We start from the raw sequence: 57,671 nt of genomic DNA, 5'->3' as shown, positions 1-57,671 counted from the left end.
ATCCTGGTGGATGGTTTGCTTGATCAGGGACGGCAAGTGCGTCTGCTGATCGGTGATCAGGGCGATCTGGCGGCGGTGAAAGATCTGCAATCCCGCCTCCGCCATCGCGATAAAGGCAATGTGATCTTCGAACCGCCCGCATCGCTCCAGGAACTCATGCAACAGATAGCCCTGACCGATATAGTGGTTGCGAGCCGCTATCATAACATCGTCTGCGCTCTGGCGATGACAAGGCCCGCAATATCGATCGGTTACGCGAAAAAAAACGATGCTTTGCTCAATGACACAGGATTGGGTGCCTATTGTCATCACATTGAGACCTTCGATACGCAACATCTGCTTGAGCAGATTGATCAGGTTTTCGCGTGTCGCGCGGAACTGGCGACGGTCGTGGAGCGTGGCGTGACCATCTATCGTCATCGCCTGCGCGAACAGGAAGAGGTTTTACGGACTCTGATGCTGTGATATCTCAGCTACGGACTGACTGGTATCGGTGCCTCCGTTCCAGCAGATAGTCAACCGGTGGCAGCAGTGCCAGCAGCGGGCGTCGCTTCAGAGCGAAGGCCATCAATCTTGCTGCACCTTTTTCTCCACGCATGAAACTGGCGAAGGCCGACCAATAGGCGCGTTTTGTGAGGCAGGTGCGGGCCACCTCAAAGTAACGCGATGCCCCGGCCATCTCGCGCCCTTCCTGTTCAAAGAACGAGCGAAATGCGGCTTCGAATTCGTTATTCCAGTTCATGATGCCAGCGACTTTGGCCGATTGATTGGCGTTATGAATGCGTGCGTAGGCCTGCACATTGCGCGTTGAGGCAACATTGCCCCATAAAGCGAACCGTAACCACATTTCGAGATCATCGGTGTGGGTAAGCTCTGGTCGATAATAGCCGACCCGCTTTTGTATTTCGGTGCGCACCAGAGCGGTGGGCCCGGCCACCGGATTGAAAGCGTGTCGGCATGCGCATTCGATAAATCGCTTACCTTCGACAATATCCCAATCGCCACGATGAGCAAAGGCAGCGCTTTGCGGTCGCCTCTCATGGGCTGCAATTGATTGGGCAACGCCAAATGCAAGATGGACATCCGGACAGTGCCGAAGCAGTTGAGCACTGCGCGCCAAGGCGCCCGACGACAAGAGGTCATCAGCGCATAAAATGAGAAAAAACTCCGAACGGGCCCAATCGATCGCCTGGTTGAAGGAGGCGTGCGGCCCGAGATTTTCGGATCTCAGCAACAGTTCAACCCGCAGGTCATTGGCGGCCAATGTGCGGGCCAGGGCTGCACTGTTGTCGGTGGAGGCGTTGTCGATGATCAACAGTCTGACCACCACGCCAGTTTGTGACAGGACGCTATTGGCGCATTCAAGCAGATAGTGTCCATAATTATAATTGGGTATCACAATGTCGACGGTTGGCAGATGCTCTGATGTTCTCGCCATGTCAGGCCTCATTCTGCGGGTTCTGAGAGCTTGGACCATGCGGGCGCCCTGCGGCCAAATCGCGCTTTGAGCCGTATGACAACCGGGCGAAACACCGCTCGCAGTTCATCGCTGAACGGATGACGGCTAACCAGCAACGCCACGAGCCACCCCGCGACTGCGAGAAGGCCGATGAGCAACGCCTTTGTGAAAGCCATCCCAACACCGAACCCATTTGCCGCAACCATTGCGAAGGGTCCTAAAAGCGCAAACAGGGTGACGAATGCGCTGCGCAGGAGCGCGATTGCCAGCACCCGGTAGGAAAAGGCAACGTGTTTCCGGACATAGACAATGGCTATGATCATCTGGAAGGGCAGGCTGATGAACTGACTGAGTGCGACCGCCAGCAAGCCATGGAATGCAGCCAGGCAAAGAATGGCGGTGGCAACGGACCGGGCGATGAGGTTGGAGATGAAGGCTTCCCGATTGGCGCCCAGCGCCATCAGAAGCGGATAGGTCAGAATGACTGGAAACCAGAAGAGGCTTGCCAGACTTGTGATGGCCACGATCAGGGCTGCCTCTGACCAGCCGGGGCCGAGAATGATCTCCACCGCAGGATAGGCCAGAAGCGCGAGAAGAATCTGCGCAGGCCAGTAGACGACGGAAATATAGGAAAGCGCGCGAATATAGGCGCGGCTGATATCGCCTCCGGCGCGCGCATGGGCGGAGAGCATCGGGAAGGCAACGGTGAAGACTGCAGACAGGAAGATACGATCCGGCAGACCGCTCACTGTATTGGCGCGATTGTAAATCCCCACCGATGCGATCGGCATGAAGCGACCGAGCATCAAATGGGGAAACGTTTCGCAAATCTTGTTCAATCCGGCATTTCCGCCGAGATAGATCCCAAAGCGCATTGCGGTGTTGATGCTGTGCAGTGAGGGTTTGAGCAGGCGTCCGAGCGGATAGATTGTCAATGCGAGACCTGTGGTCGTCAGCGCGCTGGCCAGCAATCCGAAGGCGAAGCACATGTGCCCAAATCCAAGCCAGGCCATGGCAATTGTGACCAGAGCGCCAAAGCCAGACCCGGCGGTACGGATACGCGCCAGCATGCCGAATGCCATTTCACGCCTTAACAAAGCGACGACCGGCAAAGACAGGCTTTCGACGATTGCCGCTAAGATGGTGATGTCGAGAAAAAGCAGCAAGGAAGCATCGTGATAGGTAAGCGCGAAATAATCGCGCGCCAGATACAACCCGCTCGATAAAAGGAGGGTCACCAGCATCAGAAACGTCATCGAGGTCCGAATATCGCGGTCATCTATTGTCTCGAGACGGATCAGAAATTCCGGACTGGCAAACTCGCGCAGGGAAAACACGATCGCAGCAATGCTCAAACCGACCACACCGGCACCGGTCTCTGCCGGACCGAGAAAACGCGAAACTGCGATGACGGTCACAAAATTGAAAATCAGGCCGGCATATTGCTCGAGCACCGCCATGAGGAAGCCTCTGCGTGCGCCACTCATGATCCTGCGCCTGCGTGGATGTCGGACAGCGTTCTTGTCGACAGTGTTGGTGTTGGATTCCTCAAGATTTTCGTTCCCCCCAGGACATTTGAGGCGCGGTCAATGCGCTCCCATCCTGGCGCAGCAGGATAAAGACTTGCGCTTGCGGGAAAATCTGGACCTTGGGTTAAGCCCTTATCTGAAAGGCGTAAGGCACACGCTCTTAAGCCAAGTCGTAGAGGCGGGCTCGACCAGCTAGAACAAAGGAAGATTTCGCTTGAACGCGCATGGGAGAAGAAATGACAAGTCTTTTCTGGACCACGCTCTTGGCATTTGGCATGACGGTCGTCTTTTGCCTCGGCTTTCGCGGACTGGCACGGGAATGGTATCTCGTTGACATTCCCAATGCGCGCAAGAGGCATGATGGCAACGTTCCGCTATGTGGTGGGATTGCTATTTTCCTTGCCTTCCTGATCGCAGCACCGCTCGCTCCAATGATGACAGGGCCCGCCAATGCGATCGCGCTGCTGCCTGGCCTGTTTCTGATCCTGATGACCGGCGTGGTCGACGATCGCTTTGATCTGCCTGTCGCGCCACGGCTTGCACTGCAATTGCTGGCAGCCTTTCTGATCATTGGTCTCACCGGCATAAAGCAGATTCATCTGGGTCTTGGTCAGAGCGCGAGCGACAGCCTGGCGGCTGCGCCTGCCGAACTGCTCGGTGACCTCCTCACCGGTCCGCTGTTCGTCTTTATCGCTCTCACCTTCATCATCGGTCTGGTTAACGCGGTCAACATGAGTGATGGCATTGATGGACTGGCGGGATTTGCCAGTGCTGTGGCTTTTTTCTGGCTCGCGGTGATCAGCTTCGGACTTTCTGAGGACCGTCTCGGCATTCAGTCACTGATCCTCTCATCGGCCTGTGCCGGCTTTCTGATCTTCAACATGCGCCACCCCTGGCGGCGCAAAGCCAGTCTGTTTCTCGGGGACGGCGGCAGCACTGTGCTTGGCGCAGCGCTTGCGGGCACTATTCTTCTGCTCGCAAACCGACACGGCGCATCGGCCTTCCCGATCCTTCTCTGGGTGGTGATTGTACCCGTCACCGATACGTTGAGCCTGATCATTCGCCGCCTCTGGGCACGCAAAAGCCCGTTCTCGCCTGACCGGCAACATTTGCACCATCTGCTGCTCGACCAGGGCCTGTCGCCCGGACAAGCAGCTTTGGCGATCGGGGGCCTGAGCCTTGTTTCAGGTGCCATCGCCGCTGCAGCGATCGCGCTGGAGGCGTCGGCATGGGCGATGTTGCTGGCGATGGTGCTGCCGCTCGGCGCGCACAGTCTTCTTGTCTTCCGCACGCGAAAGGGTCTGCATCCGATCTTGCCAGCAAGTGGAATGGCCGCGGACGCAGTTCCGGCAACCAAAACCAACATTACCATGCCAGGGGCAACTTCATGACGCTTTCCGTTCTGATCATGACACGCAATGAAGAAGTCAATCTGGGCGCCTGCCTGGACAGCCTTGACTGGTGCGATGATATTGTGGTGCTGGATTCATTCAGCGACGATCGCACTGTTGAAATCGCCCGGGCGCGCGGCGCGCGGGTTTATCAGCGCGCTTATGACAGCGAAGACCGTCAGCGCATGTATGGTCTTACCGAGATAGAGTTCAAACATGCTTGGGTCTATACGCCCGATGCTGATGAAATCACGCCTGATGATCTAAAAACAGAGATGCTGGCGATCACCTCAGATCCGACGCGGCCGGAGGTATTTTTCAAGGCGCGCTACAAGAACATGTTCATGGGTCGCTGGATCAAGCATGCCAGTCTTTATCCGACCTGGATCACCCGTCTTGTGCGCCCCGACCGGGTTCGGTTTGAGCGCTCTGTTCACTCGCGGGCGAGCGGCGGCGCTGAAGGTGAATTGAAGGCGCATTTCATCCATTACAGCTTCAACAAGGGTCTTGAGGCCTGGTACGACAAACACAACCGCTATTCGACAGTGGAAGCGGATCTATCCTCAAATCGCCAATTGGAACGTAAAATCGATTGGCGTGGCTTTTTCTCGCTGAAGCCTGAGCCGAGACGGCGGGCGCTGAAATCGCTTTCCTATCATATGCCATTCAGACCTAGCTTGCGTTTTGTTTACATGTATCTTTTGCGTGGTGGCTTCCTGGATGGAAAACCGGGTTATCTTTATTGCCGGTTGCTTGCCGCCTATGAGTTCATGATCATCGTCAAGATGGAGGAACGGCGGCAAAGCAGACTGCAGGTTTCAGGAGACGCCATTCGTCCGGGCCTGAGCAACCAGCAAGCCGAGCGGCGTATGGTATGATGGCTTTGCTTCTGCTGCCTTGCGCTTTGCTGATCAGCCTTGCGGCGCTGTTTTACAGCGATGCCGTGCTCACCTTGCCAGATGACGGAAGCAGGGCCGACGTGATCGTCGTTCCGGGCGGCGACGGACCGCCACGCGCGGCGCAGGCAGCGCGGCTCTGGAAGCAAGGACGCTCGCCACTTATTCTGATTACCGGGGATGGCGACTGCCTGTTTAACAAGCAGATCATGATACGCGATGGTGTCAATCCATCGGCTATACTGGTCGAGTGTCAATCCGGTAGCACATGGCAGAATGCTTATTATTCGGCAGCCGTGATGCGACGGATACGGGCGCGAAATGCGGTCATTGTCACCAACTGGTATCATTCGCGCCGCGCCATCGCCAGCTTCCGTTCCGTCTGCCCGCAAATGCATTTCAGTTCATCGCCCATAGGGGTTGAGAGCACGCCGATGGGCTTCCCGCCGACATCCGCCGATCTGGAACTGATTGCAAAAGAATATGCCAAGCTCGGATGGTATCTGGCATCAGGTCGTATCCTGCCCTCCAATCTTGTCACAAAGGATCGGGCAGCAGAGATCGCGAGCGTCTGCGCATTGCAAGGGAGCAAGGGATGACGCTTGCTTTGACATGGATCTTTGTCGGATTGGTGATGAGCTTGATGGCCGGGGGCCTGCTGCTTTCCGCGCAACGGATGTATCAGTTCCCTTTCCTCGCTGGTGTGATGACGTTTGGCTTTCTGCTTCCGCAGGTACCCGCCCTGGCCCATGACCAGTTCCTGCCATCGGGCGCCTATGCCAAGACGATGATCATGGGGATTTTGTCCCTTGCCATGCTGGCCTTGGGGTGGCGTCTGACCAAGCGTCCGATTGCCTTTCTGAGCATGAGCTTCAGTGAAAGGCGGCTTGTGTGGGCTGCAGCGGCCCTGTCGGCATTCGGCGCAGCATTCTATTATCTCTTGAGCCGCTTGCCGGGCGAGGTTTCCATTGGAATGCAGATGACGGGCATGCCTGTTGTCTACCTGTTCTTTGCTCAGCTGATGCCTTATGGACTGGCGATAGCGCTGTTGTGCTTTGCCCGCCGGCCCTCGTGGATCGCGCTGGCGATTATTGGTTTTGACCTGGTGTTTTATCTTGATCGCATTCTGGTGACTGGCAAACGGGCGGAGGCGATCCAACTTCTTCTGATGATCCTGCTTTCCTTGTGGTTCTACCGCCGATGGGTTGTTCCGCGCGTCTTGATGGCACTGGGCATCCTCGCAGGCACTTTTCTGATGACAAGCATGGGCGACTATCGCCAGATCACCCGCGCTGCTTCGGGTTTTGTTCTCAACGAGATTATGGAGATCGATTACGCCGAAAACTTCAATGAAACACTTGAGCGTGGCGGTCTGGAAATGCGCAATGCCGTTCAGCGCATCGACGAGATTGATCGTCGGTTGGAGTTTGATTATGGCAAGTTTCACTGGAACCGTGTCGTCTTCACTTTTGTGCCCGCGCAATTGGTGGGATCGAAGCTGAAAGATGCCCTGCAGTTCGACACCCCCAAGCCAAGCCGCGATTACAACCCTCTCACTGGCACGACCGAAACAGGTCTTGTCGACGCCTTCGGATCATTTTGGTATTTTGGTGCCTTGAAGTTCTTGCTTCTCGCCTGGGTCATGCGTCGTCTGTGGGAGACAGCGATGGCCGGCGAGATGCTGGGTCAACTTGTCTATATGCTGTCGATCGTGCCGGCGATGCATGCAATCTCGCATCAGACGGACTGGGTTATTCCAGTTTGGATCCATATGGCGATCTTTCTGATCCCCGTCCTGTCACTTTGCCGGATCCGCAACAGCTCGGTCCGCCTACCGACACCGTTGCAGCGCCATCGGCCTCAAACGCAAATCCTGGAAGGGTTGAACTGAATGTCTCCTGCAACGCGCTCCCCCTCGGCTGTGATAGCCGGAAGAATGGCTTCGTCCAGCCCTTTGCAGGGGGAGGCGACCTTTACACTGCAACACCGGGTCTTTCGCCTCATCTGGCAAATGACATGGTTGCTTCTCGCCGCCTGGACACCTTCCTTTCTGTGGCGTTGGCGCGGCCTGATCCTGCGTTGTTTTGGTGCCAGCATTCATAAGACGGCCATTGTGCGTGGAAGCGCCCGTATATGGTGGCCTGGCAACCTGATCATGGATGCGCATTCCTCGCTCGGCCCGGCTGCGATCTGTTACAACGTCGCTCCGATCACATTTTCCCCCTATGCGATCGTTTCCCAAGGCGCTCATCTTTGCACGGCCGGTCACAATATTGACCGTCACGATTTTCCCCTGACCGCCGCACCCATCCGTCTTGGGCCCTGCGCGTGGATTGCAGCGGAAGCGTTTGTCGGTCCGGGGGTGAATGTCGCAGAAGGCGCAGTGCTTGGCGCCCGAGCGGTGAGCTTCCGTGATCTCGAGCCCTGGATGGTTTATGCGGGCAACCCGGCGAAGCCGGTTCGACCACGCCACAAAGCGAGCGAAACTGCGCAGACGGATTGCTGATCGCATCAGCGGAGTTTGCGCCTCGACATTGGCAGCCAGTTAATCAAGAGCACGACGCGCGGAAATCTTGCCTGCAATTGCAAGCAGCCAAAAGAGATCGTCGAGTTTCGTGCCCGATGCCGATCGCCGGGGGTCAAAACAAAGATTTGCAGTGTCAGTTGCTTTTTTCCTCGCCACCAGTTGCGCGCGGGAAGCCAAAGAGTTCGGCAATTGGGCTCGTGTTGGCATGGTGCGCGCAGAAGGTGAGAATGACAATGGTCACTGGAACTCCGATGAAGGCACCGAACACGCCCCAGATTGCGGCCCAGGCGAATACCGAGAACAATGTTGCAAGCGGTGACAGGGCAAGCGTTCGTCCGGTCAGGCGTGGTTCGATCACACTGCCGATGATGGACTGGATGGCGTTCAAGCCCAAGAAGAGGAAAAGGCCCCATCGCCAGTCGCCCCATTGAGTGAAGGCGAAGGCTGTGATGAGGAGTGTGGCGATCAAAGGACCGAGAAACGGAATGAAATTGAGGATGAAGGCAACAAACCCCCAGGTCTCGGCAAAAGGCAAGCCAAGCAGACGGGTGAGCAGCCAGACGAAGACCCCGGTTGCAAGGCTCATTGCCGTTCTCAGCAGCATATAGAAGCGAATTTTGGCGGCTGCAGCTTTGCTTGCGCGCAGGAAGGAAACCACGGCCTGTTGATTGTTCAACCTATTGATCCGGGCGCGAAACTCGTCAATTTCAGCGAGCCCCAGGAGCACATAGACCAGAGCGATCAGCCAGAAGCTGAATATATTGCGCAGTTGCAGCGAGACTGTTTGCAGCATTCGCAATGTTGTGGTGATGTTGAAATTGTCTGACCACAAAAGCGAGGCAGCAATGCCATGCGCCTCGAGCCAGGCTCGGAACTGCTGGTAGAGGAATTGATAGGTGGTTGCATCACTGGCGATGCGGCGTCCAACCTGGCCGACTGTCCAAGCCATCAGCCATCCAAAGCCCAGCAGAACGCCAAGAACCAGGACAAAACTGATCAGCAGGGTCAGTGCAGGGTTAAGGGTTGAAGCAAGAGCGCGCTGAACCGGCCAGACCAGCATGATGATAAACAACGCAAAGGCCACCGGCGCCAATAGAGTTCGTCCATAATAAAGCAGTGCTATCAGCATGCTGGCCGCGATCAGATTGAGCGCTGCATTGCTCCGCTTGGCCATTTGACCTCCATGCTGCGATCGTCTGAATCACGTTAGCTTGGCAGCGTATTCTTGAAGATTTGTCCGTCCTTGATAACCAGCAGCAGGGTTTGCGCCGGTCTTTCGAGCACATGGATATCATCGAGCGGATTCTCGCCGAGCAACAGCAGATCAGCAAACGCACCTTGTTCGACAACCCCTAATCGGCCGGGATAGGGATTGCGCAGATTGGAGAGTGCGAGCAGATCGGCATTGACCGATGTGGCTGCCTGAAGCACCTGCGCATTTGTATACCACTGGCTTAGATGGGTGAGCATGAAGTTCTGGCGTGGCGTCATCTCGGGTGAAAACAGGACGTCGGATCCCCAGGCTGTCTTGATCGCATATTTGCGGGCGAGCTGATAGAGCGCCGGGGTGCCGGCGAAAAGCTGCTTTATCCGCTCTGCACTGGGCCCGGTTTGTGGGGCAGCATCCGCAGTGGTGAGGAAAGGCTGGGTACTGAGCCAGACATCCTTTTCAGCGATCATCCGTGCGGTCCGCTCGTCTATGAGGTGGCCGTGTTCCACGCAGGAAACGCCTGCCCGCAAAGATCTTTCAACCGTATTGGAAGCATAGGCATGAACGGTGACGTAGGTGTTCCAGTCTTTCGCAACCTCGACGGCCGCACGTATTTCGTCTTCACTGAAGGTGGACATGTCAAGGGGACTGCGCGGCGACGACACGCCACCGCCGGCGACAATCTTGATTTGTGAAGCGCCCTGCAGCAACTGCTCGCGCACCCGCAATTTAAGATCTCCGGTATCGTCGACGATCGCCGCAGCACCCATTAATTCCGAGGTGCTCAATCGGCCGCCATCGCGTGGAATTTCCGTGGGCAGGCGCAAATCACCATGACCACCGGTGGTGGTGATCATCGCGCCGGATGGAAATATCCGGGGGCCAGGTATCAGGCCATTGTCGATCGCTCGCTTGAAGGAGAATGTCGGGCCACCAAGATCGCGAATTGTGGTAAAGCCGCGCAGAAGCGTGCGTTCGGCCTCTGCGGTCGAGGCGGCAAAGATCATGCCTGGATCGCCCTCCATCAAAACCGGCAGCGGCACGGCGGCGTAGACCGCATGCCAATGGGCGTCAATCAGACCGGGCATGAGCACACGATCGCCGCAGTCGATGACCCGCGCGCCCTCGGGTGGCGGATTGTTGGCTGCATCAACCGAGGCGATCCGGTTTCCTTCGATGAGAACCTGAATGCCCGGTCGCAGGCTGTCAGACTTCCCATCGAAAAGACGGACATGGGTGAGGAGAATTTTCTCTCGCTGTGCCAGAGCTTGGTCTGCGGTGAGAATTGCCGCGGCAGCGGCTGCAGCGCCTGCAAGGAAGTGTCTTCGCGACAGCCGATCCAGCCGGGTGGAGATCTTCTGCAGCATAGGGCTTGAGCAGGCGCATCCGCCCGCGCGGCTGAAGTGCTGATAGCTTTTACCCAATCGGATCATACTGCCTTCTCCTTGAGAACAGTAACAAACCTTCACTTGATTGCCGGCAACGCACAGAGGAAAAGTCCTCCGCTGGCTTAAATCGCATCACCCGGCCTGTCGCGGCCGTCTTCAAGGCCCGTCATATCGCCTGATCTGCAGTCTGACCGACCGCTTTTCGGGCTTTTTTGATCGCATTGCCCCAAGCGAGCGGTGTAACAATTGCAGGTCTGAGAACGGTATCAAAAGCTTTGGCGCTTTGTATCTGACAGGTCAGGAAACAGCGCCTGTGCATCGCCCATCGGAGCGAGAACGGGTCGGCCGGCACTTCCCTCAACCCGGCAGACAGAGCAACCACATTGCAAAACTGCTGCTCGTTTCATTTCACTGCAGAAGGATCAAGACTATTTAATCTCAATGTTCCCGATCAGGCACTGCTACGGGTTTTACCACGGACTGATGCACCGGGTCCAGAACCAACACGTCCCGCATCGCCGGTTTACTCGCGGGTCACGCGATTTGGTCCGCGCAGGAAACCGCATGTGATGGGCGATATCTGCCTGAAATCACGCAAAGCCGGTCGATACGGACGCTGGGTCGTTGCCTGAGGGCGAGGTTGGTCTGTTTAGACTTGATCTTCGTCGAAGCCTGTCGCAAGATACGACTTCGCAGCTCAATGCCATTATGAAAACTCTTTCCGTAAGACGTCGGGAGTATAAGATGCCATTGTTCAGTATAACCAGCCAGGTCTACTCTCCGGAAGAAGTCGAAGAACTCCGGCACTGCTTCTCGCATGCAGCCATCATGCTTGCCGAAAAAGGCCGGGACTACGATGAAGCGAGATTGGCCGAGACCATCATCAGGCTTCACAGGAGCGGATTGCGTGATCGCGATCAATTGGCGGAACTGGCCTGTCGCATGATCGAAAAGAAGCCTGGTTCGGAGTTTAGGGGCGATGGGGATATCGCTGCCAACAGAAATACGGTGACGTAAAAAATGCGTGCGCACGCAAAGTCATTCCACAAAGTAGCGTGGTTACATGGCTGCACAGCTACACGGACAGACAAAGCGCCCATAAGCAGGAATTTTTTACTCTGGACAGGGCCCCCGCAGGGCACCCCGCCGGGCTTTTGTTTGCATCCAGCTTGAACCTTTTACCGCTCTGAGTGTTTAGGCGTCAGAGGACAAAACATGAGCTGGTTCATTACTGCTATTTCTGCATCCTGGTTGATCGTCATCGCCTTCACGGCCTGGACAGAACGTGACCGAAAATAGAATCTGATCAAGCAATGAGCAAACTGCGGCCAGGCGCGCAGCAGGCAAATCAACGAGCAGCCACGCTCAAGATCAACGAAAGCAATTCATTCTGAACCAAATCTGACGTCATGCGTTTGTTTACCAATCGTTAACTTTGTTACGCGCTGTGGCAGAAAGGTGGATCAGAATGGATTGGATGAACGCAACGATGCTCTGTGCAACACTGCTGGTTGTTGGCGCGGTGTTCTACATCACTTCATTGGAGATCAGGAATCGATGATTTCCATGGTCTTCATACTTTGAAACCCCGGCCGCTGGTCGGGGTTTTTGTTATGGTGAATGCTTATCGCCGCTTCGACGTCGGAGCAGTGGTTAAAAACTTCTGACCTACCGCTTGTCGGCATTTCGCGCTGTTTGTCAAAGCGTGTCGCGGAAAGCAGACGACAGCGATCACAGCGCTGTCGGCTTGGACGCGATATATGCTCCCCCACCCTGCAGGGAACGCTGTGAGCCAGTTCTTTCCTTTTCAAAGCGTTGATAGGCATTGATTGTTTGGGCGGCGATCTGCGGCCAGGTATAATTGTCACGCACAAGTTTAAGGCCTGCCTGCCCCATCTCGGCCGCACGCTCGGGATTTTCCAGGACAGTTGTCAGGCCAATCGCCACTGCCTGCGCGCTCAGCTGGCAGACAATGCCTGCATTCGCCTCAGCGACCTCAGGAAAATGACACGCATCGGTTATAACGACTGGAACACCGCAGGCCAAGGCTTCGGTAATGGCGACGCTAAATCCTTCCTGACGACTGGGCAGGCAGAAACAAAGGGCATTTCTGAGGGCCGCTATCTTCGTCGGCCCATAAAGCGCGCCGGTGAGGTGGACGCGCGCCTGCAATCCGGCTTGGCCGATCGCCGTGAGAAACGCGGGCTGCGCACCGCCGTCAGGTCCGGCAACCACCAGGTCGATTTGCGGATAGCGGTCTGCAATCTGACAAAAGGCATCGGCCAGGATATCGAGACCCTTTTTGTAATGTAACCGCGACAAAAACAGAATATAGGGCCGATCCGGAAGAGCCGCAGGCTTGCCCTCCGACGTCTCGATTTCCTCAAGAAATATGCCGTTTCCTATGATCACCACGGGTGGTCTCAGGCGCAAGGGTCGCATCAGATCGGCTTCGTCCTGGTTGAGTGCCTGTATGAAGGCTGCACCATTGAGCATTCGTCGAAAGGCCAGATTGAAAGCGAGCCTCTTCTTCCATCTTTTCTGTTGCATGCTCCAAACATCGAGCATGCCACAGCAGCAGATGCAGTAAGCTACGTGATATTTTCGGCAAAGCATGGAGGCTCTCAGAAGAATGGTTTCCCAGACCCCATGCATATGCACGAAATTGGCGGAAGCAATCATCGCGGACAGGACCTTTGCAGCCCGACGGCCGGTCAGCACCTCATATCGGTCGGGCATCGGCAGCATGAAGGTTTTCACGTTTTGGAAGCCGGGGATCGCTGCGGTTGCTTTCGCCGCACGATAATCGATCTCATCATCGCTGTAGCTGACGATGGTGACATCATGGCCCAATGCCGCCTGGGCTGCGGCCAGACGCACCACCACGGCCTGAGGCCCGCCTTTTGCCGGATCAAACGAACCGATGATATGGATGATTTTCATAGGATCCGCCTGCTCTGTTGTTTCGAGAGTGCTTCCACCAGTCGTTCGCCATAGCGCGCGACGGTGAAATCGCGGGCGCGGGCGCGGGCATTTTCACGCATCCCGGCGAGCAGGGAAGCATTTTGGGATAACTGCCGCAACACTTCAGTCGTTACCACCACATCGCGGATTGGCACGATATAGCCATCGATTCCGTGCCGCACGACGCTGCCGGTATTGGGTGTGCAGATCACCGGCAAACCCGCCCCAAGCGCCTCGTAACACGCTGTCGCAGATCCCTCGCACAGTGAGGGAAGGAAGAAGACATCGGCCCATTCAAACTGGGCACGCATTTCGCTGCGTGGAATGGGACCGGTGAGATCGACAGTTTTTGCAAGCTGTTCGCGCGCTAGCATTTCCACATCGATCGGTCCAACCATGCGGAACTCGACCTGTCCGGCCAGTGTGCGTGCAAGCGTGCCGACATAAGGGGATCCTTTTCTCAGCCCCACTGCGCCGACTGTCAGAACCCGCAATGGTCCGGAATGGGGGACGCGTGCATCGATCTGAAACCGGTCATCAACCCCATAGGGAACGATCACCACTTTTTCCTCCCGGCAGCCGGCTGCGATGACATGCTCGGCCACAAATTGCGATGGACAGATCACCGCATCGGCAAGCGCCCATTCCGCCTGTTCGCGCGCCGCAAAGGCTGCCGCGTTTTTATCATCCAGACTGACCGACTGCCAACCCGGGTGGAGGAGCTCTTCTTCACAGACGAGCTGGTCGACGACTGTGCGCGGCGCAATCATCTGTTCAACCGCGGTCCAAAGCCCCTGGCTCTTTGCTGCAGTGAGCAGTTCAAGGGCTTCGCCACTAAACGCATAGACGCCGCTCGCCCCATGAAAGCCGTGCGAGGCCACAAGTGTACCGAATTTTTCTCCCGCCCAGATCGCATTGGCGGTGGATTGTGGCCCTGTCTGATGGGCCAATCTGCGCATGGCGGAGTGAAAGCCAAAGCGTGGAAACGTCGTCATTTTCTCCTTTGGAATCCCCTTTGGGCGACGTCCCACTAGACGCCGTACTGCGCCGGGTAGAATGGCTGCGGGAAGACGGTCAAGCAGGCGTGGCCATCCTTGTTCAGCGCAGATATCGGTATAGAAATGCGCCAGTTTTTGATGTTGCGCGAATATTTGCGGCACGGCGTAATGCATGCGCGCGCCGAGCTGGCTGACGACGAACGAACCGTTCATTGCATTTTCTCCGCTTGCAATTGGCGATCCAGGATCGGCATTGCGGGAAATGGTTCTTTTCGCAGCAACCGACCCACGGCGGATTGCCAGACTGCCGCTCCAAACTCACGCGAATAGGCGGTTTCCATGAGATAGCGCGCATTGTTGCCCATCATTTTGCGATTGAACTGCGAGTTACGAAGCAACAGGATCGCACTGACCAGCATCTCCACTTCGCCCGGGCACAGCGAAACACCGCAATGGAAATCGCGTATGACAGTGGCAATCTCGCCATCCGGATCACCGATGAAAATGGTTGGGCGTGCGGCGGCGAGCACCCCATAGAATTTACTGGGGACAATGCAATGTTCGAGTTCGGGTTTAAGCGAAACCAGATGGACATCAGCCGCGCCGAGACTTTCGGACAGTTGCTCGACGGGTTGAAACGGCTTCATGACGATATTGCTCAATCCGCGCCGCCTGGCCTCCTCCTCGACATAGCGACGCTGCTGTCCTTCGCCGATCATCAGGAACACAATATCGGGATTGGCTTTCAGCTGCTCTGCCGCATCAAGCACGGTTTGGAAATCATGCGCGCGGCCAAAATTGCCGGAATAGCCAATAACGAACTTGTCCCCGAGCCCCCAGGCGTGCCGCAGCGGATTTTGTTGCGGATCGACGGGCAGGATCTCGTTTTTGTCGGCCCAGTGATGGACGACAGCCAGATTGTCGGCAGATATTCCTTGTGCTGACAAGAAGCGGGCCATTCGGTCAATCGGGCAGATCGTCAAGGCCGACTGCCGCATTGACCAGTTTCGCAACAAGAGGCTCAATTGTCCCGGCAGGGTCTTGTCCTTGATCAATCCAAGCTCAATGGCAGTTTCCGGAAACAGATCCATGACCCAGTTTACAAGATGGGCACGCCGCAGGCGGATCGGCAGAATGGTCGAAACCGAGAGAAGCGGCGGATCGGTACACACAACACAAATATCATCTTTCCTGGCATGGGTGGCGAACCAGGTGGCTGCGGCCAGATGAAAGGTGGCGTAGTCGATCGCTCGCCCCAAAAGCGTGTTGCGGCCAAAGCCGGAAGTGGAGAGCCGGTGGACATTGATCCCTGATATCGTTTCGCGCGCGGGCAGTCTCGATTTGCCCTTCTCATGATAGCTGCGGCTTGCAAGCACAATGGTCTCAATGCCCTCCGCCACCAATTGATGGGCAAGGCTTGTCACCATCCGGCTTGTCGCCGACTGATCGGGATAGAAGTATCGGTTTGCAAGCACCACGCGCATGTCTTTGGCTTTCTATGCTCGAGCCGGTTTTACCCAGCATGGCTGCAGGCTATGGATATTTGCAAGAAGTCCATTGGCATAGGGGAGATGAACGGCGGAGGGGATGGCTACCACTTTGGTTGAAACAAGGGCTAACGCGCAGCCACACGGCCTCATCCAAACAGACATGGCCGGGGTGGTTTTCACCGTTTTGAAGCCGTATCGATGCCCCGTCAAATCGCTATCATGCCCTGATCAAACTCTGGTCGGAGGGAAGGCCTTGCAGGAAAAGACAGCACTGATCATCGGCGTGACAGGGCAGGACGGTGCCTATCTCAGTGAGCTTCTGCTCGCCAAGGGCTACCGGGTGCACGGTCTCAAGCGACGGTCCTCGTCGTTCAATACCGCGCGCATCGATCATCTTTATCAGGACCCGCATGAAGAGGATATCCGGTTCAAGCTGCATTTCGGCGACCTCACGGATGCGACCAATCTTTGTCGTGTCATCCAGGAGGTTCGGCCCGATGAAATCTATAATCTGGGCGCACAGAGCCATGTGCAGGTGAGTTTTGAGACCCCGGAATATACCGCGAATGCCGATGCACTGGGGACACTGAGACTTCTGGAATCCATGCGGATTCTCGGCCTTAGTCAAAGCTGCCGTTTTTATCAGGCATCCACTTCGGAACTGTTTGGCAACAGCTCACCGCAGGCGCAGAGCGAACAGACGGCCTTTGCACCGCGCAGTCCCTATGCGACGGCGAAACTTTACGCTTACTGGACGACGGTCAATTATCGCCAGGCCTATGGATTTCATGCCTCCAATGGCATTTTATTCAATCATGAGAGCCCGCTGCGCGGAGAGACATTCGTAACACGCAAGATCACCCGAGCGGTCGCTGCGATCGAAAGAGGGCTTCAGGACAAATTGCGTCTGGGCAATCTGAATGCGCGTCGTGACTGGGGGCATGCACGCGATTATGTCGAGGGCATGTGGCGCATTCTCCAGCAAGAGAGCCCGGATGATTATGTGCTGGCCACCGGTGAAACACACACGGTGCGCGAATTTGTCGAACAGGCGTTCAGAGCCGTCGACAAGCAAATCGAATGGCAAGGCGACGGAATTGACGAGATTGGATTGGACCGCAAGTCGGGTCAATGTCTCATTGAGATCGATCCGCGCTATTTCCGGCCAAATGAGGTCGATTTCCTGCTCGGCGATGCCTCCAAGGCCAGGGATCGGCTCGGCTGGCAACACACGACAGGCTTTGAAAACCTTGTCACAGAAATGGTCGACTGGGATATGCGCAATATCATGCGGGAGGTCGGGCGCAATGACTTTTATGGCTGAACCCCTTCCCTCCCCGCTTTACGCGATCGCTAAGAAGAAGATATTTGTTGCCGGGCATACGGGAATGGTGGGGTCTGCCATTCTCAGACGTCTGAAATCAGAGGATTGTGAGGTTTTAACGATTGGCCATGCGGCGCTGGATCTTACACGCCAGGCACCGACCGAAGCGTTCATCGAGCAGCACAGGCCCGATATCATCATCGTGGCTGCAGCCAGGGTCGGCGGAATACTTGCGAATTCGCAATATCCCGCCGATTTTCTCTATGACAATCTCGCCATCGGACTCAATATCATTCGCGCAGCGCATCTTTGTGGAGTGGAGCGGCTTTTATGGCTGGGTTCAAGCTGCATTTATCCGCGCGAAGCGCCGCAGCCCATGACAGAGAAGGCCTTGTTGACGGGGCCTTTGGAGCCGACCAATGAAGCCTATGCGATTGCCAAGATTGCGGCTCTCAAATATGCTGAGGCCTGCGCAAGACAATTTGGCCGTCACTTCATGACGGCAATGCCAACCAATCTCTACGGGCCCAACGACAATTTCGATCCGCTGACATCGCATGTTGTGCCTGCACTGATGCGACGCATTCACGAAGCAAAGCTTGCCGGCAAGGATCAGGTCACATTGTGGGGCAGTGGCACGCCATTGCGTGAATTTCTCCATGTGGATGATCTGGCCGATGCGCTGATCCATCTGCTGCGATTTAGCGACAGACTTGAACCGGTCAATATTGGCACCGGAGACGAAGTCTCGATCGGAGAACTGGCGCGGATCATTGCCAGGGTGGTTGGGTTTGAAGGCCGACTGGAACATGATTTGAGCAAGCCGGATGGGACCCCGCGCAAGCTACTCGATACAATGTATATGCGGTCTCTGGGATGGAAGCCGCGCATTGATCTTAGCGATGGGATCAGGGAGGTCTACCGGAACTGGTTGCGGGATGAGGCGCATTATGCGGCAGCCTGAACGAACAGCTGAACGCTTCCGGCGCGGGTTTTCGGGTCAGTGACTAGCCGAGAACGCACCGCAAGACCGATGCTCTCAGGGCTGCGATCACTGCGCGTTGATACGAATAAAAGGGTGCCCGCGTGAAGCAGGCACCCTATTTGTGAGGCTGCTTGCCATCGCTTTACGCGGGAGAGCCGGTCAGTTTGCTCAGATCAAGTTCAATGCGCAGGATGTCGCCGGGCCTGATCCTTGTGCGTTCATCGGCCTTGATTTCCTCGAAGGCGCCATTGATGTTCCTGCTGATGGTGAACAGCAGCTTCGGGCGCATGTCAGAGGAGGAAATATTGCCGGAGGACTTGGCAATTTCGGCCATGGTTTGCAGCTGTGCGTTGCTGCGCAGTTCCATGCGGGCGATATTGAGATCAAGTTCCTGTAGGCTGGTTGCGGCTTCACTCCTGCGCGCCTCTTCGAGATTGGCAATCCGCTGCTCAACGGCGAGCTGGTTTTGCCGCGCCCGTGCCAAAAACGACCCCAGTTCAAGCGCGTCACGCCGCGTGGCAGACAGATCGCGCTCCATGTCGCGGAGATTGGATTTGGCCGCCAGGCCACGATCGACCAGTGATTTGCTTGACTCGACATTTTCCTGCAGCAGCTGGATTTCTGCATCGTGCAGTTTGATGCTTTGCTGCAAGGTCTGAATTTCATCCCCGTAACTGGCCGACTGCGCATTCAGTGCATCGCGCTCAGCAGCCAGATTGCTGCGGCGGACGTTGAACAGGGTTTTTTCACCATCAAGCATGTGCTGGCTAAGGGATGCGGCCTGCGCATTGGCCGGAGTTGACTCTGGCAATTGATAATCGAAGGCTGTGCCGTCAAGTTCCGCCTTCAGGCGCACCCTGCGGATATTTGTTGTAGTGATCTGCATTTGCAGATCGGCATATTCCTGTTGCGCGCTGATCATCTGCATACCGGCCGTAACAGCGGGCGCCTCGCCCTTGCCGGCCCCGCCGCCCAGCGCCATTAGTTCCAAGGCAACCATTCCGGGCCGGAAATCATATTTGCCTGGCGCCTTGACGTCGCCCATCACGAAGACCGGTGCATATTGGCTTATCGACGCTGTGACGGTGAGCCCCGGTATGTGTTGCGACAGCGTGTTGCCGATTTTCTCGCTGATCTGCGCTGTCGTCAGCCCCTTGATATTGATGGTTCCAATCACCGGATAACCGATATTGCCATCCACGTCGATCGGGAAGACCCCGGTCAGCGCGGGCTGGCCATAGACCGTTATCTGCAGGATATCATTGGGGCCGACCTGATAGGGTTCGCTCTGCGTTTGTGGCGAGGTTGCCGGTTGAGCCTGGGCCGGGGTTTCAGCTTGCAGCCTTGATTGTGCCGAGCCGACTGTCGGGCCGAAGGCCACAGAGCTTGAGAGCAGCAAGAGAGCCAATTGATAGCGTCTTGGTGTTTGAAGAACCATGTTAAGCCTCATGCTGATTATGCCCAGACTGCGAGGCAGTCTGGTGACGGCGCTTGAGTAAGGCGCGGAACAACTCAATTGCTTGCCGTGCATTGGGGCGCAACAAGGCTTTTATGCTCGCCAGCCAGCTGCGATAGGAGGCTGAAGGCTGGCTGACCACGGCGAGTGCCGGCTTTCGCCCCAGGGCAGCCATGGTTTGAATGAGGGCATGGTTTGCCTGCTGGTCGTTGCGATCGGGCTGCGCCACGAGAAGAGCGGTATCGGCGGCACGCGAAAGCAGCACCGACCGCTTATCATCGGCCACGGAGGGCAGGTCTACCAGGATGATTTTATGGTCGGTGCGAAGCTGTCCGATCAGTTCCGAGAGCCATTCCCCCTCGACCTGTTGACCCGGTGTGATAATGTCGATCCCCGACCCATGATCGTGATTGAGGGTGGCGCCCGATAATTTGCGCCCCGTCGATGCCGTCCCCTGTCCTGTCTCGGGCAGGCCGAGAGCTTGCGATAGTCGCGAATGTTGATTGGTGGCATCGATGACGGCGACCGCGACGCCTGATGCTGCAAATTGTTGGGCAAGCGCGGTGATCAGCAATGCCTTTGTCTCACTGTCGCCGAGCGAAATGATGGCAAGGGACAGTGAATCCCGGCCACGGGACAGAAAGCGTAGCCTGTCATGGACGGATTTGATCGCCCGCCCAAATGCGCTTGCCGGATCGAGGCCACGATTGACCAGCATTGGGACGGTGAGTTGAGGTGTGAGCGGCAGCAAGGTGGCCGCCGGAATGCCGGGCAGAATGAACGAGGCAGTCTGCGCGGGCCTTATCTTGTCAAAGGCTTCTCTTGAAACCGTTGCCAGCAACGACACGAGGCCCCCGAGCCCCAGACCCAGCAACAACCAGTTGGCAAGATTGGGGCTTGCTTTGGCGGTGGCGGGCTCCGCAGCCGATATCATCTGCGCTTCAGGTACGGCGATCCCGTCCTGCTCGATCAATTGTTTGTAGCGGGTAAGATAGCTCTCATAAACGGTGCGGCTTGCATTGGCCTCGCGGTCAAGCTGAACCGCCTGGACCTGTGCCTGGTTGGCCTGCGCGAGGTCGGCCTCGGCGGCCGTCAGTGCATCTTCGAGCCCGGAGCGTCGCTGCCGCGCGATCTTGATTTCATTGCTCAGGCTTTTGATGATTTCATCGACCTGCGCTGTGACTTGCTGCTTGAGGGCATCCCGCTCGGCGGTCAGGACCGGGATTTCAGCACTTTTCAACGCTCCATTGGATCGCAGTTCATCGAGTTGGCGTTCGACACGTGCCTGCTCATTGCGCAGGGACTGGATAGCGGGGGAGGCCAGAACTTCGGTCAGTGCCGGCGCTTCATTATTGGTCTTCAGCGACTCGGCGGTGCGCAGCCGCGCCTCTGCAAGCGATACTGCGCCGGTTGCGGCAACGATTTCTGTATTGAGGGCCGCAACCCTTTGCGCCTGGAAACTGATCTGGCCGGGATCTCCGGCAAGCCGCGATTTTTGCCTGAAGTCTTCGGCCGCGCGTTCCGCGCCCTCAAGATCACTGCGCAGGCTGACCAGTTTCTCGCCCAGCCATTCGCTCACCCGACGCGCTGCAGATTGCTGCACATCGATCTGGTGATCAAGATAGGCGGTGACAAAGGCATTGGCCACCCTCGCTGCATAGACGGGGTCGGGTGCCCGGTAGGAAATGAAGATCGTGTAGGAACGGCCATCATTATTGACCCGCAAGCGCGACAGCAACAGATCAATGCGTTGTCTTTCGCGCGCCGACGCATCCACGTCGCGCGCCTCCCGCACTTGTTTCGCATTTTCAGGCGGTGCCGACAATACTGTACCGGACCGAAAGGCGGTGGGGACATTGACATTGTCGGCTTGCAGAATATCGATCACCTTGCGTGCCATCATGCGCGAGCTGATGATATCGAGTTCGGATCGCAGCACGGGGCTGTCCTGAGGCAGGGGTGTGATAGCGCTTTCGTTTGGCAGCGCCTGCACGCGGCGCATATCGAGGACCAGAACCGATTCCGACACATAGCTTAAAGGCGCCATCAGATAGCCGATAACCCCGATCGCAACTCCGGCAAGAAGTGGCGCAATGATCAAGGTTCTTCTGCGTTTGATAGTGTCGAGCAGGTCAGCCAGCGGCTGCCGCGCGTTTCCTGATGAAACGTCGGAGATAATCACAGAAAGTCTCCCTCATGCGAAAAGACAAAGCGCGACCAGGCGCTAATTCATGACCCGATGTCCGGGCTAGTGAATGTCGGAGAACGATGTTTCCGAGGGGAAGAGCTCATTGATGATACAGGCAACCTCCGTGCGGTTGGAGGCTTTGAGCTTCTTCATGATGTTGCGAATGTGAACCTTGACGGTGCTTTCACGCAGCTTGAGTTCATAGGCTATGATTTTGTTGGCCTTGCCACGGCGCAGCGCGTTGACGACTTCGGCCTGACGTTGAGTGAACATTCCGCCCAGAGGCTGCAAGCGATGCGAGTTGGGATCACTGGCATGGCGCAGCGCCAGGACGCTGCTTGCGGGCACGAAGGTGCCCCCTGCCATGGCAAGCCGTAGCGCTTCCACGCAAACATTGACGTTGACCGATGTCGGGATGTAGCCTTTGACGCCATAGTCAAGCGCTTTGAGGACTTGTGAGATTTCTTCCTTATCCGCCAGGATGATGACAGGCGACGGAGCGCAGTCATTAACGATGCGGTTGAGGTAATTACCGACCGCTGGATCCGACACTTTTTGACCGCCAATGTTGAAGAGTACGGCACTGACGCTGCGCCCACGGCGCTGATGCTGCCATTGCTCAAATGAGCTGAACGTGGCGATTGACATATCGAGACTGTGATTGGTCAGGCCATGCGCCAGACATTCACGATCCAACGCCCGGTTGTCAATTATGACAAGTAGTGGCAAAACTGCATTATTGGATTCGTCTGACTTGAACGAAGTATCTTTCGAAGAAAGATGATTATTATTCTTTGATTCACTGCTTCTGCTGTTGAACTGCGGAGAAATGTTCATTTTTTCGCCCTCTAACCGTGTCATGCGCAGTTATCGCATTGCGAAACATTCACAATGACTAGAGCGCTACGGCCGCCTTTTCGCTGTTTTCAGTGATTTTTATTATTAACCCCGTAATCAATGCTTACTATTGCTTTTATTGATCAGAAGATTGCCCGAATTTTGTCACAGTGTCATTAACCTAGATTAAGCAGTTGAGGGAAATATGGTTTAGTAAAAGCTCAGATATCTACGCAATTAGTGGTAGAGATTACTACCTTGCCAAAATAAAGGGGCTCCCCGACACTCAAAGGAGGCCGCGCGACAATGAAAAATCAAGTAACGGGCGCAAGGCACGAGAATCAGATCCCATCACCTTGATCGGGTGAAATGTCAGGTGAGATGCCCATGGCGGTGAATGCTGACGACGCAAAGACGCTTTGCCATTTTCTGGCGAGTCCGCCGATCGGCGCGGTCTTTGATGACGGAGAGAATGAGACACTTCATGCGCTGCCAGTGACCGTCAAGAACTTTGCACCGCATAGTGTGGTCAGCAGTCAGGGGGATTGGGCCAACTCGCTGCATATTATCAGAAGCGGCTGGGGATGCACCTATCGGGACCTTGCTGATGGTGACCGTCAGATTCTTGACTTCCCGATGCGGGGCGATTTCCTGGGTTTTCGGACCGGGATTGGCTTTAACTACTACACGCTGATCGCAGTGACGGAGCTTTCCGTTTTCGAACTCTCCCTCGATCACCTCACCGAACGCCTTGCGGCGGCGCCGAGACTGGCCATGACCTTCATCGAATTGATGGCACGGCAGCGCGCCATCCTGGTCGAACATGTCATTTCCATTGGACGGCGCAGCGCTTTGGTGCGGCTCGCGCATCTGCTCTTGGAACTTGGTCATCGTGCCCGAATGGATGGCACGGGGGATGAGGGCCAGTTTTTCTGCCCACTGACGCAATCCGAGCTCGGCGATGCGCTTGGATTGACGCCCATTCACGTCAATCGCATGTTACGGCAGTTGCGTAGTGAGCAACTGCTGATTTTCCGCAATAATATAGTTGAGTTCGTCAACCGGCCGGCACTGGTGCATATTGCGAGCTTTGACGAGGATTATCTGAGCATGGAAATTTTTCCCCGCTTCCGGCACAGCCGATAGCGCCCTTGCGGCGCAACTGGCTGAGCAGACGCGCCGCACCGTCGAGCCTCGCATCAAGCGATGATCATGCGGTGGCGATATGGGGGATGTTCTTTGCTGATATTTCTTCACGCGACTCCTCATAACCCGCATCGGCATAGCGAATGACCCCGAGCGCCGTATCATTGGTGAGCGCATGATCAAGACGTTCAGCGCCTTCTGCTGATCGATCTTGCGTCTGACCGCTTGCGCCGAGCAGATAAGATCGCCTTCGTCATAAGGCATATCGACGATCGTGGTGACGCCACCGGCTGCAGCCGAGCGGGTGGACCAGATGAAATCCTCCTGGTTTTTCTGCGAGAGCGAGTGCACCTGCGCGTCGATCGCACCCGGCATGATGATTGCTTCACCCAAAAGATGGCGTTGCCGGGCTTGTGGCGGCGTGCCGCTTCCCAGCGCAATAATCTTGCCGTCGCGCACCGCGATATAGCCTTCCGCAAAAACGCGATCGGGAAGAACCAGGGTGCCTTGCAGAACAAGGTCAAAATCGGCCATGTCAATTCTCCTGGCTTGCTTGGTTGCGCCGAAACAGCAAGCGGTCAATTCTCTTTGAAGGCCGGTGTGGCGGCGACGATTCTTGCCCGGATTGCTTCCGGCGTGCCTTCGGGGGCTGTTCCGAGCGCAAAGAAACTATCGAAACTGTTGATGGGTGCCCTATCAATGATCTGGGCCACGGTAGCGTCCGAGCAGATCAGCTCTTCGATACATTCGACCTCGGAAGACAGAGGACGGTCTTTCTGGTAAAAGCGGGAACACAGGCGGACCTGTTGATAGATCAGGCCGGCGACGCCTTGCGGCTCGTCACCAACGATGTCGATGGCTTGTGATGCCAGCAGGGCTTCAAGGGCAGCCAGTCGCTTCAGGGCTTCGACCTGACGCTCGAAGCGTTCGATCACCAATGGCAGGAAAGCGGCTTCGTCTTCCATGCCACCGGCAACCACCAGCGATTGTGCGGACACCGGGTTGCTGAGCGACAGCACACGCGAGAAGATCTCTCCGGCCAATTTGATGATAGGGCCAAAGCCGGTCGCGATGATGCCATGGGGTACGAGATTGAGTGGCAGACCACGTCGGTGGCCGTTGCCCAAAAGCACGCAGCGGTTAAAGGCGTTGCGTGCGGCATGAGCGATACAAAGGGAAGCTGATTCCAGCAGGATTGTCACGTCGAGCGGCAAGGACCCGCCCGACGTCACCACCCGACCATCGACAACGACCGGATTGTCATCGGAGCGTCCTGTTGCCTGCAGCACCTTGTAGCCGGCCCCCAGCAGACTTTCGATCATGGCACCGAAGACCTGAGGGACCATACGAAGGCTTAACGGATCCTGGACCTGAGTGGAAACGGGCCATGGCCAGGATGCTGCCGCATCGCAGAACCATTTGCCGACCAGCGCTTCGCGCGGGGTTCCGACATGGCAGGCGGCCAACCAGGGATCGGGCGATGCTCCCAGCGCGCCTGATGCGGTGAGACTGGTGGCCAGCATGACGCGGATAACAGAGGCTGCATCGCGCAGAGCGCGGGCAGCGGCGGCGAAACTGACAGCATTGGCTGAGAGCGACGCCAGCGCGTCGCGCGGCGCCATGCGATGGGGGCTGAGACCGGCAAGATCGAGCGCTTGACTGGCGGCCATACGTTGGCCTTTGAATATTGCCTCCCCTGCTCCGGTCAGCACCGCTCCAATCTGGCCCATCAATCCAATATCCGCGCAGCCGATGGAACCCGTCCTGCGCACGACCGGGATCACGTCGGTTTTGAGCAAATCGAGATAGGCTTCAACCAGTGCGGGGGAACAGCCGACCTGACCGGTGAGGATTGTGTTGATGCGAATGGCGATTGCTTTGCGGACGATGGACGGCGGAAAGGCAGCACCGGTGCCAAAATGATGGGCGCGGACCAGGCCAAGATTGAATTCTTCAAGCTCTTCGATGGACCAGCTGACATCCTTCATCGCACCAACCCCGGTGGTACTGCCATAAACCGGGATTCCGTTGCGGATTGCTTCTTCGACGACGGCGCGTGCTTGCCGCACCCGCTCCATTCCCTCCGCAGAAACACGGAGCTCAGCATTGCCATTTCCGATTTCCATCATATCGGCAAAGCCGAGCGGTTGCCCGTTCAACGCGATCTGCACTGTTTTCGATACCTTCATAACGAGGTCCTTTGCCGAATTGTAGCTGACAGGACAATGCCATGGCATATCCCATATTGCGAACGCGCGATGCGAAAGTGAAAGCGCAATCGATAGCGAGATTGCGAGACGCTCACATATCCGCGTGCAAGCTTTGACAGATATTCGGCGCGGAAGCCGTCCGCGTTTCATTGCTGCCGTCATCGACTATCGCGCCGGAGAATGAATGCCCGTGCCACAGGTTATGACTGCCATGTTCGCTGAGACCCGACCCCGATCGCCGCCCTTGCCATCATCCTGGCCACGGATAAAGTCCGCTCGCAAATCCGGAAGGTTGAAGATGTTGCCATCGCCAACACCGTAGCACCCGCCGGTGACGGAGAAGAGCTGTGCAAAGCTTGTGCGAGAAGCAGCTGCCTGGCCTGGCTGATATGGTGTTCAATTGGGTTTATTTGTTTGCTGCATAAAAAAAGGCAGTTCCAAAATCAGCTGCGACGAAATTACGTCAACGGCGTATTATTCGAGACGATCTTGCGATTATGCTGACAGCCTATGCGAAGAGAGCAGGAACACCTCTCTCATGATCAGACGAAAGCAGTTCTTGCAGCCGTTAAGGAGTTGAACAATGGCCGACAAAAACACCGAATTTGGCGACAGCGTCCTTGAAGGCCTCAAAGAAGCATTGGCTTGGAAGCGTGGCGAGGTCGCGCTTGAGGTTCGGAATATCGCTCCAATTCCAGCCTCTAGTATCAAAGAAATCCGCAAACGCTACGCACGTTCAACAAAAGAGTTTGAGCGTCGGTTTGGCATCCCGGCCGCCACAATGAATAATTGGGAACAGGGTCGCCGCAAGCCCGACCCGACCGCCCGTCTCTTGTTGAAAGTGATTGAGGACGCGCCAGACCTTGTGGAGAAAGCCGCCCACGCGGCTTAATCCTGCCATTCCCTTCTAGCGATGCCTTTAGCGCACCTTCGAGATTATGTTCCAGTCTGTGGCTGTATCCATGATCTGTTAAAGGGCGTTCTTTACGGACTGGAACTTGTAGCACGTCTCCCTTTGATACCAAGACAATAATTCCGGGTTTCTTAGTGGTCAAGCAACGCAGCTGATGGAACGGGCCTACATAATCAGGTCAATCTGAGGCGGTTTTCAATCAGCGTGCGTCTGACATGCATCGCCGTTTACGTCGATTGGATCTGAAGCGATTTCGGGCATGTCGAGAGATGAGGACGGCGGCCATTCCAATCGCTGAGAAAAGGTCGTCGTCGTTGCGTCCGTGTGAACGAGAATATTGCCATGCCGATAATCACCGGGGAGCGTGGATAGCGGGTCCTGCAACGGTTGGATATGTACCCGAGGTTCTGATCCAGCAAACTCAAGGATTTCGGCTCTGGATCGGCCTTGCTTGTCGGGCAAGAAAGGCGCCATGCTGCAGTGCAAATCCGAAGCAGCCGATACCCGGTAAGACGTGGCGTGCCATAATGAGCAACTGCAGGGCGCCAACAACCCTGAAAAGTCATCCAGAACTGCCAGTCCGATATCGGCAGCTCGACAGTCGTTACGCCTGACACATCGGGCGAAGTTCACGTCTTACGATATGTTTGCATAGCGACTTAGCGACTTGTGTTCACCAGTTCATTGCAGTTTGAAGCTTTATAGTTAACGATTGTATTGAGAACGAAATATGCTGGCGACAGAAATCGTTGAACTATCGTTTAAAAAAACGAGAGCACGCTACCTCGAAAAAAAGCAGCATGTACCCGGTGAGTGCATCCAAAATCGGCGTGTGCTCAATGCACAAACTGCTCTTACAAACGAACGAATTAATTATCGCAATATCCTTCAACGCTGCCCATCTTCACCTTCTATATCTTCCTTCATCAACCCGCCAAGTCTTGGATTGAGACGGCCGGAAGTTCCCATAACCAGTGCGAATAAAATCTCGTCAGCACGTGGAGCATCCTGAATACCAACTTCTATCGAGTTGAAATGGCTGCGCACATAGCAGGCATGAATATAATGGACTGGAACCATAATCCGATAGCCAGCCTGCGCGACAGCTTTATTAGCCGGCACTATTGCTTTTGGTTGTCCCAGCACCTGACGCATGGCCCAACCACCGGCCTCATGCCAGACGGCACCGTGTTCCATTTCTCCATTCAGCCCTACGATGGCTGCTTTCGAATAGACCTCAACATTCTCCTTGCCGCCAAGAGTCTCCACGAGTTCTTCAGCCAAATCATGGCCAAGTGATCGTAATTCCTGCATAAATGGAAGCAGGTCTTCGACATAGCGCCCTGCATAAGGGTTTGCGACAACAGCAGCAGCAGCGGCCATTTTCAATGGAGTTGCGGGTTCTGGACCAAGTTCATGGAACGTCGTTTCAACTGTAAGACTTTTCTTTCGAATTCTGACCAATGACATTTGTATTTTTCCTCCTTCGTCTTCGTTGTCTTTTAATGCGTGTTGTATTTCACACAGCTGAGGGCCCCAGTGTGCGGTAGATTTTCAGGCTATCCACGTCTGGGCCGACCTTCCTGATAGTCTCCTCCCATAACTCAGACACATGCGCGCTCATCGGCAGTTCAAAGCCGATACCTGCGCAACTTTCGATAAAGTTGCGAACGTCCTTCGCTATCAGAGCAGTGGTAAAACTCACGCTGTCATCATCGCGTGCCACTGTTTCAATCTTGTTCAGTGAGACATAACTACCCCCACTCGAACTGTTGACCACCTCGCCAAATTTTTCGAATGAAATACCGGCTTCGCGTGCAAAGCGGAGAGCTTCGGCGAAGCTGATAATATTCGCTGCAAGCAAGTAATTATTTGCAGTTTTCATGACGTGACCATCGCCTGTTTTTTCCAGAGGCACGACTTTGGTCGCGAAGGCTTCGATGATTTTCATCAGTGGGTTGAGACCATCCAGACCGCCAACCATAACAGTGAGTTCGCCCTTCCATGCGCGGGCTAAACCGCCTGAAACCGGCGCGTCGTGAAACGCTATTCCACGTGTTGCCAAAAGGCTCGCCAGACGAAGCGTCTCAGCGGCAATAGAGGAACTGGAATCTATAATCGTTGACCCAGCACGCAGTATCTCGGACAACCCAAGCAGATTGTCCCTGCCTTCTAATACGACCGACACAACCTTGCTATCTGGAAGACATAAGATCACAACATCGCAATCTGCCAGATCGTGCAGGCTCGATGAGAAATTGAACATTGCCGGATCAATATCCAATTCATCTGGAAGTTTGGGCAGATGCGGATCGACAACGGTGATTGGCTGACCAAGCTTACGCACTATATTGAATGCGATTGGTAGCCCCATTTTTCCCGCACCAACAAAGCCGATATTCATTTTCTGTTTCCTGAATTTTTCCATTTCGGCAAATAAAGAGATCTTTTGGATGCCAACCTCTCACGCGATTTTAGCGCTGCTGATCCCACCATCGACTTTGAAATCAGCGCCCGTAATGTAGGAGGAGAGGTCTGAAGCGAGAAATGCTGCCATGTTTGCTATGTCCTGCGGCTCTCCCAGTCGCGCCATCGGCACCTGTGCCGCGCGTTTAGCGAGAATTTCATCGAAACTCTTCTCGCCATAGGATTGAGCAAGATTGACCCGGATGCGGGGCGTGTCGATAAATCCGGGCGAAATTGAATTGACCCGAATACCAAAGCTGGCATTTTCCTGAGCTATCAACTGAACGTAATGGTTCATGCCAGCTTTTGAAGTCGCGTAGAACGCATGGCTGTAGCCAAGATGACGATGGGACCAGGCGGAACTGGTTGCAAGAATGGCCCCACTTTTACGTGTGCGCATGCCGGGCAGTACGGCTCGCGAAGCCTGATGCAGGCCGACCAGATTAACATTCAAAACAGTTTGAAACTGGGCTTCATCGAGCGAAAGTGAGTCGCTCGCAAAGCCAATACCAACATTGTAGTAAAGAATATCGATTGAGTTAGGATCAATGCCTGACAGCGCCATTTGCGCAGCGTTATGGTCAGCTACATCGAATACAGCAATGCTGGCCTGCCCTCCCGCCGCTTGTACCAACTCGGCAGTGGCATTAGCCGCTTCTTCATCGCGGTCGGCAATAATAACCTTTGCACCGCAACGGGCGAAAGTACAGGAAACAGCCCGGCCAATCCCATTTCCCTCGCCAAAGGTACCGCCGCCAATGATCAGTGCTCGTTTACCGGAAAGATCAATTTTCATGTGCGAGTTCTGCCCTTGCGATCTTCACAGAGTTTTCGAGTGCTTCGGTGATCAGTCTGGCCTCGTTACGAAGATACTCTCCAATTTCGCCACGACGGGTTTCGTCAAGGCGCGTACTCAAAGCCGCAACTGATAGGGCCCCCATCGGACGTTTGGAGTCCGGATAGTAAATCGCGACTCCAATCGCAGACATACCTGTCAGCAAATCGCCCTGACTTGTTGCAATGCCGGTTTCACGCGTGAGACCAACGCGACGTCGCAACTCTCCCTCATCAATCGAAGTATAGCGGGAAATCACGGGCATGTAGTTTTTGAGATAGTAATCAATGTAGGAATTATCATGTGAAGCCAGTAAGGCCAAACCAACCGCGCCTATGCCAAGAGGCCAGATGTCACCTTCTTCAAGCGATAAAGTCCGCACAGGAAAACTACCTGTTATCCTGCGGAGGCAGTTCATGTGATCATTCTCGGCGAGCACCGCGAATGCTGTATCGTTTGTCATTTCAGTCAGCCGCAAGAGGGCGGGTTCTGCAAGGCGGGCAAAGTTCTGTGATAGCGATCGGACGCCGATATCCATTAACCGGGCACCCAGAAAATAAGCTTCGCTATGGCTATCATAGGCAATAAAACCAACCAGCTGCAGAGCCTTCAGAAGCCTGAAGGCGGATGGCTTTGGTAGTTTCGCCAACCTAGCAAGCTCTGCTAAACCAACGGGCTTGGGATGGTTTGCAGAAAGGCACTCAAGAAGCAGCGCATAGCGCGCTGCTCCTTTATTGACGGCGGAAAACTCCGAGGCCTGTTTAATCGCCATATCTTTCATCCTCTATGATCTACTGAGGAACAGGATAAATGAGCTTTTCGGTGGCTACTTCCGCTGGTGCTACCGGAACCAGTCCTTTTCCCGGCTGGTTTTGTAGAACAATCGGCTCCATTCCTATCTGCTTACCAGTTTCATCAATCGCAAATTTCCCGCTGATCGTTGTGATCTTGCCCCCCATTTCAAGCGCCTTCTGCTTCAAAGCAGCCGGGTCTGTTGATTGGGCTTCACTGACAAGACGCTCCAGTGCAACCGCCGCGCCATAGGCAAGTACAGTCTGGAAATCTTCCGAGTAGGAGACTTTCGGAAACAGCTCTTTGTAACGGGTCACAAACTCTTCGTTTTTGAGTCCATCCGTAATGTCCCACTTGGCGTTTGGGCTATATTGTGTGTGGCTCGTGACAAATTCAGCCAGCTTGCCCAACTCCAAGAACTGTGGCGTGGAACCATACATAAAGTACACATTGTCGAAATGAATATCGAGTTCCTGCATTTGCCGTGCCATAAGGACACTGTCAACCTCATAGCTATGCGGATAGAAAGCTTCGGCACCAAGCGCCTTTGCCTTTTGCAGCAAGACGGAGAAGTCTTTCGTGCCTTTCTGGTAGGTCTCATCCATGACCACCTCAAAGCCCATTTCCTTCGCATCTTTGACGGCCGCTGCAGCGAGACCCGCCGGGAAGGATTCATCCACATGAATGATGGCAATCTTTTTAACGCCGGCATCGTTTAAAAGGCGAAGATTAGTGGATGGAATAAGCGATGAAGGTACAACTGCTGACACGATATTTTTGTAGCCCTGCTGGTAAATTTCATCAGCAGATGCCGACCATGACATCAGAAATTTGTTGTTACGTTCTGCAACAGTCGCCGCCACCCCTGTCAGGGTTGAGCCAAAAGGTGCCATCAGCACATCGACATTATTGCCAGAGATCAGCGTTTCATAAACGCGCGGAACCATTGTTTTATCAGAGCGATCATCCAGAACAACAAGCTCTACAGGACGCTTCTCACCACCAAGTTCAATGCCTCCACGACGATTGACATCATCAACCCACATGCGAACGCCACGTTCACCGGATTGCGAAGCAAGCATGAAGTTGCCGCTGTTTGAAACCGTTATACCAACTTTAAACGGCTCTGCAGCCTGTGCATCCAAACCGATAGCCGCAAAGCCGATTGCAGATACGGTCATCATAAGAAAGTTTCTTCTGTTCATTTTTGATCCCCTATTATCGTTGATAATTCAAACTCTGATTAAGACAGCTTCACCCTGGCCAAACCCTCCACAAATGGCACCCAAAGCGAACCCACCACCGTTAAGACGCAATATACTGGCAGCCTGCTGAACAACGCGGATGCCCGATGCAGCAAGAGGATGACCGATAGCGACAGATCCACCATAGATGTTCGTTTTTGCGCGCAGTGCATCCAGATCAGTCTGAAGTTCCTTCGCCATAAGCGCAGTGCTGACCAAAGGCGTTGCGGCAAAAGCCTCATTAATTTCGACAACTGAAATGTCGTCGATGTTTAAGCAGTTGCGCTCCAGAAGACGCATAATTGCCACCTGTGGAACGGAGGTTCCCTCCTGAATATCACCAGCGACCTGAACGCGATCCACAACTTCCGCTATGGCTGTTACACCAGCCGCTTTCATGGCATCGCTCGTCATCAGCACAAGTCCCGCCGCGCCGTCTGACAGGCCGGGGGCATTTCCTGCTGTAATGGTTTCAGCACCATTCACTGTTGGCAGGCTTGCCAGTTTCTGGCGGTCGGAGTTGGCGCGGGGGCCTTCATCAGCAGCGTCTGACAAGCCAGATTCAGGAGGTAAAAAGACAAGATTGTCGTAGAGGCCAAGGCCCTTTCCCACGAAATATTTCTGATGGCTGGCGAACGCCCAGTCATCCTGCATTTCGCGGGTAATACCGTAATGAAGCGCTTCTTCTGACGTATACTGTGCGATCGTTTTGGGCGAGACCCGACCACCAAGCAGAAGCGGGTCTGTCAGGGACATACTGGCAATTTTACGCTCATTCCCGCGCGAAATCAGCAATGGTGTATTGGACAGACTCTCAACACCGGCAATATAAGCCTTATCACCACCACCTGTTTTAAGATGCGCGAATGCCGTCGAGATCGCAGTCATTCCGGTACAGCACGCTCTATCTACAGCAATAGAAACAGTGCCATTCGGCAAGTCGGAGCCAACGAGCATCTGTCGCAGGGCGGTCAGATGCACGCCGCCCATTATTCCTGCACCTCCAATTACAATGTCCGGCAACTTCGCCTGGGGATCTCTTTTCATCAGCTCATTCAACAGGGCTGCACCAAGGTCCACGACATCAATGTCAGCAAGCTTACCCCGAAATCGTCCAAATGGAGTCCGCGTCATTGCGGTAATGAAAACGCCACTCATTGACCTTGCTCCTCCAGCCAGAGTTTCAGAGCTTTTTTGTCAATTTTTCCCGTTGCTGCCTTAGGCAACTGTGGCAGCAAATGAAAGATTTTGGGTGTTTTGATGCCAAGAACCGGCTTCAAAAACTGACGCAAACTGTCGGCTGATAGTTCTGCACCCTTATGCGTTGATAGAAGGCAGACAACCTTCTCGCCCCATTCTTCATCTGGAATACCCATGACAGCCACTTCATCTACCTCCGGCAGAGCGGCAACAGCTGCTTCCACCTCCATCGGATAGATATTGAAGCCGCCCGAAATAATCATATCTTTGGCACGCCCAACGAGCCGGAAAAGACCGGGTGCAAATTCGACACCCAAATCCCCGGTGAGAATTTCATCCCCACGATAAACGGCAGCGGTCTGCTGCGGATTGTTCCAATATTCCAGCATGGTGTGCGGACCACTTACACAGATTTCGCCAACCTCGCCGATTGCGCAAGCTGTGCCGTCTTCGGCCCGGATTACGACACTGGAAAAAATATAACTCCGCCCGATAAGACCCGCTTCATCGTGATGCTCCTGCTCTCGTGCAAGATCATAAAATGCGCATGTCATCATCGCTTCGGTCTGACCGAAGTTCAAAACAATCCGTCTGCCAAAGGTACTGATCGCCCGTTCGAGTAAGGTCGGACTGGTTGGCGCACCTCCGACACCAATCCACTTCAAGGACTGACGAAGCGGATGATGATCGTCAGTTCCCTTGATAATCCGCGACAAGGTCGTCGGAACGCAGGTAATAATCGTGACTTCATCCTGCTCCGCAAACGCAAGCATTGTCTCCACATCGCCTGCATCAAAAACGGCAGCCCGTGCGCCGCGCAGCAGGCCAGCATAGAGATAACTCCATCCGGCATGGGTAAGCGGGCCAATGAACGCGAGTGTATCTGCTGCCGATATATCGCGATCAATCAGCATATTCGCAAAAACATAATGCCAGTTGGCATGGGTGAGTACCACACCCTTCGGCTTACCCGTCGAACCCGATGTATATGTTATGGAGCAACGTGCAGCAGGCGAAATCACGCCAGAGCTTGTATGAGGCTCTTCGCTGGCGGAAGCGAGTATTGCCGCTCCGATTGCCTTTATTGCAGGTGCCTGTGCAAGCAGTCCTTCAGTTTCCGCCTCATAGACAACCAGCTTCGGCGAACAATCCTCAAGCAGAGCCGCAATTTCAGCAGGCGTGGCTTTGATATTAAGCGGAACCCGGATTGCACCGATTAGTTCGGCAGCAAACGAAAGTGTAATGAAGTCAAGCGTGTTGCCACATAATAGTGCGATACGGTCTCCACTCGACAGATGCTTGGTAAGTTCCGCCGCTTGCCAGAATATGCGCTCAGCCAGACCATTGTAATCCAGTGTGAAACCAGAGATCACAATGGCGGGACGCTCACCAAATTTACAACAAGCCGCGAGAAGGTCTTTAACCGGAACCATCACGCCACCTCTTTCAAGCCGGAGAGACTTGCTTCTATCTCAGCTGAAAGTGCGAATACGAGGTCATCATCGCCATGCTTGCCGATCACCTGAATAGAATGACGCAACCCTTCTTGTGTCATTTGTGCAGGAACAGCCATCGCACAAAGGTCGAGATAATTGACAACACGCGTGAGATCACCCAGTGGCATGGAACGTTCGATAATCTCATCCAGACGCGGAGGTAAAACCGGCAGCGTCGGAAACAGAATGGCATCAATGCCCTCCATCTGTCGCTGCATTTTCGTAATGTAATCCGCCCGAACGAGCCACTCCGCAGTCGCATCAGCTTTCGAATAGCGTTTCGCGTCTGTCAGACGGTAATTCACGCCACGATCAAGGCCTTCAGGAGTGTTCTCCAGTATGGCACCAAAATGTTCGACTGCCTCCTGACCGATCAACACGGCTGTTCGGCTCAGCACTTCATCGACTTTCATCGGGAAGCTGAACGGAACAAGGTCAAACCCCTTGGCTCGCAGCTGATCGCAACTCTGATCGAAGGCCTTCATGACGCGCGTGCTGTAACTGCCATAAGCCTTCAGATCGGCGACACCAACACGAAGCTGACGGCGGCATACTGGTATTGAGCTTTCAGTCTGAGACGACATAGCCGCAAAAAGAGTCCAGCACTCCCCGACACTTCTCGCCATTGGACCCACAACATCAAAACGCGCGCACAGCGGCACCAGCTGATCAGAAGGGATCAGGCCACTGCTTGGTTTGAAACCGGCAAGCCCGTTTGCACCTGCCGGAATACGTACTGAACCACCGGTATCAGTACCAAGAGCCAAAGGAACGAGGCCAGCTGCAACCGCAACGCCTGAACCCGACGACGACCCGCCAGGGACCCGGTGATGCACATCGTCCAGAGGGTTTCGGGGTGTTCCTGTAGCTGTGTTCGTTCCCCAACCACCAAAGGCAAACTCCACCATATGAGTATGACCAATAATGATTGCGCCGGCTTCTTTCAAACGCGCCACAATTGCTGCATCGCTTTCAGCAATGTTCGCCGGGCGCATAAGCGATCCTGACGTCGCACCGTGGTCGCAAATATCGATATTTTCTTTCACCGCAACCGGAATTCCATGGAGTGGTCCACGCCACAGGCCGTTCGCAATCTCATTATCAAGATGAGATGCCTGTGCGCGCGCTTCGTCGGCAAAGACAGAGCGAAAAGCATGATAATAAGCGTTTTTCTCGGCGATCTTCTCGAGAAAAATCTCGACTGTCTCAGCGACACTGCGTGTGCCAGTGCGGATCGCTTCCGATAGTTCAGGAACCGTGTACATTGTAACGTCATGCATTGGAATTCAATCCACCTTATGCGCGATCCAACCCGCGATCAGATCCATCATTTCAGTATTTCCGCTCATCTCTGCAGTCTCGCAATCGATCTTGTTTCGACCCAGTTCCAACACATAGAGGTGGTCAGAGACGTTCACGCACTGCCGCACATTCTGGTCAACAAGAATGACGGTTTTGCCGCTGTCCTTCATCCGTGTGAGGAACTGATAGATTTGCTTTGAATATTTGGGCGCTATCATCGCGCTTGGTTCATCGAACAGGATGACTTCAGGATCTGTAATCAAAGACCGAGCGATTTCAAGAAAGCGTTGTTGACCGCCTGAAAGGGTACCTGCAAGAGCACGATCCTTCTCGCGCAGCATTGGAAAAATATCGTAGACCCGTTCAATAGCATCACGAATGCGTGCTTGTTCGCGCCGGATACTCCAGCCGCCAAGTACCAGATTGTCACGGACACTGAGACCACCAAAAATGGAGTGGTTCTGAGGTACGAAAGCAATGCCACGACGGATCAGTTCGGTCTGATCAATACGGGAAATGACATCGTCTTTGTAAAGCAACTCGCCACTGCCGACATTGAGCATCCGATACATCGTTTTCAAAGCAGTCGATTTACCGGCACCGTTGGGACCAATAATACCAGTTATCTTTCCGGTCTGTGCTTTGATTGTAAGATCCTTGAGGATCGTTATATCGCCTGAATAGGAAACTGTAACATTGCGTAGTTCAAGTAAGACATCGGTCATCTTATTCTCCCAGATAGGCTTCGACGACGGCGGTCGAGTTCTGGATATCGCGAGCAGTGCCTTCAGCGATAATTTCACCCTGATTGAGAGCGATAATATTGTCGCTCAGCTCGTAAATTGAGGTGAGGTCATGACTGATAAGCAGGACGGTTTTTCCGGCTGCACGGAATGCTGCAATCAAATCTAAAAACAAACGTATAAGATCAGGGTGCACGCCAGCAAATGGCTCATCGAGCAGGATTAAATCCGCCTTGTGATATTGAATCCGCAGTAGTTCAATCAGCTTTTTCTGCCCGCCCGACAGTTCATTGGCCAGATTATCGCGTAATCGATAAAGGTGGACCTGTTCCAGAAGATGATCAACTTCATCATGGCGGGTTGGTCCCGTTTCGCCGATAGCGATATTTTCACTCAGTGTCAGGGAGTTAAAGAGCCGGGGTATCTGGAACGTGCGCCCCATCCCCATCGCAGCAACTTTATCCGTTGGCTTATTGTGCAGTGCATGACCATTCCAAATGATTTCACCGGACGAGACTGTGTAAAGACCGCACAGGCAATTTAGGAGTGTCGATTTTCCAGCACCGTTGACTCCAATGATACCAGTAATGGTAGCTGGCGCGGCGGAGAAACTGACATCATTAATTGCCACAAGACCACCGAATGCTTTGCGAATATTTTTGACGTTCAAACCGGCGTTCATTGATTGCGTCCTCCCAGAATGCCATTCGGCAGAACATAGACAACAACGATGAGCGCTACGTAGCTGATGATCTGCGCAAGCGTCTGGCTGCCATAGAGAATTGTTAACTGCTCAACCAGACCAAACAGAATTCCACCAAAGATCGCTCCTATCGGATTGACCAATCCGCCAATCACAATCACGACGAACGCGATCAGAGTTATTTCCATCCCACCTGCCGGATTGAATGCGGGAAAGACCAACGCGGTCATGATGCCTGTAAGACCAGCAAGAACAATAGACACAACAAATGCCGCGGCAGTGACGCGCTTGTAGGGAAGACCAATAACACCCATAGCAGGACGGTTCATGATGGCCGCACGAAGTGCTTTGCCATAGATAGTTCTGAAGAGTACCCACCAGATGCACAGGATCGTGATGACACCAAAGCCCATAGCAATCAGACGCGCTTTAGGAATGATAAGTCCTGCAAATTTAACATAAGCCGGTGAGAACCCCAGATCGATAGATCTTGTGTCTGCTTCAAAGAAGATCAACAGGAGCGACCCAATGATCAGAGAGACACCATACATTGCCAGGAATGACGGCAATTCATGATCATCGTTCTTCATCAGTCGCGGTACGATCAGATAATAAATAACCAGTCCAACGACGCCAAAGAACAGAATTGCAGCAGGCACTGCAAGCAATAATGGTAGTCCAAGTACGGTGACTACGATATAAGAAAGATAGCTGCCCGAAATGACGAATTCACCATGAGCAAAATTAACAATCCGCATCGTTCCGTAGATGATGGCGAGGCTACAGCCGATGATCCCATAAATGGTGCCGACAATGATGCCATTTATAATAGTCTGGAACAGAAGTTCAGTCATAGCTTGTTCCTCACAGCATCCACTTGCGCAGCGGCTGCCAGCGCTTGGTAATGGTTCCAACAATGCCTTTTGGGAAAAAGACCATGAGGGCGACGATAACGACACCAAGAGCCAGATTATTCAGGCTCGGGAAGCGCTCCCATATCCAGTTATCAACGCTGTACATGGCAAGCGCGCCGACGACCGGACCTATCGCAGTGCCAAACCCACCAAATGCTGCAAAGATGATCGCCTTGGTACTATAGAGAAGATTAAAAGCTGTTTCGGGATCAATAACACTTGAGTAACAGGCTTCCACGCCGCCAATCAGCGATCCAAGTCCCGCAGACAGCATCCATGCATGAAGTCGCAGTCGGGCGACGTTGAGTCCCGCAACCTGCGCGGCTTCCATATCGTCGCGGATAGCGGCCAGATGGCGACCAAAACGTGACAAGCGTATCCAGAATGAGATTCCGACCGCCAGCAAGGCCAGACACAGCATTGCATAATAAGCAAATTTCGGATTGAGACTTGCGCCTATCGTCAGACCATGTGCGCCGCCAGCCACATCCGATGGGAGCATTGAAATAACATTTCGGCAGATGATCGCAATCGCGAGGGTTACCATAGAAAAGTAAATCCCACGCAGGCTTAGAATTCGCGAAAACGCCAGGCTTGCAACGACACCAACTAAGCCAGCACCTAAAACAGCGAGAAGAATGGGAAACCCAAGCTTCGTTGCAAAAATGGCTGTAGCATAAGAACCAAGACCAAAGAAAGCGACGTAACCGAAAGCAACATAGCCAGTAAATCCGGCCATGATATTTACGCCTGATGCGAGTGCGATCCACATCATAAGATAAAAAAAGAACGAATACGAACCGGTTATCAATGGAATTACTGACAGATATCCAGCCCCGACCAGAAAAACCAATCCATAGGCAAGCAAAACCCGTCGGCGGTGACGTTCTGTCACCGCTCGTATTTTTGATTTATCGAGCATTAACTTACTCTCTTCCCCTTATTATTGAGGATGAGGTTATTTCAAAATATGTAAAAATCAACCGTAAAAAACGAAACGCTGCGACAGCGGTTGGGTATTTTCATCCGACAGTCTTCGGAGGCAGCCAACCAAAAACCTGCAGAAGCCAATGATTTTTGCACCAAATCTTCGGATGGCGAACTGGCGCGAGTTGTACCAGTTTGCAGTTGGTCTGCCAGCGCGCACGACAGCACCATGGAAATACTGAATTGGATAAGTGATGATCGCTATCCACCACCCAATAGTTCCAAATGCAAAATACTAGCCTATATTTTTTTCGAATGGAAAATTTTAGGTTGACTGGATGCGCTATATTGAAATACCAATGCCTCATAAAAATTATAAGGGGCAACAGAATGCGTGCACTTTTAGACAGGATTGATCGGAAGCTTGTTAAGCTTCTGTCAGATGATGCACGCGATGGTGCCAACCAGATCGCTGAACGTCTGGAGCTCAGCCCGCCAACGATCCGAGCTCGCCTCAAAAGCCTGATCGAAAATAAGCTTTTCCGGATTGCAGGCGTTGTTAATGTCTCTGAGCGTCCTGAGCTTATCGTGGCGATTTTGGGTATTCACGCCAATGGGCATGGTCGCCTGAATGAAATTGCCCGGAAGATGTCCGAGCTGCCATTTGTGACATCCGTCAGCATCGTAACTGGACGATATGACCTTCTGTGCGAAGTGCTGTTTGAAGGCGACATGGAAGAACTATACCGCGTGACGAGCGAACTGCTCCCAGGTCTGGCTGAACCCGGCGTCATTCAGGGCAGCGAAACTTTTGTTGTCATGAAAGCCCATAACAAATGGCTGAGTTTGCCGCGCGGCGTATGGGAAGATGAAGAGAGCGACAAATCCGCTCCTTAACCTAACGATAAAATGAAGATTCTAACTGGCCGCCTTGCGCGGACGCGGACTACTGCTGCTCAAATGAGGGAGAACTCAAGAAATGATGAAAAAAATCAATGGGCTTATTACGTCAGCTATGTTTGCTGCGCTGATGGGAACTGCGGCGCAGACCACACCTGCTTATGCGGGTACGCTTGACGATATTATCGCCCGTGGCGAGTTGCGCGTCGCTGTTCAGACTCAGGGCCCTCCCTATTCATTTATGGACAAGAACGGCACTCGTGCAGGGAGCGCAATTGCTCTGACCGAGCTCATGGCAAAGGAAATGGGTGTCAAGGTTACATATCTTGATTTCGATTGGGATGGTCTCATTCCGGCGCTGCTTTCAGGAAAAGCTGACATTCTGGCAGCCGATATGACAGCCACCATGAGCCGCGCAACCAAGGTCGCTTTTACCCAGCCATGGATTCATGTCGGTTCAGTCGCTTTCACTGCTGCTGGTGGTGAGTTCAAAAGCGTTGAAGACTGCAAAAAGCCAGGCACAACGGTTGCCGTCATTCTCGGATCAACAGCCGAGAAAAATATGCCCAAGTTTTTCCCTGATGCCACTGTCAAGGCGTTCAAGGGAGGCGGAACAGTGGTGCTTGATGCGGTCGCATCCGGTCAGGCCCAGTGTGGGGTGAATGACAATACGGCCGTTGCCGCACAGGTTCAGAACTACCCAGAAGGGACGTTTGAAGTATTTTCTGACATGCTCAGCTCAGAACCTCTTGCCTATGCCGTCAGATACGATTCGCAGGATCTGATGATTTGGACAAACCTGTTCCTCGACAACATCAAACTTGATGGTCGCTTGAAAGAAAACCTCGATTACTGGGTCAATTCGAATAAGTGGCAGGCTGATCACTAATGTCGATGGAGGTGCGGGAACCGTTTCATCCTGCACCTTTTCTCAAAATGCGAATGTTACCGGTGAACCATGTTTGGCAATCTGAACATAAGAGTCATATCGGAGTATCTGCCTGAACTCTGGCAGGGTTTTCTCAATACATTGATGTTGTCTGCCGCAGGCTTTACCGGCGCGTTGATCATTGGCATCGTCGCTTGCGCTTTAAGCATTCAGCCGGTGCGCTGGCTGCGCAGGATCGGCATCGCCTATATCGACCTCATTCGCGCGACGCCATTGCTTGCACAACTCTATTTTCTGTATTTTGGCCTGCCGCGTTTTGGTGTACTCCTTCCGGAGATAGTGATTGGCATCATAGCTCTTTCCTTGAACTCCGGAGCTTATGTCGCTGAGATTATTCGCTCGGGCATTCTCTCTATTCCACGCGGTCAGTTTGAAGCTGCTCTCAGCTCCGGCTTTACCTATCTGCAACGGATGAGGCTCGTTGTCCTTCCTCAGGCGGTCCGACCAACGATTTCACCAATGATTGGTCAGGCAATTGTGCTGGTGAAAGACTCTTCGCTTCTTTCGCTGATTTCCGTTGTCGAGCTCACCCGTGTCGGACAGCAAATCGCGCTTGATCGTTTCATGCCGGTCGAGGGTTTTGCTGCAACTGCCGCCGGATTCCTGCTGATCTATTATCTACTCAAAGCGCTTGCCGGTACATGGTCGCGTTTCAACCGCATGCCGGAAAGATAACAGGGGGCGCATATGTTTTGGTTCCAGGTCGAACGGTTGTGGAATTTCTGGCCCATTCTTTTGAAGGGCCTCGGAATGACAGTTTCGCTATCCTTGCTCTCTCTGATCATTGGGGTCATTGTGGGCCTGATATTTGGTGTGCTTCGCGCAAGCCCCAATCGATGGCTTTCGGGCATAACAGGGCTTTATATTGATCTGTTTCGTGGTACGCCGTTCCTGGTACAGGTCTTCATCTGTTTCTTCATTCTGCCATCAATCGGCATCGAGCTGTCGGCTTTTAATGCCGGAGTGATCGCGCTTTCCAATCTGTCAGCCTGCTTTATCGGCGAAATTATTGCCTCCGGCATCAAAGCTGTTGCGCGCGGACAGACTGAAGCGGCGATTGCATCAGGCTTCACCTATTCGCAACAGCTTCGATTAATTATCATGCCACAGGCGTTACGCATCGTAAGACCATCTCTGGTAGGTCAGTTCATTTTGCTTGTGAAAGATTCCTCCGTGGTTTCGGCCATCGGGATTATGGATCTTACACGTTCAGGATGGATGATCGTTCAGAACATCCCCAACGGTCTGCTGGTCTTTGGCGTGGTTGGCATCGGCTACTTCATCGTCTGCTATCCGATGATTTATCTCTCGCGCCGTATGGAGCGTGGCACTCAGTCTCCTATTTTGTAACTGGACAGGTGTAATGATTGAATTTCAGGGTCTGAACAAATGGTTCGGCAGCGCACTTCACGTGCTTAACAATATTGATCTGACAGTCAACAAAGGCGAAGTCGTCGTCGTGTGCGGTCCTTCCGGTTCCGGTAAAAGCACGCTGATCCGATGCGTTAATGGACTGGAAGCCTTCCAGTCAGGCAAACTGATCGTTGATGGCATTGATCTGAGCGCAAAAAATGCAGCCTTGCGTGAATTGCGAATGGAAGTCGGCTTTGTGTTCCAGCAATTCAATCTCTACCCGCATAAGACTGCGCTGGAGAATGTAACACTTGCACCTATTCATGTACGGGGATTATCAAAAGCCGATGCGGAAAGGCGGGGCAAAGAACTGCTGGCTAAAGTCGGCCTCGCTGATCGTATGAACAATTACCCAAGCCAGCTGTCTGGTGGCCAGCAGCAGCGGGTGGCTATTGCGCGCTCTCTTTGTATGCAGCCAAGAATTATGTTGTTTGATGAACCCACTTCGGCACTGGATCCGGAGATGATCAATGAAGTGCTCGATGTTATGGTTAGTCTCGCCAAAGAAGGCATGACGATGATGGTGGTCACCCATGAAATGGGCTTCGCCAGAAGCGTTGCGGATCGTGTTGTCTTTATGGACCGTGGGGCAATCCTTGAAAGCGGTGAGCCAGAGAACTTCTTCAGAAACCCTCAGAATGAGCGCACACGCGACTTCCTGAGTAAAGTTCTCCACCACTGACGCGACCCCGTTCGTCACGCAATTAAGATAGATCGATTATCATGGCGCATCGTCAAAAAAGCGGTGAACGGCTTTCTGTTGCCATCATTGGCGCAGGCATTGTTGGCTGCAGCACCGCCCTTGCAGTAAGCAAAGCGGGCTACAGTGTCACCATATTCGGCAATGAAGAGCCGGGCACAGGAACATCCTATGGAAATGCCGGGGCCATCGTCACAGGCTCAGTAACACCGACAGCGACACCGGCTGTGATCAGGTCTTTGCCGAGCTATATGTTCAACCGCAATTCACCAGCAGTCTTGCGGCTTCATCATGCTTTCGCAGCATTGCCGTGGATAAGACGCTTCATCACAGCTGGTAGAACGAAAGCTGTCGATCGAATTGCCGCAGCAATGCATCCGCTCGTGTCGGAGGCTCTGAATGCGCATCGGGAATTGGCCGCAATTGCCGCAGCAACTGACATGCTTACTCATGAAGGCTGGCTCAAAGTCTATAGGAACAGCAAGGATTTTGAAGGTTCTGCTCTCGAGCGCCGACTTATGAGCCGATATGGTGTCGTACACACAGTTCTTGATCGTCCAGCACTTCTGGACCTTGAACCTGCGCTTGACCCCGCATCCTGTTACAAAGGTCTTTACCAGCCGAATGCGGGTAATGTCCGCTTTCCGCAGAAGCTCGCTCAGCTCTATCTGGAAACGGCTCAAAAGTTTGGTGCAACATTCATTGGTGACAATATTACCTCGATTCAACCGTCAGAACACGGCGTGTTGCTGAGATCAGCAACGCTCAGCAAGCGCTTTGATCGTGTCGTCATCGCATCGGGTGCGTGGTCTGCCGCACTGACGAAACAGCTCGGTGATCGTGTCTCTCTTGAAAGCGAACGCGGTTACCACATCAGTTTCGGTCCGGGATCGGAAGCGTTGCTACGAGGACCAGTTGTCGTACCCGGCAAGGGATTTGTTCTATCACCAATGCATGACGGTTTGCGTCTGGTGAGTGGCGATGAACTCGCAGGTTTGAAAGCACAGCCAAATTACAATCGCATTCGCAATTTGCTGCCCGAAGCAATCGGAGTTTTACCGGCTCTCAAGGCATGGAAACCCGTCACTGAATGGATGGGGCACCGTCCTTCAACTCCTGACACACTGCCCGTCATTGGCAGATCGGGCAAATGCCGGAATGTCATTTACGCTTTTGGCCATGGGCATCTCGGAGTCACCCTTTCAGCGATAACAGCCAGGCTCGTCAATGAGCTCATCAGCGAACAAACGCCAGCTATCGATCTGGCGCCCTATAGTCCCAAGAGATTTTGAAACCTCAATGTTTGAATTCCCAATCAGTATGAGCAATCCAGCGCAGTTCGACGGCCCTCTTCCCGAGGCTGTCGATGTCACTATCATTGGTGGTGGGATCATCGGCATCATGACAGCCTGGGAGCTTCAGAAGCGCGGATTAAAAGTCCTTGTTTGTGAAAAAGGGCGCATCGCGGGCGAACAATCAAGCCGCAACTGGGGCTGGATTCGCCAGCAGGGCCGTGACTACGCTGAACTGCCGATCATGATGAATGCAATTCATCTCTGGAAAGGCCTTAACGAGAGAATCCGAGAACGTATCGGCTTTCGTCAGAATGGCATCACCTATCTGGCGCGCAACCAAACAAAGCTTGAAGAATTCACGCAATGGCTTGATGGTGCGCGCGCCTATGGCATCGATACGCGGATGCTGTCCCAGCGCGAAGTCAAAACGATGGTGCCAGACAGTACGGTTTGGCTCGGGGGGATGACCACGCCCTCAGATGCAATGGCCGAACCCTTCTTGACTGTTCCGACAATCGCTAAGGTTGCGGCAGAAGATGGCGTTCTTATCCGCGAAAACTGTGCGGTCCGGATATTGGATGTCACCCGCAATCAGGTGCAGGGCGTTGTAACCGAAAGAGGCTATGTAAGATGCGAGCGCGTGCTTGTCGCGGCTGGCGCCTGGAGCTCCTTGTTCCTCAAACGACATGACATTAGTATCCCGCAGCTTTCTGTGTTGTCTTCCGTGATGCAGACAGAACCGATGAACTCTTTACACGATGGCGCTGCCGGGGATGACCAGATAGCGTTTCGTCGGCGCGCTGATGGTGGATATACATTAACGCCATGGTCCACGCATGACTTCTTCATAGGACCGGACGCTTTCAGGAACTTTTGCCCCTATATACCGCAATTGCGTGAAGACTTTACGAGCACACGGTTTAAACTTGCTGCTCCGCAGTATTATCCGGACGCGTGGCGAACAGCAAGACACTGGTCGCGGAATGATGAAACTCCATTCGAACGGTGTCGGATACTCAATCCCAAACCGAACAAAAGAGAACTCGACCGTGTGCAAAAAAAGTTCACAAAGGCGTTCCCTCAAACAGACCGGCCACGTATTGTCGGAAGCTGGGCAGGGATGATCGATACAATGCCTGATGCCTTGCCGGTCGTTGATCACGCACCGATTGGCGGATTAACAATTGCAACGGGAATGAGTGGTCACGGGTTTGGCATTGGTCCTGGAATGGCACTTGTGATTGCCGACCTGATAGAGTTGCGCCAACCCATTCACGCGATCAGCAGTTTTGCATTAACCAGGTTTTCGAAATGAACAACTTGCTAAGAGCCTTGAAACTGCGAATTGGTAACGAATTAAACTCCATGAATTACATTCCTGATTCCCCACGTTTTTGTCCGCACCGCCAAGCCTAAAGTTCCCAGATTCAACCAACGATCAGGGCTTTAAGGCCCTCCGGCTATTGATGGTGTTCGACACGCTTCCTCTGAAAACTTGAGATAAGAAATCTGAACCTGCATGAACATGTTGTTGTTTTCATTTACCGCCATCAATCACAGAACAGCAATTCGAACAGAACGTCTGGCCAAAAAACCGGATAGTTTCAGGCATGTTGATCCGTGACATGTAGATATAGTAAAAATCGTATTTTCCCGCATTTGCCAGTCACTTCGCTTGCAACAGGTGATACAGAAGGCCTAACATATCGAACCTTCTCCCTGCTTTGCTATCCCCCGTCACTGTTGCGGGGCAAATCGACATTCAGCAAATCCGGGACGTATCGAAAATACGCCAGTTTGTTGCGCGCGCATTCCCAACAGACGTTGAGGCCCTGCTCGACACGGCTGGTCGCGAGGCAACTGGAATGGCAGTTGGCTCGGATCAACCACTTTCCTTTGGCAAAGCTTAATTGAAACGTGGCCTGCCTGTATTCATGGGCAAGTCGTCTTTAGGATCCCCCCAGGGCGCTCGTGAGCTTTAACAGTGTCTGAGAATGCGACGAGCCACTGCTGCTTGGCCTTCTAAAGCCTCGTCAATGGGCAAGGTGATGGCTGCAAGTATCAGTCGCTGCGGCCAATTTGGCGATGTCTTTGGCTGTGACGCGTTCATTTGATGATGGATGTCTCTTTGCTCCATCAAACCCTGGTCAGTATGAATCCAATGAACGGTCATTAAATATCTAAAACTATGACACATATGGAAAATCCTCATTTGTCATAGGTGTCAGCCTGCTTCAACAGCGCTACGCAACATCAATTTTTTGAATTATAAATATCCATCAATTTTACCACTCACAAAAAATCATGAAGCACGCCTTATTCTAACTATACTCATCGTCATAAAATCTTGAAATAACCATCTTTAGTTGCGGGTCTCCATGACCTGGTTTAACATTTTCTTCCACAAATCGACTAATTTCCGCCCTGTTTCCATTTCCAGATCGAAGCTCTGGTGCACCGCTATACCACGCAGTACAGACAGAATAAGGTGAAGTTTCAACGTATCGGTTTCATTGTTGGGCTCAAAACCCACGAGCCTTGATATACTTAAATCGCGGATATTGACCCAGCGGCTCATTTCATCGCGCAACCTCTGACCTAACTCATTGTCCAAACGCGCAGCGAGCATCAGCTCAATAGCAGCGATGTAGCGCGTATCGGAGAAGATCGTCAGCCACAATGCTTCAGTCAGTTCCGGTAGCGTATACTGGGTTTTGTTGGGGTCGGCGCCAAATGGATCGGCGACTTCCCAGTCCTCATGCAACTGTCGAAGTGCGGCAACGAGAAGGTCATTGCGCGAAGGAAACTGGTGCGTCAGCGCACCGCGCGAGACTTTTGCTTTTTGCGCAATCAGTGATGTCGAAATAAGTCCATGCCCAACTTCGGCAAGAGCTTCAAGGGTCGCCTGGCAAACTCTTGACCGCGTTGATGACGAACGCTCGGCCTGCGTTTTTCGACGCGACTGCGCCGAATTTTGAACCCGGATCGGTTTTACAGAGCGTTTCATATGGCAAGATCTCTACGAATGACAAAGCGCAATCTATTGCCTCGATATTAAGCGAATTGCATCATAATTCAACACCATCAGTGAAAAATCAGTCGGTAAAATTGAGTTAAAACAGCGTCATAACAAGGTTTTCAACATAAAAACAAACTGTACTGTTTTTATGTAGACAAGACGAAGTCTCCATGCAAGGATAGGGTCAATATACTTGTTGTATACAAGCGTCCGAGCTGACGCATAATGGGGAATGAACAATGACGAGTTTTGTGTTTTTCGGCGGCCCTATCCTTGATGTCGACGACGGCATTCTCAAGTCCGGATTTGAGGTTCTGGTTGAAGACGACCGCATCGTAGCGATCAGTGATCAGCCTGTTATCGCACCTGCTGCCCAAAGAATCGACCTGGCTGGCCGGACACTGATGCCAGGACTTGTTGATGCACATGTCCATGTCGCAGCGACACTGGTTGATCTTGCCGAAAATGCCGCACTGCCGACATCCCTCATTGCACTGCGTAGCGCGAAAATCATGCGCGATATGCTGATGCGCGGCTTCACGACACTCCGCGATCTGGCGGGCGCTGACCTTGGCCTGAAGCTAGCAGTCGATGAGGGCACCGTCGAAGCCCCTCGCCTGGTTATCTGCGGCAAAGCACTGAGCCAGACGGTTGGTCATGGTGATTATCGTAAACGTTACGATAATCGTCCCCTGCACGAAGCCAGACTTGGCAGTCTCGGACGGATCGCCGATGGCGTGGATGAAGTGCGCCGCGCTGCACGCGAAGAAATCAAGAATGGTGCGCAATTCATCAAAATCATGGCCAATGGCGGCGTCGCCTCACCCAATGATCCCATTCACGTACTGCAATATTCACGCGAAGAAATCTGCGCGATTGTAGAAGAAGCTGAAAACTATGGACTTTATGTTGCCGCTCACACCTATTCAGATGCCTCCATTCGCCGTGCGGTCGAATGTGGCGTCAAATCGCTTGAGCACTGCAACCTCATAACGCCTGAGACAGCACGTCTGGCTGCTAAGGCCGGTGCAATCGCTTGCCCGACGCTCGTTGCTTATGAAGGGCTGGCGCTGGAAGGGGCAAGCTTCGGTTTAAGTGCAGACTCCCAGTCCAAGATCGATACAGTCCGCCGTGGTGGATTGGAATCGCTGGCAATTATGCGTGATGCCGGCCTGCCAATGGCATTTGGCTCAGATTTGCTCGGGCAGCTTCACAAATACCAGTCGATGGAGTTTTCGCTGCGTGCGAGTGTCTTGACCAACCGCGAAGTGCTGCATTCAGCAACACGGGTTTCGGCGAAGCTTTGCGGAATGGAAGACGAAATCGGCGTTATCAAGCCCGGTGCCTATGCGGATCTTCTGATCGTGGATGGCAACCCACTTGAGGATATCACCACACTGGAGCGACATGATGAGTGCCTGACGGCCATCATGAAGGGCGGCGTGTTCCATAAGAACACTCTGGCGGAGTAAGTCGGATGGTCCGGGGCAATTCTCTTACAGAGCGCCTGGGACGATTGGGAGCAGCGACAATGATTGCATTCAGCCTTGCGCTGATGCTTCTGCCCCTTGTGCTGGTGTTCTGGCTCTCCGTGATCTCGAATGAGATTTTGTCATTGCCGGTTGAAGGCTATTCACTCCACTGGTTTTCGGAAGCGTTTCGTCAACCTCAGTTTCTAAGTGGTTTTCTGCTTTCAATAGCGGTTGCGAGCTTTGCGATGCTGGCTGGCCTGCTGGTATCGGTCCCTGCAGCAATGGTGATTGTACGGCGTAATTTTCGTGGCCGCAGTGCTTTGATTCAGCTTTTGATGTCGCCGCTCACGGTGCCGGCAATCGTGATCGGCGCAGCGCTGTACGTGACGGTTGTTGAAATCGAGATCGCATCGGGCGCACCGATTGTCGGCTCAACCGGTGTATTTGTGGCAGGCCACGTCCTGCTGACAATCCCCTGGTGCATTCGTTTGCTGCTGGCTTCGCTCGAAGGTGTCAACATGTCGGTTGAAGAAGCAGCAGCTTCACTTGGCGCCAGGCCACCAACCGTCGTCTGGCTGGTGACACTACCACTTATTAAGCCGGGAATCTTCGCAGCCGCTGTGTTTTCGTTCGTCGTCAGCTTCGGCAATCTCGAGGTTTCCATCTTTCTCTCAAGTCCCGGACAAGTCACGCTACCGGTTGCGATGATGCAGTATCTGGAATGGAAGATTGATCCGACAATCGCTGCGGTTTCTGTTCTGCAGGTGCTTTTTGTGGCGCTGATGCTGGTTATTTCCAATCGCTTTGTAAATATTTCGAGGATGGTCTGATGGCTGACGTTCAAATTCAGGGACTGACCAAAACCTACGGGGCTTTCAAAGCCGTATCCGACATGACGCTTGATGTTCATGAAGGAGAGTTCCTTATCTTTCTGGGACCATCAGGCTGCGGCAAGACCACGACGTTGCGCATGCTCGCAGGCTTTATTGAGCCAGATGCAGGAACGATGCGATTGGGACAAAGGGAAATCACCTTTGAACCGCCGCATAGACGCAATATCGGTCTGGTATTCCAGAACTATGCACTTTTTCCGCATCTGAGCATCCTCGAGAATGTTGCATTCGGTCTGCGCCGAAGAAAAGTGGCTGAACCCGAGCTGAAAAGCCGTGTTCAACATGCTCTTGAACTGGTCGACCTTGCACATCTGATGGACCGTTTGCCAAAGCAATTATCAGGCGGACAACAACAACGTGTCGCGATTGCGCGCGCAATCGCAATCCGGCCCGACATGCTGCTTCTTGATGAGCCTCTGTCCAATCTGGATGCGCGACTGCGCCTGCAGGTACGTGACGAGCTTCGCAGTCTGCAAAAATCGCTCGGCATCACGACAATTATGGTCACACATGATCAGGAAGAAGCAATGTCGGTCGGTGACCGACTGGTTCTGATGCGTTCTGGGCTCATTGAGCAGATTGGCAATGCGGAACAACTCTATAAGCAACCCGCAAACCGCTTCGTTGCCGACTTTGTCGGTCGTGCAAATTTCCTGACAGGCAAGGCAACAAATGATGGAAGATTTACGACTGAAGGCGGCGTGCAGTTTCAGGCGGCGCAAAACTCCAGGACAGCATCTGAAGCACTCATCCGGCCAGAAGCCCTAAAACTGAGCAAAGCACCTCTCCCTTCTTCGCAAAACAATCAGACCGTCCTTATCAAAAAACATGTGTTCTTAGGTGGCATGGTCGAGATTGATCTCATGCTCACCGATGGACAGCACCTGACCGCGGTTGCTTCACCACGCGAACTCAATGAAGCTGGCATCCACCTCACTCCTGAAAGTTCAATCACTATGAGCATCGCGCCAGAGGACGTCGTGCTGCTTTAATCTTTCACTTCTGAACGAGGCGTAAGACCTCTGGGATAAATTCATCAACGATTAAAAGGGGAATTAGCATGATAAAAATCAGCAGACGTAGTTTTGGCATTCTTTCCGGCAGCCTTGTCGCTTCGGCGATCGTGCCCTCATTCGCAAGAGCCTCTGGTCGGGCTGTCGTTGGCACCTGGGGTGGCGATTATCAGAACCTGCAGCAAATCAATATTGCGGATGGCAACCTCAAGGGCAGCGGGATGCAGGTTATATATGACCCTGCAACCGATACGGTGCGCAAGGCAAAGCTTCTGGCAGAGCGCCGTTTGCCACGCGGGTCAATGGACATTGCATGTCTCACCCGTCAGGGGAGCTTTGAGATGATTCAGAACGGAATTATTGAAGAACTGGATGAAACGAAGGTCCCCAACCTGAAAAAGGTTCTGCCGTTCATTCGTACGAACTACTCCATCCCGCATATCTATACGGGTCGTGTTATTCTCTACAATCCAAAGCAGGTAAGCCCGGCGCCAACGTCCTATGCTGACTTGTGGGATCCGAAATATGCAGGTCGCGTCGGGGTAATTGATCTTCAGTATCAGACGACAATTGAATCGGCTGCAATGATTGCAGGTGGCAGCGCATCGGATTACGAGCCGGGCAAAGCCAAACTGCTCGAACTGAAAAACCAGGGCGTGAAAATCTACCCTACCAATGAAGCGCTCGCACAGGCACTGAAATCCGGTGAAATCGTCATGTGCATCATGTGGAATGCGCGTGGCTACATGTGGAAAAATGCTGGCATCGACATCGAAATTGCAATTCCAAAAGAAGGAATTGGCCTTTACCTGTCGGATATGTGTGTACCGAAAAATGCACCGAATAAACAGGCTGCCTATCAGTATCTGAATGCGATGCTCGAACAGGCGCCACAAACTGCCTTTGCTGAGCAGATGGGCTATGCACCAACCAATGCCGATGTAGTCCTACCTGCCGAACTTGCATCAGCCGTCGACTATACGGCGGAGCAACGTGAAAAATTCGTGCTGCCTGATCTTGAATACGTCGCGAAAGCAGATGCAGATCTGCAAAACTGGTGGAACAAAGAGTTCAAAGCCTGATGATTGCCACGACCTGTCTGGCTGAAGTCAGACAGGTTCCGCTCCAGCTTTCCCGGTACAGCCATGCAAAAAACATCTATCTCCGCCGCCGCACTTCTCATGCCTGCGACAGGGCTGGTCCTTATCTTCATGGCCCTGCCATTGCTTTATCTGTTGCGCTATAGCTTTAATGACTTCGTGCCAGGCGAGTTCATGGTACAAGGCTTTACTATCGCAAACTTTGCGACATTTTTTACGGACACATATTATCTGAAAGGTATGGGCACGACCTTGCTGATGGCAGGCTCCGTTACCGCAGTTTGCGTCATACTCAGCCTGCCTCTGGCGAACTGGATTTCGAAGCAGAGTGGCGCGCTCAAAACCATTGTTCTTATGGCAATCATCCTGCCCCTGTTCATCTCGAACGCTGTTCGGGCTGCAGGTTGGATGGTGGCTTTCGGGCAAACGGGCGTGCTCAATTTTCTGCTCATGAAAATTGGCATAATTTCCTCGCCATTGGCAATCATGCAGACGCCGACGGCTGTCTTCATCGGCATAACAGCGGTCAATCTTCCTTATGTTGTCCTTACACTGCAAAGTGTTTTTGAAGGGCTCGACGAAAATATTGATTACGCCGCAGCAAGCCTTGGCGCAGCCCCCATGCAGAGCTTTATGCTCGTTCGAATGCCGCAAATCATGCCCGGCCTTCTGGCGGCTTCTGTCTTGTCTTTCATTCTGACGATGAACGCCTATGCCACGCCCGTGCTTCTTGGCGGCCCATCGTTCCGCATGATGGCTCCAATGATCGTGACCGAAATACTAAACAAAGCAAACTGGCCGTTGGGCGCTGCGCTCGCCTTCATTCTGCTCGCCGTGACAATCACAATATCACTGCTCGCCGCGCTCTTCATACGCCGACGCTATTGATCAAGAAAGACTCGGCAGGGGCGCAAGGCCGCGCCCTAACTATCAACGACAGGGCTTGATATTGTTTTCTCAACCATCAACTTCGAACGGCGGACGAAAAGTCCGCCTTCTTCATTGTTTTGATTAATTGTTATATCATGATTTCAGAGAGCACGTGCCGCCTGAACAGGCCAGCCGAAATGTTCGGAATAAGGCGAGGCCAATGCCGCCAGCCCTAAAGCCGAATGAGTTTGCAGGCGATACGATAGCATCTGAAAAATGATCGAGAATGTCGCCTGCGCTCACATCGACCGCTTGGCCTGTTTGGCGATGTGAAATATTTCGACGGAATAGGCGAGGTGCGCATCGATTACGGCCCCGGCTATAGGCCTTATTTCGGTAAGCGCGGCAACACGGTAGTTGTCCTGTTATGTGGTGGCGATACCAAAGTCATTGCTGTTGCGCTCGGCAATATTGCGAGAGCCAAAGGCATGACCAAAATTGCAAGGGAAGCGGGCATTACCCGCGAGGCACTTTACCTATTTCTCAGTGAAAAGGGCGATCCGCAGCTCTCCACCCTTCTCGGTGTAATGAGAGCTCTCGGCTTGCAACTTGGAGTTCAAAAGTGAATATCACGCAACATAGCCTCCTCTTTGTACGCTAGCGTTCATTGCGTTCCTGCACATTTATGAGAGAATGCTAATGCATATGGACGTTTCCGCAGACAGGTCGTATGCAAAGCCTCAGCTCGTCAACAATACCCACGAGCTGGGGTTTTTGTTGTTAACCAAAATTAGAGGCTCCTGGACTTGCTCTAGATGTATGGTTTTCGAGCGAAACCCTTAACGAACCTCGCACGGCCTCCTTTGAGAGAAGCCCAGACTGTTGTTTCCAGATATTCAGGATCGTGATGTTTCTGAACTTGTGCGATGATCGCATTTGCCAGAACATGCAGGTCAGCAACCTGACCGAGACCACCGTAGTTCGCGTTCTCAAGAGTTTCTCTTTTTCCTCCTGGACAATCCGTGCTTACGACAGGGCACACAGGCGAGAGCTTGAACCAGAACATCAGTGATGAGTTTCTCACGCCATTTTGCACGCCCGCCGAATATTCGTTACCCAGTTGATTTCGTTGTCCTAAACCGACGCATGTATCGACATTTGACACCGTTCATGCAAAGACCGCCGCGACGCTATCGTAATCGAGCGCAGTCTGTGCGTTCGAGGCCAAGTATTGCGAGGATAAGCGACTAAAGCCGGCCCGTCAGTTGCGGGCTTAGGGGAAACACTCCCGTATCTCGAAGCAAAATTCACCTTTGTTCCCGATCCAGTCAAGCTAACCCAGTTGCAAAAAGCAACGACATCTCCAAAAGCAGGAAACGCCCGACTTCTCAATCGCGACATGATCGATCAGGTTTCAGCAAGAATAATTGGCTTCCTAACGCCTTGACACAGCAATTTGCCGCTCTAAATAATTGCTATTCACAGCATCACAGCCCCCGCTCGAATGCAAAGTGAGTAGCCCCGCTACCGAGCCCCCCTCTGAGCGGGGCTTATTTTTTCAAGTTCCGATCTGCGATTATTGCATTGCAGCAAAGGCCGCTTCAATGTCATCGGTGGTGTTTGCGCCGCTCAGGACGATCTTCATTCTATCAATTCGTGGCTTAGCGTATCTCACAACAACTGCCTCGATCTTCTCCTCGGATTCGACGCTTTGAAAGATCCTCCCAGCAAAGGCTGCCAGCCACTGCTCCAGTTCTTCGCCGCGAAAGCCCTCAGCCTCCGCTATTGCCCGGCTCACATCCGGGCGTGATCGACATGAAGCGCGCCTGCTGGCAAAGAACCCATGTCGACCTATTCACCACCAGGCATCATGGCGCCGCGATTTTGCGATCAGGCGATTGATGAAATCAAGCTTTTCAATGACCGGGACCGGCAAAACGAACGGATAGATGTCGGCTTGCCCCATTGAACGCTGGAAAGTATTCAATGCGAGGCTGATCGGCACCCACGCGTCAACGAGTTGTTGAGCAGAGGATGCCCTGTATGGATCAAAACGCACTTCTGTTTCCAGATTCTGATGGGTCTTTGGATCGATCGAAAGTCCAAAAGCGTGCGCAGATTCCAGCGTGTCGACGATATGAAAATAATGGGCCCAGCATTCAGCGAAGTCCTCGGAAGGATGGCAGCTGGCATAGGTTGAAATGAAGTGCTCCGGCCAGTCTGACGGCGGCCCCTTCTCGTAATTTCTCTTTAGAGCGGCGGCGTAATCATCCCGTTCGTCGCCAAACAGTGCCCGGGCCTCGTCAAGCATGTCGGACCTGGCGACCAGCTGTTGGAAGTAAAAATGACCGATCTCATGGCGGAAATGACCCAGAAGCGTCCGGTAGGGTTCTCCCATTGAGACGCGGACCGCCTCGCGCACGTCGTCATCGGCCTCCGCCGCACGCAAACTGATCACGCCGTCTTCGTGACCGGTCATGGCGGGTATGAGCTTCCCATCCGGATCTGACCTGTCCTCCAGAAAATCGAAGACCAGCCCTTGCTGCGCATCGACGTCGCGGCCGGGACACGGCAATCCGAGACGCAGGATTGAATAGAAAAGATGCCTTTGGGCTGAACCGATCTTGTGCAATCGTTCGATGTCTTCCGCCCGGTGAGTGCTGGGCATGGCGCGATTATAGCGCGCAGGAATGGCGAGGGCATGAGGATCGTCGGATCGGATAAGCCAATTGCTCCCGTCGATGGACCTATTTTTACAGAACCGCCAGCTTTCTCCTTCGCGGGAAGGAATTGACCAGAGCACGTCGTCGATCCGTTGCAGACTGTGCAAAGTGAGGGTGTCGGGGACAAATCCCACCGGAGCATTGCCGGCACCAATACTGACGGTGTTTTCAAAATAGATCGGCAGACCACTGATATCGCATTCAAAGAGACGCATTTCGCCATTCCTGGTTGGTTTCTGCTTGAACGTCTGAGCGCTGAAAAAGACCCCTTGAAAAATCGGCGATGGAGAAAAAGTTTTTTAGAATCCCGGCGGAACAACTGAGCGCTTTGGCAGTTTCGGATTCCAGATTGCAAAGGAGATCGGGATGCTTATTCGGGTTGGTTACGAGATCGCAGTGGAAGTCACATCTCCGACAGCGGTCTATACATATCTCAATGTGCACCCGCAGCATAAAAAGGACATCGTCTGGGCCTCTCCGGAAGAGACGGCCGGTACCAGACATATCGACATCCATGGCAATGAGTTTGTGCGCCAGACTTTGCCTGAGGGAGAGACGGTTCTCACGCATGACGCAATTGTGGAAGTGAGTGGACTGCCGGATATTTTTGACGAGCATGCCGCACAAGTCGACCCCGCCCATTTGCCGGCTGAATGCCTTCCCTATTTACTCGGTAGTCGTTACTGCGAAACCGACCGGATGTCGCAAATTGCCTGGAGCCGTTTCGGACATTATCAAGGGGGCGCTGATCGGGTACGGGCCATCTGCGATTTCGTCAATGCCCATTTGAGTTTCTCCTACGGCTATGCCCGCTCCACCAGGACGGCGCTGGAAGCCTATAATGAGCGTGTCGGCGTCTGCCGCGATTTCGCGCATCTGGTTATCACATTGTGCCGTGCGCTGAATATTCCAGCCCGCTACGCCAATGGCTTCATGGGGGATATTGGCGTGCCAGCCGATCCGGCGCCAATGGATTATAATGCCTGGGTCGAAGTCTATCTTGACGGTCAGTGGTTTACGGTGGATGCGCGGCACAATCAGCCAAGGATCGGGCGAATTCTGGTCGCACGTGGTCGCGATGCCAGCGACATTCCGCTTTTTTCGACATTTGGCCCGCATCGACTGAACAAGTTCGAGGTGTGGACAGAGGAGTATAAGGGGTTGCAGTCAAATGTCGGCAAGCATGTCCGCCCGGCAAGAAGAATCTCCACGCGTTATGGACCTGCAGGTCGTTCGCCGCATGATCTCGGACTCAGCCCTTTTGTCAATTGCATGATCTGAAAGTTACATAGTTGCAGCCATTTGATGAGATGCTCAGCCATGGTGAGTGTATTCGCCAACCTTATGAATTTCTCAAGCAGTGGCTAGACCAGCAGGATCGGCATGGGCTTCTGCAAAAAGCACAGGATGCGGAAAGCGTTTTTCGAAAAACCGGTATCACCTTTGCAGTCTATGGTGATCAGGACGCTGCGGAACGGCTTATTCCGTTCGATATTATTCCGCGTATCATTTCTGGTCAGGAATGGCGACGGCTATCGCAAGGCATCGAACAGCGCGTGTTGGCGCTCAACGCTTTTCTTAACGATATTTATCATCGGCAGGAAATCGTGCGCGCTGGCATTTTACCGGAACAACTAATCCGCAACAATGAAGCATTTTTGCCCGAAATGGTTGGGGTGCGGCCGCCGGGCAATGTCTACACGCATATTATCGGCGTTGATATCGTGCGGACGGCCGAAAACCAGTTTTACGTGCTGGAAGACAATGCGCGCACGCCTTCCGGCGTTTCCT

At 53.5% G+C, this 57,671-nt stretch carries 52 protein-coding genes and 3 pseudogenes (1 of these 55 running past the window's edge); 27 read left to right on the top strand and 28 right to left on the bottom strand.

The features are described from left to right. On the top strand, positions 1 to 465 hold the end of the coding sequence (locus RT142_RS19120) for a polysaccharide pyruvyl transferase family protein (protein WP_171380225.1). It extends 711 nt beyond the left edge of the window; 465 of the gene's 1,176 nt are visible here — the last part of the coding sequence; its start codon lies off the left edge, out of view; it ends in the stop codon at positions 463 to 465. A 4-nt stretch (positions 466 to 469) separates the two neighbouring features. On the opposite strand, the gene RT142_RS19115 is transcribed toward RT142_RS19120, so the two are convergent. Both RT142_RS19115 and RT142_RS19110 read right to left on the bottom strand, forming a co-directional pair. Beyond that, positions 470 to 1,438 (bottom strand): glycosyltransferase, encoded by a 969-nt coding sequence (locus RT142_RS19115; protein ID WP_171380226.1) that lies wholly within the window; start codon positions 1,436 to 1,438, stop codon positions 470 to 472. An 8-nt stretch (positions 1,439 to 1,446) separates the two neighbouring features. Further along, entirely contained in the window at positions 1,447 to 2,946 is a 1,500-nt protein-coding gene (locus RT142_RS19110; RefSeq protein WP_171380227.1) for an oligosaccharide flippase family protein, read from the bottom strand. Between the two features lie 278 nt (positions 2,947 to 3,224). Here RT142_RS19110 and RT142_RS19105 point away from each other — a divergent pair, with 278 nt between their 5' ends. Genes RT142_RS19105 through RT142_RS19085 form a run of 5 tightly spaced genes read left to right on the top strand, consistent with a single transcriptional unit; the run spans position 3,225 to position 7,781 of the window. Next, positions 3,225 to 4,379, top strand: coding sequence for a glycosyltransferase family 4 protein (locus RT142_RS19105; protein WP_171380228.1), 1,155 nt, complete (start codon positions 3,225 to 3,227; stop codon positions 4,377 to 4,379). Beyond that, complete coding sequence (locus RT142_RS19100; protein ID WP_171380229.1) at positions 4,376 to 5,257, top strand: glycosyltransferase family 2 protein; 882 nt, start codon at positions 4,376 to 4,378, stop codon at positions 5,255 to 5,257. The genes RT142_RS19105 and RT142_RS19100 overlap by 4 nt, the downstream gene beginning before the upstream one ends. Beyond that, positions 5,257 to 5,874, top strand: a complete 618-nt coding sequence (locus tag RT142_RS19095) for a YdcF family protein (RefSeq protein WP_171380600.1) — start codon at positions 5,257 to 5,259, stop codon at positions 5,872 to 5,874. The genes RT142_RS19100 and RT142_RS19095 overlap by 1 nt, the downstream gene beginning before the upstream one ends. Then, the gene (locus tag RT142_RS19090) at positions 5,871 to 7,166 is read left to right on the top strand and encodes a hypothetical protein (RefSeq protein WP_313030746.1); all 1,296 of its coding nucleotides are present in this window, start codon (positions 5,871 to 5,873) and stop codon (positions 7,164 to 7,166) included. Before RT142_RS19095 ends, RT142_RS19090 begins: the two co-directional genes overlap by 4 nt. Then, on the top strand, positions 7,167 to 7,781 hold the full coding sequence (locus RT142_RS19085; RefSeq protein ID WP_171380231.1) for a putative colanic acid biosynthesis acetyltransferase: 615 nt from the start codon (positions 7,167 to 7,169) through the stop codon (positions 7,779 to 7,781). 154 nt (positions 7,782 to 7,935) lie between these two features. On the opposite strand, the gene RT142_RS19080 is transcribed toward RT142_RS19085, so the two are convergent. Both RT142_RS19080 and RT142_RS19075 read right to left on the bottom strand, forming a co-directional pair. After that, on the bottom strand, positions 7,936 to 8,976 hold the full coding sequence (locus RT142_RS19080) for an AI-2E family transporter (RefSeq protein WP_171380232.1): 1,041 nt from the start codon (positions 8,974 to 8,976) through the stop codon (positions 7,936 to 7,938). Positions 8,977 to 9,008: 32 nt separating this feature from the next. Next, a complete protein-coding gene (locus RT142_RS19075; RefSeq protein WP_171380233.1) occupies positions 9,009 to 10,445 on the bottom strand; it encodes a metal-dependent hydrolase family protein in 1,437 nt (478 codons plus the stop codon). Between the two features lie 699 nt (positions 10,446 to 11,144). On the opposite strand from RT142_RS19075, the gene RT142_RS19070 reads away from it, so the two are divergent. Next, positions 11,145 to 11,417, top strand: a complete 273-nt coding sequence (locus RT142_RS19070; RefSeq protein ID WP_171380234.1) for a hypothetical protein — start codon at positions 11,145 to 11,147, stop codon at positions 11,415 to 11,417. Positions 11,418 to 12,131: 714 nt separating this feature from the next. On the opposite strand, the gene RT142_RS19065 is transcribed toward RT142_RS19070, so the two are convergent. The 3 genes from RT142_RS19065 to RT142_RS19055 are packed head-to-tail and all read right to left on the bottom strand — an operon-like array spanning position 12,132 to position 15,846. Then, positions 12,132 to 13,343 (bottom strand): glycosyltransferase, encoded by a 1,212-nt coding sequence (locus RT142_RS19065; RefSeq protein WP_171380235.1) that lies wholly within the window; start codon positions 13,341 to 13,343, stop codon positions 12,132 to 12,134. Beyond that, positions 13,340 to 14,575, bottom strand: a complete 1,236-nt coding sequence (locus RT142_RS19060; RefSeq protein ID WP_171380236.1) for a glycosyltransferase family 4 protein — start codon at positions 14,573 to 14,575, stop codon at positions 13,340 to 13,342. The genes RT142_RS19065 and RT142_RS19060 overlap by 4 nt, the downstream gene beginning before the upstream one ends. Continuing rightward, the gene (locus RT142_RS19055) at positions 14,572 to 15,846 is read right to left on the bottom strand and encodes a glycosyltransferase family 4 protein (protein ID WP_313030740.1); all 1,275 of its coding nucleotides are present in this window, start codon (positions 15,844 to 15,846) and stop codon (positions 14,572 to 14,574) included. Before RT142_RS19055 ends, RT142_RS19060 begins: the two co-directional genes overlap by 4 nt. A gap of 259 nt (positions 15,847 to 16,105) precedes the next feature. On the opposite strand from RT142_RS19055, the gene gmd reads away from it, so the two are divergent. Next, on the top strand, positions 16,106 to 17,176 hold the full coding sequence (gmd, locus tag RT142_RS19050) for a GDP-mannose 4,6-dehydratase (protein ID WP_171380601.1): 1,071 nt from the start codon (positions 16,106 to 16,108) through the stop codon (positions 17,174 to 17,176). Beyond that, positions 17,160 to 18,140 carry a GDP-L-fucose synthase family protein gene (locus RT142_RS19045; RefSeq protein WP_171380238.1) on the top strand — a complete coding sequence of 327 codons (981 nt, stop codon included), beginning with the start codon at positions 17,160 to 17,162 and terminating at the stop codon, positions 18,138 to 18,140. Before gmd ends, RT142_RS19045 begins: the two co-directional genes overlap by 17 nt. 163 nt (positions 18,141 to 18,303) lie before the next feature. Here RT142_RS19045 and RT142_RS19040 read toward each other — a convergent pair whose 3' ends face one another. From RT142_RS19040 to RT142_RS19030, 3 genes are all read right to left on the bottom strand, one after another. Next, the gene (locus tag RT142_RS19040; protein ID WP_171380602.1) at positions 18,304 to 19,599 is read right to left on the bottom strand and encodes a polysaccharide biosynthesis/export family protein; all 1,296 of its coding nucleotides are present in this window, start codon (positions 19,597 to 19,599) and stop codon (positions 18,304 to 18,306) included. Between the two features lies 1 nt (position 19,600). Then, a complete protein-coding gene (locus tag RT142_RS19035; protein WP_313030734.1) occupies positions 19,601 to 21,799 on the bottom strand; it encodes an exopolysaccharide transport family protein in 2,199 nt (732 codons plus the stop codon). A 66-nt stretch (positions 21,800 to 21,865) separates the two neighbouring features. After that, positions 21,866 to 22,642, bottom strand: coding sequence for a response regulator transcription factor (locus RT142_RS19030; protein ID WP_171380239.1), 777 nt, complete (start codon positions 22,640 to 22,642; stop codon positions 21,866 to 21,868). Positions 22,643 to 23,029: 387 nt separating this feature from the next. Here RT142_RS19030 and RT142_RS19025 point away from each other — a divergent pair, with 387 nt between their 5' ends. Next, positions 23,030 to 23,788: a Crp/Fnr family transcriptional regulator gene (locus RT142_RS19025; protein WP_171380240.1), complete on the top strand. Its 759-nt coding sequence runs from the start codon at positions 23,030 to 23,032 to the stop codon at positions 23,786 to 23,788. Positions 23,789 to 23,852: 64 nt separating this feature from the next. On the opposite strand, the pseudogene RT142_RS19020 reads toward RT142_RS19025, so the two are convergent. From RT142_RS19020 to RT142_RS24435, 4 genes and pseudogenes are all read right to left on the bottom strand, one after another. After that, positions 23,853 to 23,999: pseudogene (locus tag RT142_RS19020) on the bottom strand (hypothetical protein); the annotation flags it as partial. Then, positions 23,993 to 24,322: pseudogene (locus RT142_RS19015) on the bottom strand (allantoinase); the annotation flags it as partial. The pseudogenes RT142_RS19015 and RT142_RS19020, both read right to left, overlap by 7 nt. 44 nt (positions 24,323 to 24,366) lie before the next feature. Next, entirely contained in the window at positions 24,367 to 25,977 is a 1,611-nt protein-coding gene (locus RT142_RS19010) for an aromatic amino acid lyase (RefSeq protein ID WP_171380245.1), read from the bottom strand. A gap of 186 nt (positions 25,978 to 26,163) precedes the next feature. Then, positions 26,164 to 26,355, bottom strand: a pseudogene (locus RT142_RS24435) (tail fiber protein); the annotation flags it as partial. Positions 26,356 to 26,581: 226 nt separating this feature from the next. Between RT142_RS24435 and RT142_RS19005 the strand changes: the two are divergent. Continuing rightward, entirely contained in the window at positions 26,582 to 26,890 is a 309-nt protein-coding gene (locus RT142_RS19005; protein ID WP_171380246.1) for a helix-turn-helix domain-containing protein, read from the top strand. A 909-nt stretch (positions 26,891 to 27,799) separates the two neighbouring features. Here the strand turns inward: RT142_RS19005 and RT142_RS19000 are convergent. The 12 genes from RT142_RS19000 to RT142_RS18945 are packed head-to-tail and all read right to left on the bottom strand — an operon-like array spanning position 27,800 to position 39,381. Beyond that, positions 27,800 to 28,381, bottom strand: a complete 582-nt coding sequence (locus tag RT142_RS19000) for an amino acid synthesis family protein (RefSeq protein ID WP_171380247.1) — start codon at positions 28,379 to 28,381, stop codon at positions 27,800 to 27,802. Positions 28,382 to 28,430: 49 nt separating this feature from the next. Next, a complete protein-coding gene (locus RT142_RS18995; RefSeq protein WP_313030730.1) occupies positions 28,431 to 29,315 on the bottom strand; it encodes an NAD(P)-dependent oxidoreductase in 885 nt (294 codons plus the stop codon). A 60-nt stretch (positions 29,316 to 29,375) separates the two neighbouring features. Next, on the bottom strand, positions 29,376 to 30,173 hold the full coding sequence (locus tag RT142_RS18990; protein WP_171380249.1) for an SDR family NAD(P)-dependent oxidoreductase: 798 nt from the start codon (positions 30,171 to 30,173) through the stop codon (positions 29,376 to 29,378). Next, a complete protein-coding gene (locus RT142_RS18985) occupies positions 30,163 to 30,993 on the bottom strand; it encodes an IclR family transcriptional regulator (RefSeq protein ID WP_231195525.1) in 831 nt (276 codons plus the stop codon). Before RT142_RS18985 ends, RT142_RS18990 begins: the two co-directional genes overlap by 11 nt. Before the next feature lie 10 nt (positions 30,994 to 31,003). Beyond that, entirely contained in the window at positions 31,004 to 32,209 is a 1,206-nt protein-coding gene (locus tag RT142_RS18980) for an amino acid ABC transporter substrate-binding protein (RefSeq protein ID WP_171380251.1), read from the bottom strand. 27 nt (positions 32,210 to 32,236) lie between these two features. Further along, positions 32,237 to 33,406: a thiolase family protein gene (locus tag RT142_RS18975; RefSeq protein WP_313030722.1), complete on the bottom strand. Its 1,170-nt coding sequence runs from the start codon at positions 33,404 to 33,406 to the stop codon at positions 32,237 to 32,239. Continuing rightward, a complete protein-coding gene (locus tag RT142_RS18970) occupies positions 33,403 to 34,881 on the bottom strand; it encodes a class I adenylate-forming enzyme family protein (RefSeq protein ID WP_313030788.1) in 1,479 nt (492 codons plus the stop codon). Before RT142_RS18970 ends, RT142_RS18975 begins: the two co-directional genes overlap by 4 nt. Continuing rightward, positions 34,881 to 36,224 carry an amidase gene (locus RT142_RS18965; RefSeq protein ID WP_313030720.1) on the bottom strand — a complete coding sequence of 448 codons (1,344 nt, stop codon included), beginning with the start codon at positions 36,222 to 36,224 and terminating at the stop codon, positions 34,881 to 34,883. The genes RT142_RS18970 and RT142_RS18965 overlap by 1 nt, the downstream gene beginning before the upstream one ends. A gap of 6 nt (positions 36,225 to 36,230) precedes the next feature. Further along, on the bottom strand, positions 36,231 to 36,971 hold the full coding sequence (locus RT142_RS18960) for an ABC transporter ATP-binding protein (protein WP_113486380.1): 741 nt from the start codon (positions 36,969 to 36,971) through the stop codon (positions 36,231 to 36,233). A 1-nt stretch (position 36,972) separates the two neighbouring features. Then, on the bottom strand, positions 36,973 to 37,671 hold the full coding sequence (locus RT142_RS18955; protein ID WP_113486378.1) for an ABC transporter ATP-binding protein: 699 nt from the start codon (positions 37,669 to 37,671) through the stop codon (positions 36,973 to 36,975). After that, a complete protein-coding gene (locus tag RT142_RS18950; RefSeq protein ID WP_113486376.1) occupies positions 37,668 to 38,546 on the bottom strand; it encodes a branched-chain amino acid ABC transporter permease in 879 nt (292 codons plus the stop codon). Before RT142_RS18950 ends, RT142_RS18955 begins: the two co-directional genes overlap by 4 nt. Before the next feature lie 10 nt (positions 38,547 to 38,556). Then, positions 38,557 to 39,381 carry a branched-chain amino acid ABC transporter permease gene (locus RT142_RS18945; RefSeq protein WP_409558592.1) on the bottom strand — a complete coding sequence of 275 codons (825 nt, stop codon included), beginning with the start codon at positions 39,379 to 39,381 and terminating at the stop codon, positions 38,557 to 38,559. 35 nt (positions 39,382 to 39,416) lie between these two features. Between RT142_RS18945 and RT142_RS18940 the strand changes: the two genes are divergently transcribed. The 8 genes from RT142_RS18940 (at position 39,417) to RT142_RS18905 (ending at position 46,105) form a co-directional block, all read left to right on the top strand. Next, the gene (locus RT142_RS18940; RefSeq protein WP_171380255.1) at positions 39,417 to 39,680 is read left to right on the top strand and encodes a hypothetical protein; all 264 of its coding nucleotides are present in this window, start codon (positions 39,417 to 39,419) and stop codon (positions 39,678 to 39,680) included. A 243-nt stretch (positions 39,681 to 39,923) separates the two neighbouring features. Continuing rightward, positions 39,924 to 40,430, top strand: a complete 507-nt coding sequence (locus RT142_RS18935; RefSeq protein ID WP_313030714.1) for an Lrp/AsnC family transcriptional regulator — start codon at positions 39,924 to 39,926, stop codon at positions 40,428 to 40,430. 82 nt (positions 40,431 to 40,512) lie between these two features. Continuing rightward, positions 40,513 to 41,322 carry an ABC transporter substrate-binding protein gene (locus tag RT142_RS18930; RefSeq protein WP_235972515.1) on the top strand — a complete coding sequence of 270 codons (810 nt, stop codon included), beginning with the start codon at positions 40,513 to 40,515 and terminating at the stop codon, positions 41,320 to 41,322. A 69-nt stretch (positions 41,323 to 41,391) separates the two neighbouring features. Next, positions 41,392 to 42,057 carry an amino acid ABC transporter permease gene (locus tag RT142_RS18925; RefSeq protein WP_171380257.1) on the top strand — a complete coding sequence of 222 codons (666 nt, stop codon included), beginning with the start codon at positions 41,392 to 41,394 and terminating at the stop codon, positions 42,055 to 42,057. A 12-nt stretch (positions 42,058 to 42,069) separates the two neighbouring features. Continuing rightward, positions 42,070 to 42,732 (top strand): amino acid ABC transporter permease, encoded by a 663-nt coding sequence (locus RT142_RS18920; protein ID WP_171380258.1) that lies wholly within the window; start codon positions 42,070 to 42,072, stop codon positions 42,730 to 42,732. 13 nt (positions 42,733 to 42,745) lie between these two features. After that, positions 42,746 to 43,477: an amino acid ABC transporter ATP-binding protein gene (locus tag RT142_RS18915; RefSeq protein WP_171380259.1), complete on the top strand. Its 732-nt coding sequence runs from the start codon at positions 42,746 to 42,748 to the stop codon at positions 43,475 to 43,477. Between the two features lie 41 nt (positions 43,478 to 43,518). After that, positions 43,519 to 44,787 (top strand): NAD(P)/FAD-dependent oxidoreductase, encoded by a 1,269-nt coding sequence (locus RT142_RS18910; RefSeq protein WP_171380260.1) that lies wholly within the window; start codon positions 43,519 to 43,521, stop codon positions 44,785 to 44,787. Between the two features lie 7 nt (positions 44,788 to 44,794). Continuing rightward, positions 44,795 to 46,105, top strand: a complete 1,311-nt coding sequence (locus RT142_RS18905) for an NAD(P)/FAD-dependent oxidoreductase (protein WP_171380261.1) — start codon at positions 44,795 to 44,797, stop codon at positions 46,103 to 46,105. Between the two features lie 1,047 nt (positions 46,106 to 47,152). Here RT142_RS18905 and RT142_RS18900 read toward each other — a convergent pair. Then, entirely contained in the window at positions 47,153 to 47,797 is a 645-nt protein-coding gene (locus RT142_RS18900) for a TetR/AcrR family transcriptional regulator (RefSeq protein WP_171380262.1), read from the bottom strand. Positions 47,798 to 48,048: 251 nt separating this feature from the next. On the opposite strand from RT142_RS18900, the gene RT142_RS18895 reads away from it, so the two are divergent. The 6 genes from RT142_RS18895 to RT142_RS18870 all read left to right on the top strand — a co-directional run bounded on the left by RT142_RS18895 (position 48,049) and on the right by RT142_RS18870 (position 53,783). Continuing rightward, positions 48,049 to 49,281, top strand: coding sequence for an amidohydrolase family protein (locus RT142_RS18895; RefSeq protein WP_171380263.1), 1,233 nt, complete (start codon positions 48,049 to 48,051; stop codon positions 49,279 to 49,281). Positions 49,282 to 49,340: 59 nt separating this feature from the next. Beyond that, positions 49,341 to 50,111 (top strand): ABC transporter permease, encoded by a 771-nt coding sequence (locus RT142_RS18890; RefSeq protein WP_007880616.1) that lies wholly within the window; start codon positions 49,341 to 49,343, stop codon positions 50,109 to 50,111. Then, positions 50,111 to 51,166: an ABC transporter ATP-binding protein gene (locus tag RT142_RS18885; protein ID WP_313030703.1), complete on the top strand. Its 1,056-nt coding sequence runs from the start codon at positions 50,111 to 50,113 to the stop codon at positions 51,164 to 51,166. The genes RT142_RS18890 and RT142_RS18885 overlap by 1 nt, the downstream gene beginning before the upstream one ends. A gap of 68 nt (positions 51,167 to 51,234) precedes the next feature. Further along, positions 51,235 to 52,269: a PotD/PotF family extracellular solute-binding protein gene (locus RT142_RS18880; RefSeq protein WP_204162560.1), complete on the top strand. Its 1,035-nt coding sequence runs from the start codon at positions 51,235 to 51,237 to the stop codon at positions 52,267 to 52,269. A 63-nt stretch (positions 52,270 to 52,332) separates the two neighbouring features. Continuing rightward, complete coding sequence (locus tag RT142_RS18875) at positions 52,333 to 53,175, top strand: ABC transporter permease (RefSeq protein ID WP_235972518.1); 843 nt, start codon at positions 52,333 to 52,335, stop codon at positions 53,173 to 53,175. Between the two features lie 311 nt (positions 53,176 to 53,486). Beyond that, on the top strand, positions 53,487 to 53,783 hold the full coding sequence (locus tag RT142_RS18870; protein WP_313030698.1) for an addiction module antidote protein: 297 nt from the start codon (positions 53,487 to 53,489) through the stop codon (positions 53,781 to 53,783). A 1,229-nt stretch (positions 53,784 to 55,012) separates the two neighbouring features. Here the strand turns inward: RT142_RS18870 and RT142_RS18865 are convergent. Continuing rightward, positions 55,013 to 56,095, bottom strand: a complete 1,083-nt coding sequence (locus RT142_RS18865; protein WP_171380265.1) for a putative zinc-binding metallopeptidase — start codon at positions 56,093 to 56,095, stop codon at positions 55,013 to 55,015. Positions 56,096 to 56,246: 151 nt separating this feature from the next. Between RT142_RS18865 and RT142_RS18860 the strand changes: the two genes are divergently transcribed. Then, positions 56,247 to 57,161, top strand: coding sequence for a transglutaminase-like domain-containing protein (locus tag RT142_RS18860; RefSeq protein ID WP_313030694.1), 915 nt, complete (start codon positions 56,247 to 56,249; stop codon positions 57,159 to 57,161). Positions 57,162 to 57,172: 11 nt separating this feature from the next. Next, a partial coding sequence (locus tag RT142_RS18855; protein ID WP_313030691.1) for a circularly permuted type 2 ATP-grasp protein occupies positions 57,173 to 57,671 on the top strand: 499 nt, incomplete at its 3' end.

This window comes from Brucella sp. (assembly GCF_032066345.1).
GTDB lineage: Bacteria > Pseudomonadota > Alphaproteobacteria > Rhizobiales > Rhizobiaceae > Brucella > Brucella pseudogrignonensis.
This window is presented reverse-complemented; position numbering and strand designations above follow the sequence as displayed.

Coding starts and splice junctions, on each gene's coding strand:
- RT142_RS19010 (WP_171380245.1), bottom strand. CDS start 25,977: ATGAAGGTATCGAAAACAGTGCAGATCGCGTTGAACGGGCAACCGCTC.
- RT142_RS19070 (WP_171380234.1), top strand. CDS start 11,145: ATGCCATTGTTCAGTATAACCAGCCAGGTCTACTCTCCGGAAGAAGTC.
- RT142_RS19025 (WP_171380240.1), top strand. CDS start 23,030: ATGGCGGTGAATGCTGACGACGCAAAGACGCTTTGCCATTTTCTGGCG.
- RT142_RS19045 (WP_171380238.1), top strand. CDS start 17,160: ATGACTTTTATGGCTGAACCCCTTCCCTCCCCGCTTTACGCGATCGCT.
- RT142_RS18945 (WP_409558592.1), bottom strand. CDS start 39,381: ATGATGTGGATCGCACTCGCATCAGGCGTAAATATCATGGCCGGATTT.
- RT142_RS18880 (WP_204162560.1), top strand. CDS start 51,235: ATGATAAAAATCAGCAGACGTAGTTTTGGCATTCTTTCCGGCAGCCTT.
- RT142_RS19095 (WP_171380600.1), top strand. CDS start 5,257: ATGGCTTTGCTTCTGCTGCCTTGCGCTTTGCTGATCAGCCTTGCGGCG.
- RT142_RS18885 (WP_313030703.1), top strand. CDS start 50,111: ATGGCTGACGTTCAAATTCAGGGACTGACCAAAACCTACGGGGCTTTC.
- RT142_RS18940 (WP_171380255.1), top strand. CDS start 39,417: ATGGAATTACTGACAGATATCCAGCCCCGACCAGAAAAACCAATCCAT.
- RT142_RS19065 (WP_171380235.1), bottom strand. CDS start 13,343: ATGAAAATCATCCATATCATCGGTTCGTTTGATCCGGCAAAAGGCGGG.
- RT142_RS18920 (WP_171380258.1), top strand. CDS start 42,070: ATGTTTTGGTTCCAGGTCGAACGGTTGTGGAATTTCTGGCCCATTCTT.
- RT142_RS18995 (WP_313030730.1), bottom strand. CDS start 29,315: ATGAATATCGGCTTTGTTGGTGCGGGAAAAATGGGGCTACCAATCGCA.
- RT142_RS18860 (WP_313030694.1), top strand. CDS start 56,247: ATGCTTATTCGGGTTGGTTACGAGATCGCAGTGGAAGTCACATCTCCG.
- RT142_RS19105 (WP_171380228.1), top strand. CDS start 3,225: ATGACAAGTCTTTTCTGGACCACGCTCTTGGCATTTGGCATGACGGTC.
- RT142_RS18930 (WP_235972515.1), top strand. CDS start 40,513: ATGATGAAAAAAATCAATGGGCTTATTACGTCAGCTATGTTTGCTGCG.
- RT142_RS18895 (WP_171380263.1), top strand. CDS start 48,049: ATGACGAGTTTTGTGTTTTTCGGCGGCCCTATCCTTGATGTCGACGAC.
- RT142_RS19115 (WP_171380226.1), bottom strand. CDS start 1,438: ATGGCGAGAACATCAGAGCATCTGCCAACCGTCGACATTGTGATACCC.
- RT142_RS18865 (WP_171380265.1), bottom strand. CDS start 56,095: ATGCGTCTCTTTGAATGCGATATCAGTGGTCTGCCGATCTATTTTGAA.
- RT142_RS18890 (WP_007880616.1), top strand. CDS start 49,341: ATGATTGCATTCAGCCTTGCGCTGATGCTTCTGCCCCTTGTGCTGGTG.
- RT142_RS18915 (WP_171380259.1), top strand. CDS start 42,746: ATGATTGAATTTCAGGGTCTGAACAAATGGTTCGGCAGCGCACTTCAC.
- RT142_RS18955 (WP_113486378.1), bottom strand. CDS start 37,671: ATGAACGCCGGTTTGAACGTCAAAAATATTCGCAAAGCATTCGGTGGT.
- RT142_RS18990 (WP_171380249.1), bottom strand. CDS start 30,173: ATGAAAATTGATCTTTCCGGTAAACGAGCACTGATCATTGGCGGCGGT.
- RT142_RS18875 (WP_235972518.1), top strand. CDS start 52,333: ATGCAAAAAACATCTATCTCCGCCGCCGCACTTCTCATGCCTGCGACA.
- RT142_RS19040 (WP_171380602.1), bottom strand. CDS start 19,599: ATGGTTCTTCAAACACCAAGACGCTATCAATTGGCTCTCTTGCTGCTC.
- RT142_RS18905 (WP_171380261.1), top strand. CDS start 44,795: ATGTTTGAATTCCCAATCAGTATGAGCAATCCAGCGCAGTTCGACGGC.
- RT142_RS19090 (WP_313030746.1), top strand. CDS start 5,871: ATGACGCTTGCTTTGACATGGATCTTTGTCGGATTGGTGATGAGCTTG.
- RT142_RS19080 (WP_171380232.1), bottom strand. CDS start 8,976: ATGGCCAAGCGGAGCAATGCAGCGCTCAATCTGATCGCGGCCAGCATG.
- RT142_RS18925 (WP_171380257.1), top strand. CDS start 41,392: ATGTTTGGCAATCTGAACATAAGAGTCATATCGGAGTATCTGCCTGAA.
- RT142_RS19005 (WP_171380246.1), top strand. CDS start 26,582: ATGGCCGACAAAAACACCGAATTTGGCGACAGCGTCCTTGAAGGCCTC.
- RT142_RS18975 (WP_313030722.1), bottom strand. CDS start 33,406: ATGAGTGGCGTTTTCATTACCGCAATGACGCGGACTCCATTTGGACGA.
- RT142_RS18960 (WP_113486380.1), bottom strand. CDS start 36,971: ATGACCGATGTCTTACTTGAACTACGCAATGTTACAGTTTCCTATTCA.
- RT142_RS19055 (WP_313030740.1), bottom strand. CDS start 15,846: ATGCGCGTGGTGCTTGCAAACCGATACTTCTATCCCGATCAGTCGGCG.
- RT142_RS19030 (WP_171380239.1), bottom strand. CDS start 22,642: ATGAACATTTCTCCGCAGTTCAACAGCAGAAGCAGTGAATCAAAGAAT.
- RT142_RS18970 (WP_313030788.1), bottom strand. CDS start 34,881: ATGGTTCCGGTTAAAGACCTTCTCGCGGCTTGTTGTAAATTTGGTGAG.
- RT142_RS19000 (WP_171380247.1), bottom strand. CDS start 28,381: ATGTCATTGGTCAGAATTCGAAAGAAAAGTCTTACAGTTGAAACGACG.
- RT142_RS19110 (WP_171380227.1), bottom strand. CDS start 2,946: ATGAGTGGCGCACGCAGAGGCTTCCTCATGGCGGTGCTCGAGCAATAT.
- RT142_RS18935 (WP_313030714.1), top strand. CDS start 39,924: ATGCGTGCACTTTTAGACAGGATTGATCGGAAGCTTGTTAAGCTTCTG.
- RT142_RS19085 (WP_171380231.1), top strand. CDS start 7,167: ATGTCTCCTGCAACGCGCTCCCCCTCGGCTGTGATAGCCGGAAGAATG.
- RT142_RS18900 (WP_171380262.1), bottom strand. CDS start 47,797: ATGAAACGCTCTGTAAAACCGATCCGGGTTCAAAATTCGGCGCAGTCG.
- RT142_RS19100 (WP_171380229.1), top strand. CDS start 4,376: ATGACGCTTTCCGTTCTGATCATGACACGCAATGAAGAAGTCAATCTG.
- RT142_RS19060 (WP_171380236.1), bottom strand. CDS start 14,575: ATGAACGGTTCGTTCGTCGTCAGCCAGCTCGGCGCGCGCATGCATTAC.
- RT142_RS19075 (WP_171380233.1), bottom strand. CDS start 10,445: ATGATCCGATTGGGTAAAAGCTATCAGCACTTCAGCCGCGCGGGCGGA.
- RT142_RS18950 (WP_113486376.1), bottom strand. CDS start 38,546: ATGACTGAACTTCTGTTCCAGACTATTATAAATGGCATCATTGTCGGC.
- RT142_RS18910 (WP_171380260.1), top strand. CDS start 43,519: ATGGCGCATCGTCAAAAAAGCGGTGAACGGCTTTCTGTTGCCATCATT.
- RT142_RS18965 (WP_313030720.1), bottom strand. CDS start 36,224: ATGCATGACGTTACAATGTACACGGTTCCTGAACTATCGGAAGCGATC.
- RT142_RS18980 (WP_171380251.1), bottom strand. CDS start 32,209: ATGAACAGAAGAAACTTTCTTATGATGACCGTATCTGCAATCGGCTTT.
- RT142_RS18985 (WP_231195525.1), bottom strand. CDS start 30,993: ATGAAAGATATGGCGATTAAACAGGCCTCGGAGTTTTCCGCCGTCAAT.